Below are 55,303 nucleotides of genomic sequence, written 5' to 3' on the forward strand. Positions count from 1 at the left end.
TTGGTCGCGGTGACCTTGATCTTCCCGCGCGGTTCCATGCGGTGGTAGTCGAGGGCGGCTTGCTTCAGGTCGTCGGACATCGCTCGGCTGGCATTCGGCAGGGTTTGGGATTGTAACGCGCGGGTTCGCGGCGGTTTTGTGGCCGAAATCGGCGAAATTCGCCGCCGAACGCGCCCAGGCACCATGCGCCCCCGCACTGCGGGGCCGGCCAGGCCGGGGCTCAGACGTCGAGGAAGTCCTCGCGCTGCGACACCGCGTCCAGGCGGATGCGGTTGGCGAACAGCGAGAACGCGAGCATCCCGGCCAGGCCGTTGGCGCGCACGATCCACTTCGGCAGCCAGCGCGGCGGCACCAGCACGCCGCGGTCGAACAGCGGTTCGAAGCGCTGCACGTCGCCCAGGGTCATCTTCCCCGCGAACAGCCGCCGGCACAGCAGCAGCTTGTTGTGGCGCAGCGCCCAGCGGAAGAAGGTGTGCACGCTGATCAGGCCGCGCAGGTACACGGTGTCCTTGGTGAAGGCGGCGCCGCCGGTCGGCGGGACGCCCCGGAACACGCGCTGCGCCGAGGTGAAGCTGTCGGCGTCGCTCTGCCCGGCTGCGCGGAAGTAATGGAACACCTGCAGGAAGTCGGCGCCGTCCAGCGCCATCGCCACCGCCTCGATGCGCAGGCTGATGCGCTTCATCCGCTCGATGTCGATCGAGCCGGTGATCTGCTCGGCGAACACGGCCAGGCCTTCCTGGGTCGCGGTGGTGCGCGGCGACGACAGCGCCAGGCTCTGCAGGTGCGGCTGCTCGCGGCCGTTGAGCGCGGTCAGCGAATGCACGAAGGCCTCGTGCTCGATCAGCTGGTGGCGGTCGTAGTCGCTGAAGGCGGCGCCGTGGCGCAGGCGGATGCGGGTGGCGCCGGCGGCGGCCTTGGCGATCAGGTCGGGATCGAGCACCACTTCGATGACGCGCCTGTCGAAGAAGTCGTCGAGTGCGGCCTGCAACTGCAGCTGCAGCGCGGTGGCGGAGATCGACACGCATTCGGACGGCGCGAGCAGTTCGCGGTCGAGCTCGTCGGCGATGTCGATGAAATGCCGCGCCGCCTCGCGCGTGGTCGGGCCGTTGCCGGGCAGCGGCTCGTCGGGGCGGCCGAACAGCCGGATCGAGTGGGTGGTGACCGCGGGCGTGCCGATCGCCTCCAGCAGTTCGGCCGCGATCGACCAGCTGCGCGCGGAGTCGCACAGGTAATGGCCGATGGGATGGGCGGTGTCGGCTTCGCGGATGATCGCGTCGAGTTCGCGCCGCTCTTCGCTGAAGTCGTACGTGGGGTAGCTTACCGCCGGCATGGCGTAGCGGCCCTGCGCGGCCTCGTCGAGGAACTGCTTCTGCAGGCTCGCCGGCCAGCTCACCTGCGACAGCAGGCGGATGCCCTTCACGGCCTTGACCATGCGCGCGTCGAGCGCGGAGTGGTGGGCCAGGTCGGGGGTGAGTTCGGTCATGGCGCGACGCGGTTCGGTTGCGGCTGCGTTGGCGGAAACCATACAGTCTTGCGGCTTGGCGCGCTCGCGGCGGGCAAATCAATTCCTTGGGGGAACAATGAAGAATCGCGTGCTTTGGCCACGGTTGTGCCTGCTGCCGCTCATGCTTGCACTCGCGGCGTGCGCAACCAACCGCAGCTATGTCAGCCTGGACGTACCTTCGACGGGGGTCGCGGCCGACGGCGGCAAGGTGGCCGTCATCGAATCGGTTTCCGACGAACGCCTGTTCGAGGACGACCCGGACGAACCCAGTACCCCCTCCTTGAAGAAGGGCGACAAGTACTCACTGGACGTCGAGGGCCGCAAGTCCGCCATCGCACGCAAGCGCAACGGTTATGGCATCGCGATCGGCGACATCATGCTGCAGCCGCCGCAGACGATCGAAACGATCACCCACGACCTGGTCGCCGACGGCCTGCGCGCCCAGGGCTTTCGGGTGGTGGGGCCCGGCGAGGCCGCGCCCGCCGACGCCATGCGGGTCAAGGTCCGCGTGAAGGAGTTCTGGGCGTGGCTGACGCCGGGCTTCTGGGCGATCGACATGGAAGCGAGGATGAAGACGCTGCTGGAGTTCGGCCGGGGCGACCGCACGATCGAGGTGGCGGCGTACGGCAAGAAGACCGCGCCGACCGGCCGCGAGGACAACTGGAAGCAGGCCTACGACCGCGCCTTCCGCGATTACCTGGACAAGCAGAAGACCGCCTTCGAACAAAGCGGCATGTGAGCCTGCCGGGAGTGCGGGCGGCTCAGTGCCGCCCGTACTTCTCGTCGAGGCGCTTGTTGAGCGCCTTGCCCTGCACCTTGTCGTCGGCCTTCTGCGCACGGCGATTGGCGGCCTTGCTCGCGGCGGAGGCCACTTCGTCGCTGAGCTTGAGGAAGTTGGCGAAGCGCTGCGGGTCGAGCTTGCCGGCTTCGATCGCGGCGCGCACCGCGCAGCCGGGTTCGCGCTGGTGCTTGCAGTCGCGGAAGCGGCACTGCTCGGCCAGCGCCTCGACGTCGCTGAAGTTCTCGGCGACGTCTTCCTCGCCGGTCGGCTTGAGCTCGCGCATGCCAGGCGTGTCGATCAGGCACGCGCCCGAGGGCAGCGGGATCAGCGCGCGGTAGGTGGTGGTGTGGCGGCCGCGCGAATCGCTCTCGCGCACCTCGGCCGTCTTCATCCTGTCGATGCCGAGCAGCGTGTTGGTGAGCGTGGACTTGCCCGCGCCGGACGAGCCCACCAGCACCGCGGTGCGGCCCGGCTGCAGCCACGGCGCGAGCGCGGCCACGCTGCCCGGGTCCTTGGCGTTGACCGCGCGCACCACGACGTCCTGCGCGGCGAGCTCGATCACGCCCACTGCGGCCGCGCTGGCGCCCGCGGCGAGGTCGGACTTGGTCAGCACCACCACCGGTTCGGCGCCGCCGCTGCGCACCAGCAGCAGGTAGCGCTCGATCCGGCGCACGTTGAAGTCGGCGTCCAGGCCGCACACCACGAACACGGTGTCGACGTTGGCGGCGATCAGTTGCTGCTTGTAGTGCTCGCCGGCGGCGGCGCGCTTGATCGCGGTGCGCCGCGGCAGCAGCTCGACGATCTTCATGTGCTTGGCCGAGTGCCCTTCGATCAGGACCCAGTCGCCGACCGCCGGGCGCTCCTCGGGCGCGCTGGCGCCCTTGCGGTAGGTGGCGGGGCGCTGCCATTCGGGCAGGGACTCGACCGCGAAGTTGTGCTCGGGACCGTCGGCGACGATGTAGCCGCTGCGGTGCTGCTCGACCACGCGGGCGGGACGGGCGTGGGGCCGCAGGACCAGGGCTTCGCGCCAGGCGGTCTCAGCCGGCAGCCCGTCATCGGCCAGGGGCCAGCCGATGGCCTGCAGGGCGATGAGGTCGGGGTTCAAGCCGGGGCGCGGAAGTCGGGCATGCCCCGGATTCTAGCCGCGCCGGCGACGGCACCGGCGACCGCGATCGTGCGCGGCGCCCAGGGAAGCGTTTCCCGTCGCGGAAATCGCCGCTGGTTCGCTGAACCGGGCGGTGTTTTCGGCTAGTCTGGCCCGCCCACTGCGATGCGCTGCACCGATGTCCCTGCCCTCCGTGAAGACCCGCGAACGCCTGTCCGAAGTCCGTTACGAAATCCGCGGAGAGCTGGCCCGTCGCGCCCGTGAGCTCGAGGCCCAGGGGCGCAAGCAGATCAAGCTCAACATCGGCAATCCGGGCGCCTTCGGCTTCCGCGCGCCCGAGCACCTGCAGCGCGCGATCGCCGAGCGCATCGAGCAGACCGACCCCTACACCCACCAGCAGGGCCTGCCGGCGGCGCGCGAGGCCATCGCCGCCTTCCATCGCCAGCGCGGCACCCCCAACGCCTCGCCCGAGCGCGTGTTCATCGGCAACGGCGTCAGCGAACTGATCGACCTGTCGCTGCGCGCGCTGCTCAACCCCGGCGACGAAGTGCTGCTGCCCTCGCCCGACTACCCGTTGTGGTCCGCGGCCACCATCCTCAACGACGGCCGCCCGGTCTACTACCAGTGCAAGCCGGAAAACGGCTTCCTGCCGAGCCCGGAGGAAATCGAGGCGCTGGTGTCCCCGCGCACCCGCGCGATCGTGCTGATCAATCCGAACAATCCGACCGGCGCCGCCTATCCGCGCGAACTGCTGGAGAAGATCGTCGCCATCGCCCAGCGCCACAGGCTGCTGCTGATGGCCGACGAGATCTACGACTCGATCCTCTACAACGACGCCAGCTTCGTCCCGGTCGCGCCGATCGCCGGCGACCTGCCGTGCCTGTCGTTCGGCGGCCTGTCCAAGGTCCACCGCGCCTGCGGCTGGCGCGTGGGCTGGGCCGTGCTCAGCGGCGACCCGCTGGCCAGCGGCGACCTGCACCATGCGATGGACCTGCTCGGCGCGCTGCGCCTGTGCGCCAACGTCCCGGGCCAGTTCGCGATCGAAGCGGCCTTGAACGGCACCGACACCATCACCCCGCTGTGCGAACCGGGCGGCCGCCTGTTCGAGGCGCGGCGTGCGGTGATCGAGAGCGTCGCGGCTAGCAGGCACCTGGAACTCGTGGCGCCGGCCGGCGCCCTGTACGCCTTCCCGGCGGTGACCGGCGATGCCGCGATCGGCTTCGACGACCACAGGTTCGCGCTGGAGCTGCTGGAAACCGAAGACGTGCTGGTGGTGCCGGGCTCCAGCTTCAACGTGCCTTACCGCAACCACTTCCGCGTGACCCTGCTGCCGCAGCCGGACGACCTGCGCGAGGTGTTCCGCCGCATCGAACGCGTGCTGGACCGCCATGCCGAGCAGTCACGGGCGCGTCGCACCGCAGTCGCCTAAGATCGCGGCCATGGACGCGGCCAACGACACGCTCAGCTACCTCGCCCTCGGCGACAGTTACACCATCGGCGAAGCGGTCGCCGCGGAGGGACGCTGGCCGGTGCAGCTGGCCCGCGCGCTGCGCGAGGAAGGCATCGCGCTCGCCGATCCGCGCATCGTCGCCGCGACCGGCTGGACCACCGACGAACTGGAATGGGGCATGGATTCCGTGCCCGAGCTGGGCACGTTCGACCTGGTGTCGCTGCTGATCGGCGTCAACAACCAGTACCGCAACCGCAGCGCGGTCGGCTACGGCGGCGAGTTCCACACCCTGCTGCAGCGCGCGATCCGCCATGCGGGTGGCCACGCCAACCGCGTGCTGGTGCTGTCGATCCCGGACTGGGGCGTGACTCCGTTCGCGGCCGGCGACAAGCGCGACGCGGCCACGATCGCCAGCGAGATCGACGCCTTCAATGCCGCCGCCCGTGCGGTGTGCGCGAAGGAAGGCGTCGCCTTCGTCGACATCACCCCGTGTTCGCGCGAACACGGCGCGCAGGCCGACATGCTCGCCGCGGATGGCCTGCACCCCTCGGCGGCGATGTACACGCTGTGGACGCAGGCGGCGCTGCCGGTCGCGCGCAAGCTGCTGGCGCAATGAACGACGCCACGGGCGCGACGCGGCCACTGCCGCGCGAGCAGGTGCGCGCGATCGCCCAGGCCTTCCTGCCCGACCGCGCGCTGGGCGGCTACTGGGACTACTGGTACACGCGGACCAAGCTCGGCAGCGATCCGCTGTATCCGGGGGTATGCGACGCCCTGCGCGGGACCAGTGCACCGCTGCTCGATCTCGGCTGCGGCCTGGGCCTGCTGGCGCACGCGCTGCGCGCGCAGGGCATCGCCCTGGACTACCGCGGCGTCGACAACGACGCCGGCAAGGTCGCACGCGCCGGGCGCGCCGCCGCGCGCGCGGGGCTGGCCGCCACCGCCTTCGCCACCATCGACCTCGCCCACGCATACCCCTCGCACCGCGGCAGCGTGGCCCTGCTCGACGTGCTGCAGTTCATCGCGCCCGCGGCGCAGGCGCGCGCCCTGGATGCGGCCATCGCGATGCTGGAACCGGGGGCGAAGCTGGTGATCCGCACCGGCCTGGCCGACGGCAGCGGCCGCGCCCGCGTCACCCGCGCCGTGGACGTGATGTCGCGCGCACTGGGTTGGATGAACGCCGGGCCGTCGCGCTATCCGCAGGCGGAGGCCTTGCGCGCGCGCCTCGACGCCGCGGGCCTGCAATCCGAGTTCACGCCGCTGTACGGCGACACCCCGTTCAACAACTGGCGGGTTGTGGCGTCGAAGCGTTGAGCGCCGGCGTCGCGGGCGCCTCCGGCAACACCGTGCGATAACCCAGCGCGTCCAGGCGTTGCAGCAGCAGCGCGATGGCCTCGACGTTGCGGCCGTGCTTCGCGCCTTCATGCAGCAGCACGATCGCGCCCGGCGCGAGGTCGCGTTCGATGCGCGCCACCACCGCCTGCGGCTCGGCGGCGACCGCGTCGAAACCGCGCGCGCTCCAGGCCACGCGCGCCAAGCCGTGTTCGCGCAGGGGCGCGGCGACGAAGGGATTGGCCATGCCGACCACGGCCCGGAACCAGCGCGGCGCCGCGCCGGTGATCGCGGTGAGCGTAGCCTGGTTGCGGGCGATCTGCTCGCGCATCCGGCGCGGCCCCAGCGCCCAGAACCACGCCTGCGGATGGCTCTGGCTGTGGTTGCCGATGCCATGGCCGCGACCCACGATCTCGCGCACCAGCTCCGGATGCCGCTGCGCGCGCTCGCCGACGACGAAGAACGTCGCCTGTGCCTGGTGGCGATCAAGCAGGTCGAGGATGGCGGGCGTGTCGGCGGAGGGACCGTCGTCGATGGTCAGCCAGACCTGCCGCGCGGTCGTCGGCAGGCGGCGCAGCACCGGGCTGAACACGCGCGAATCCGGCTTCAGCGTTCCCCACCAGATCGGCACGTGCGACAGCAGCATCGCCGCCAGGCCCCATTCCCAGCCGGCGCGCCACCACGCGGCCGCGACCGCCAGCTGCGAGAGCAGCAAGTAGGCGATCCAGGCATGGGGGTGGCGCGGGGGGCGATGCAGTGGCGACATGGCCGCGATGATGCGGCCCGCGACTACCCCACGCAACGCGGCATGGCCGTTGCGGCGCGGCGGCCGCCCATGCGCGGGCACCCGGACCTGCACTCGCTGGAGCGCGAGGCGGGGGGCGTAAAATACCGCTCCCACGTTCCGGATAAAGCCACCATGTCCCTCGATCCCGCGCTGCGTTCGCGCATCGAATCCCTGCTGCAGTCGAACCGCGTCGTGCTCTTCATGAAGGGCGAGCCGGGTGCGCCGCAATGCGGCTTCTCCGCCAAGGCGGTCGCCGCGCTGTCGTCGCTCGACGTCGATTACGCGCACGTCGACGTGCTGGGCGATCCGGAGATCCGCGAAGGCATCAAGGCCTACGGCGACTGGCCGACGATCCCGCAGCTCTACGTCGGCGGCGACCTGGTCGGCGGCAGCGACATCATCGAGCAGATGGTCAACTCGGGTGAGCTGCATGCGCTGCTCGGCCTGCCCGCGCCCGACCGCACGCCGCCGGCGATCACGATCACCCCGGCCGCGGCGGCGATGCTGCGCGACGCGCTCGCCAACGCCGGCGACGGCTACGCGCTGCAGGTCGAGGTCGACGCGCGCTTCAACGCCAAGCTGCAACTGGCGCCGGTCGATGCCAACGCGATCGCGGTCGAGCAGGACGGCCTGCGCGCGCAGTTCGACATGGCCAGCGCGCGCCGTGCGCAGGGCATGCGCATCGACTGGGTCGACGACGAACGCGGCCGCGGCCTGGTCGTCGACAACCCCAACGCACCGCCGCGGGTGAAGGCGCTGTCGGTGGTCGAGGCCAATGCGCGCGCCGCGGCGGGTTCGCTCACCCTGGTCGACGTGCGTCCGGCCGAGGAACGGGCGCTGGCGGCGGTGAACGTGCCGTTCTCGGTGTTCGACGGCGAGGGCCTGTCGCACCTGGAGAAGCTGCCCAAGGACACCGCGCTCGCGTTCCTGTGCCACCACGGCGGGCGCAGCGCGCAGGCGGCGGAGCATTTCCGCGGGCTCGGTTTCCGCGACGTGGCCAACGTCGAGGGCGGGATCGAGGCGTGGGCGCTGGAAGCCGATTCGCACGTGCCGCGCTACTGAGCACACGCAGTTCGAATGGAAAAGGGGCGGGTCGATGACCCGCCCTTTTTCCTGTCAGCGCTTGTGGCGCGCGAGCGCGTCCAGCGCGGCCTGCCGGCTCTGCGCCAGGTCGACGATCGGCTTGGGGTAACCGCGCGGGAGCGTGCCGGTCCACGGCGCGTGCCGCTGCGCCGGCGCCAGCGTCGCCAGTTCCGGCACCCAGCGCGCGATGTAGTCGCCGCGTGGATCGAACTTCTGCGCCTGCAGCACCGGATTGAACACGCGGTAGTACGGCGCGGCATCCGCGCCGGTGCCGGCGACCCATTGCCAACCCAGCGAATTGTTGGCGAGGTCCGCGTCCACCAGCGTGTCCCAGAACCAGCGCGCGCCCTTGCGCCAGTGCACGCGCAGGTTCTTGCACAGGAAGCTCGCCACGACCATGCGCACGCGGTTGTGCATCCAGCCGGTGTGCCACAGCTCGCGCATGCCGGCGTCGACGATCGGAATGCCGGTGCGGCCCTGCCGCCAGGCCTGCAGCCGCTCCGTCGGCTGCGCCCAGGGAAAGCCGTCGAAGCGCGGGTTGAAGTTGGCGTCCGGCGTGTGCGGGAAGTGGTGCAGCACGTGGTGGGCGAATTCGCGCCAGCCGAGCTCGCGCACGTAGGCGGCGCGATCTTCGGCGGCGTCGACGCCCTCGAGCAGGCGCACGATGCGCCACGGCGCGATCTCGCCGAAATGCAGGTGCGTCGACAGGCGCGAGGTGCCACGCCGGTCCGGGCGGTCGCGCTGGTCGCCGTACCCCGCCAGCGCGTCCACGACGAACGCCGTCGCCGCCGCGTGCGCGCCGGCTTCGCCCGGTGTCCATTCGCGCCAGAAGCCCGCATCCCACGGCGGAGCCGGGGCAAGGCCGAGGGCGTCGATGTCGGTCGCGCCGTCCAGGCGCGGTGGCGGCGGCAGGCGCCCGGGCGCGTCCGCGCCGTCCGGCAGGCGCCACTGCGCCAGCGCGGTGCGCCAGAACGGCGTGAACACGCGATAGGGATCGCCGCCCTTGCCCTGCACCTGCCATGGCTCGAACAGCAGCGCGGCGTTGTGGCTCTCCGCGCGCAGGCCCTGCTGCCGCAGCGCGCGCTTGATCGCCGCATCGCGGGCCTCGATCGCCGGCTCGTAGCGCCGGTTCCAGAACACCGCTTCCGCGCCGCCCTGCGCGGCCAGCCGCTGCAGGGTCGCGAGCGAGCCACCGTGGAAGACCTGCAGGCGCGAGCCGCGCGCGTGCAGGTCCTGCGCCAGCGCCAGCAGTGAACGCCGCCGCCACGCCTCCGAGGCCGCGCCCGGCGCCCAGTCGCCTTCCTCGTCCGGCGCGTGCACGTACACCGGCACCGGCGTCAGTCCGGCGCGCAAGGCCGCCTGCAACGCGGGGTTGTCGGCCAGGCGCAGGTCGTTGCGGAACCAGATCAGGGCGTGGGGCATCGGGCAGGTCCTGCTGCGGGAGTGCGGACTCTACGCCGGCTTGCGCCACCGGCCGGCGCCAGCCGGGCGCGCGCCGCGATCAGTCGCGCGGCAGGCGCGCCGCCCACAGGTTGTCGACGAGGTTGGGATAGCGCCGCCCGGCGGCTTCCGCGCGCTGCTTCGCCGCGGCCTTCTGGGCGTCGCTCAGCGGCCGCGGCGGCTTGCCCTTGCGGGGATTGGGCTGCTGCCAGGGCGGCTTGCGCGTCGTCATCGCCATCAACCCGCGAATCCGCCCTCCGCCAGGAACGCGCGCTCCTCGGCGGTGCTCGCGCGGCCGAGCGCGGCGTTGCGGTGCGGGAAACGGCCGAAGCGCCGGATGATGTCGTGGTGCAGCTGCGCCCAGCGCGCGGCGTCGCCGGGCAGGCCGGCGAACAGGTCCAGCGCGCGCTCTTGGTCGGCGATGGCCTCGGAGTGCTCGAACGGCAGGTAGAAGAACGCGCGCAACCCGACGTCCACCTGCGCGTCGTGGCCGCGCGCCAGCGCGCGCTCCGCGTAGTGGCGCGCCAATCCGTCGGTGGCATAGGCATGCGCGCTGCGGCGGAACACGTTGCGCGGGATCTGGTCGAGCAGCAGCAACAGCGCGAGCGCGCCTTCGGCGTCGGCCAGCCAGGACTCGAACGCACCCTGCGCCGCCAGCAGGTGCGCGTCCAGGAAGCGCGCGCGGCATTCGGCATCGAACGCCTCACCGCCGCCGAACCAGCGCGCGGGACCGGCGTCGCGCCAGAAGCCGACGATCTCGCCAGGCGTGACGCCCATGCCGCCTCCTTCACTCGATCGCATCGGCTTCGTCGTCGCCGAGCTGGGTTTCCAGTTCCGCGATCCAGGCCGCGGTGATGCTCTCCAGCGTGACCGCGTGGATCAGCGGCTGGATCGCGCCGCCAGAGTACGTCTGCGCGATGAAGCGGGCGTAACGTTCACGGAACGCCAGCCACGCCAGGTGCACCTGCTCGAACGCGCCGAGGTTCTCGCCGTCGAGCTGGCGGCGCACGTGCACGACGGCATCGTCCAGGCGTGCATCCACGCGCTGGAAATCGGTGACGGCCTGCGCGGTCATGTCGTCGTGCACCAGCAGCGCATCGCTGCGCCGGGCCACTTCACCGGCCTGGCTGACATAGCGCCCGGCGATCTTCACCGCCGCCTCGGCCTTGCCGATCAGGCGATGCTCGAACTGGCGCAGTTCGTCCAGGCTGGTGCTGGCCTGTTCCAGCCCCTGTTTCAGGGTCAGCAGCTTCTGGTTGCGCTCGATGACTTCAGTCGTGCGGCGCCGCTCGACGCGGCGCTGGATGAAGTACAGGCCCCAGGTGATCGCGGCGCCGATCAGCAGGTAGACGATCTTTTCCATTACCCCTCCCTCGTAGGGACACAGTGTGCCCGCAGGGGGTCGCAGGGGCTGCGACCGCGCAGCCCGGGAGCCCTGTTTTCAAGCGGTATTCGGCGCTTTCAGGCCGTCCGGCGCCCACCCGCAGGCGCGCTACAGGTGCCGGGTCTCGGCCGGTGCTTCCATCCAGTTGTTGGCGCGCCCGTCGCAGTAGCGCACCGGCGCGGCCAGCAGCTCCTCCGGCGTGGCGTCGTCCAGGCACGCGACCTGGACCGAGACGTAGTGGCCGCCGACCTCGGGGATGTAGCCGCGGCTGAAGGAGCGCACGCCGCAGGTCCTGCAGAACAGCCAGTGCGCGCTGTTGGTGCCGAACTGGTAGTCGCTCAGTGCCGCTTCGTCGGTCAGCAGCCGGAACGCGTCCGGCGTGGTCATCGCGCCCCAGTTGCGGGTCTTGGTGCAGATCGAGCAGTTGCACTTGCCGGTGCCCTGGGCGAGGTCGAGATCGGCCTCGAAGCGGACGGCGCCGCAGTGGCAACTGCCGGTGTAGGTCTTGCGGGACATGCGTGCTCCTTGCGTGGGGGGATCGCGGGAAAGGCCGGGCTACTCGTCGAAGCGCAGATGCCGCACCGATTTGCCGTGGCGGCGGATCAGGCGCAGCGCCTCGATGCCGACCTGGATGTGGTTGTCGACGAAGTCGCCGGTGACCCTGGCGTCGGAAGCCTCGGTCTTCACGCCTTCGGGAATCATCGGCTGGTCGGAGACCAGCAGCAGCGCGCCGCACGGGATGCGGTTGGCGAAACCGGCGGCGAAGATCGTCGCGGTCTCCATGTCGATCGCCATGCAGCGCAGCTTGCGCAGGTATTCCTTGAAGTTCTCGTCGTGCTCCCAGACGCGGCGGTTGGTGGTGTAGACGGTGCCGGTCCAGTAGTCGTGGCCGAGGTCGCGGATCATGGTCGACACCGCGCGCTGCAGGGCGAAGGCCGGCAGCGCCGGCACTTCCGGCATCAGGTAGTCGTTGGACGTGCCCTCGCCGCGGATCGCGGCGATCGGCAGCACCAGGTCGCCGAGCTGGTTCTTCTTCTTCAGGCCGCCGCACTTGCCCAGGAACAGCACCGCCTTGGGCATGATCGCGGTGAGCAGGTCCATCATCGTCGCGGCGTTGGGGCTGCCCATGCCGAAGTTGATCATGGTGATGCCGTCGGCGGTCGCGCTCGGCATCGGCCGGTCCAGGCCCACCACCTGCGCGCCGGTGAGGCGCGCGAACGTGTGCAGGTAGCCGCCGAAATTGGTCAGCAGGATGTGTTCGCCGAACTGGTCCAGCGGCACGCCGGTGTAGCGCGGCAGCCAGTTGTCGACGATCTGTTCTTTGTCCTTCACCCGATTCTCCTCGTCGTCATCCCGGGCAATGGCGCGGGATGGTTGTTGCATTCTGGATTGCGGCAGCAGCCGGCGGCTGGCCCGGTGTTGCCCGCTGGCGCGGCGCCATTGGCACCGCAATTGTCCGCTCGTCGCGGGCTGATCGCGGGCCGGCCTGATGTGTGCCGAATCTGGCGGTCTGTCGCGGGGCGATTCTGTCACGCCGGCCATGACCAACGTCAGGGTTGGCGCGCGCGGCGCGGTAACGCTACGGTGCCGGCTGCCACATTTTTCGACCGCCGGCTCCAGGACGAGCGGCTTTCACTCCTCAGGGGAATTCCAATGTCCTTACGACCCATCTGGGCCGGCGGCGTGCTGACGCTGCTGGTCGGCGTGGCGCAGGCGGCGCAGCCCGCGACCGCGCCCCGGCAGACCCGCTTCACCCAGGATCCGTATCCGAGCACCTACCAGCCGATCGCCTCGGCCCCGGTGCTGATCCAGCACGCCACGGTGCTCGACGGCACCGGCAGGCGCCTGGACGACGCCGACGTGCTGATGCGCGATGGCCGCATCGTCGCGGTCGGCACCGCGCTCGACGCACCGGTGGACGCGATCCGCGTCGACGGCACCGGCAAGTGGGTGACGCCCGGGATCATCGACGTGCACTCGCACCTGGGCGTGTACCCGAGCCCGGGCGTGAGCGCGCACAGCGACGGCAACGAGGCGACCTCGCCGGTGACGCCGAACGTGTGGGCCGAGCATTCGATCTGGCCGCAGGATCCGGGCTTCGCCACCGCGCTCGCCGGCGGCATCACCTCGCTGCAGGTGCTGCCCGGATCCGCGAACCTGATCGGCGGCCGCGGCGTGACCCTGAAGAACGTGCCGGCCACGACCTACCAGGCGATGAAGTTCCCGGGCGCGCCGTGGGGCCTGAAGATGGCCTGCGGCGAGAACCCCAAGCGCGTGTACGGCCAGAAGGGCGGTCCGTCCACGCGCATGGCCAACGTCGCCGGCTACCGCGCCGCGTTCATCGACGCCAGCGAATACCTGCGCAAGAACGCGCCGAAGCAGTCGACGCCGAAGAAGCGCCACTGGTGGGAGCGCCGGTCGGCGTCCGCGAACGGCAACGGCGCCGACAGCGAGAAGGACACCGGCGGCAAGCGCGACCTCAAGCTCGACACCCTCGCCGGCGCGATCAACGGCGACATCCAGGTGCACATCCACTGCTACCGCGCCGACGAGATGGCGACGATGCTCGACCTGGCCAAGGAGTTCGGTTTCAGGATCGCCGCGTTCCACCACGGCGTGGAGGCGTACAAGCTCGCCGACCGCCTGGCGCAGGAAGGCGTGTGCGGCGCGCTGTGGGCCGACTGGTGGGGCTTCAAGATGGAAGCCTTCGACGGCATCCAGGAGAACCTCGCGCTGGTCGATCGTCCCGCCAACAGTTGCGCGATCGTGCATTCCGATTCGGAGGAAGGCATCCAGCGCCTCAACCAGGAAGCGGCCAAGGTGATGGCGCACGCGCAGCTGGCCGGCATCGCGATCGCGCCCGAGCGCGCGATCCGCTGGCTCACCCAGAACCCGGCCAAGGCGCTGGGCATCCTCGACCAGACCGGCACGCTGGAGAACGGCAAGATGGCCGACGTCGTGCTGTGGAGCGGCAATCCCTTCAGCGTCTACGCCAAGGCCGAACAGGTCTACGTCGACGGCACGCGCATCTACGACCGCTTCGATGCGACGCGGCAGCCGCAGTCGGACTTCATGCTCGGCCAGGGCATCACCACCGGAGGTGTGCGATGAAGGGTTCCGCCTTGAAGACGCTCGCCGCCGTCCTGCTGCTGTCGATGGGCGCCGCGCACGCGCAGGACGTGCTCATCCGCAACGCGACCGTGCATACCGCCACGGCGCAGGGCACGCTGCAGAACGCCGACGTGCTGGTGAGCAACGGCGTGATCCGCGCGGTCGGCAAGGACCTGCTGGCCACCCCGGATGCGCAGGTGATCGACGCGCAGGGCCGGCCGCTGACGCCGGCGCTGTTCGGCGGCATCACCGAGATCGGGCTGGAGGAAGTCTCCGGCGAGAAGAGCACGGTCGACGCAGCGGTCGGCCTCGGCGCCGGCAGCAAGCAGATGACGGTGCGGCCGGAGTTCGACGTCACCCTCGCCTACAACCCCGACTCGGTGCTGCTGCCGGTCGAACGCATCGAAGGCATCGGCTGGACCCTGCTGGGCGCGAACACCACCGAGGGCGGCTCGATCATCGGCGGCCAGGGCGGCGTGGTGCGCCTGGACGGCAGCCCGGATCCGATCGGCCCGCGCGTGCTGTTCGTCAATCTCGGCAGCGAGGCGTCGGGCCTCACCGGCAACTCGCGCGCCGCGCAGTGGATGCTGCTCGACCAGCTGATCGACGAGGTGCGCGGGCGCATCGCGCCGGATTCGAACATGGCCCTGCTCACTCCGGCCGGCCGCGCCGCGCTGGCGAAGTACCTCAACGGCGGCGGCCGCGTCATGGTCAGCGTGCATCGCGCCGCCGACATCCGCCAGCTGCTGCGCTGGTCGGCGCGGCACAAGGTGCGCGTGGCGATCGCGGGCGGTGCGGAAGCGTGGAAGCTCGCGCCGCAGCTGGCCGCCGCCAAGGTGCCGGTGTTCGTCAATCCGCTCGCCAACCTGCCGGCGAACTTCGACGAGATCAACGCCACGATGGAGAACGCCGCGCGCCTGCGTGCCGCCGGCGTGGCGGTGAGCTTCGCCCAGGAGGGCGATGCGTCGCACAACGCGCGCAAGATCCGCCAGCTCGCCGGCAACGCGGTCGCCAACGGCCTGCCGTGGGACGACGGCCTGGCCGGCCTGACCCGCGTGCCGGCGGAGACGTTCGGCCTCGGCGACCGGCTCGGCAGCATCGCGGTCGGCAAGCGCGCCGACCTGGTGCTGTGGAGTGGCGATCCGCTGGAGGTGAACACGGTGGCGATGCAGGTGTGGCTGGACGGACGCGCGATCGCGATGCGCAGCCGCCAGACCGAGCTGCGCGATCGCTACCTGCGCGCCGCGACGCCGGCGGCCGGTGGCGGCCTGCCGCGGGCGTACCCGGCAGCCGGCCACTAGGCGCGCTCGCCGCGGTCATGCAAACCAAAAGGCCCGCCGCATGGCGGGCCTTTTCACGTCGCCGGGCCGCTCACGGCACGACCACGCTGCGGCGTTCGGCGTCGTCGCGGCTGTCCAGCACCACCACGCGGTTGCGGCCCTCGTGCTTGGCCCGGTACATCGCCTCGTCGGCGCGCTGCAGCAGCGACGCGGTGCCGTCCAGCGCCTGGCATTCGACCACGCCGATGCTCAGGGTCAGGCCGACGGGCGCGCCCTGCACGTTCGCGCAACGCGCCTCGACCTGCTGGCGGATACGCTCGGCCAGGTCGCGCGCGTGCCGGCGCGCGTGGTCGGGCAGCAGCAGCAGGAATTCCTCGCCGCCGATGCGGCCGAGCTGCTGCTCGGGTTGCATCTGCGCGCGGATGGTTTCGGTCACCGCGCACAGGCAGGCGTCGCCTATGGCGTGGCCATGGGTGTCATTGATGCGCTTGAAGTGGTCGAGGTCGAGGAACAGCACCGACAGCGGCAGGCGCCGATGCCGGCTTTCGACGATCGCGCGGTCGAGCCGGCGCATCGTGCCGGCGCGATTGAGCACGCCGGTCAGGGCATCGTGCTCGGCATCCTGCTGCGCGGCATCGCGCTCGCGCTGGAAGGTGCGCATGCGGTGCGCCAGGCCCAGCACCAGCACGACCGCGGCGAACGCCTGCATCAGCGGCAGGCCGTATTCCAGCCACGGATTGAGCGGCCGCCCGGCGCCCAGCTGGACCGCGCGCGCGGTGGTGACGCACACCAGCGGTACCCACGCGATCAGCACGAAGCCCGCATGCCGCCCGCCGCGCGACCACACCACCACCAGCGTGACGATCGCCAGAAGGTTGGCGAGCAACAGCAGGCCGTTGCCGATCGGCGGGAACCACAGGTTGCGCGAGGCGCCCGGCAACAGCCCGGCCCCCAGCAGCGCGACCAGCAGCAACGCGGGCAGGGCCGCGCCGGCGAGCCACAACGCGCGACTCAGGCGCGGGGCGCGCGGCCGCAGCTCGGCGAAGTCGAGCAGGAAGTACACCGTCACGATGGTGGAGCTGGTCGCCACGAACCAGATGCCCTCGGGACCGAACCGGGCGAGCCAGCCGAACACGCCGAGCGCGTAGGCGTCGCCGTACGCCAGCAGCACGTAGAGCAGCTGCAGCGCCATCGTCGCGGCGAACAGCAGGTACACGCGCTCGCGCAGCTGCATCCAGAACAGCAGCGTCACCAGTGACACGCCGATGAGGATGCCCAGGCTCAGCCACAGCACGCGCACGTGGCCGTAGTCCTCGATCGCGAATTCGCGCGGGGTGCGCACCGCCAGTTGCAGCGGATAGCGCGCGTCCTCCACGCCGATGTACACCGGCCGCGTGGTGTCGGGCCACGCGAAGACGAAGGCGCGCCGCGAATGGCCGCGGCCCAGCGCGGGGTCGAAGATGGATTCGCGCTGCGGCCGGTAGTCGGGCGGCGCCAGCACGGTCAGGCGCGCGCTGTAGGGGTGGTAGACCAGCAGCAGCCGCGGCTCGGTGCTGGGCAGCGCGTGCACGCGCCACCAGCCGTCGCCATGCCGCGCACCGGCCAGCTGGTGCGGTTGCGCCGTGGGCGTCCAGGCGCTTTCGGGCTGGCTGCGCACCTGCGCGGTGGCGATCGTGGCATCGCCCTGCAGGCGTTCGATGCGGGCCACGCCGTTGCTGCCGTGCGAGGCCTGCGCAGCAGCGGGCAACAGGACCAGCCACGCCCATAGCGACATTGCCAGCCACGCTGCCTTCATTCGCACCTCCGACTTGGCCGCAAGGCAGTGTCCGCCCCGGCGTGCGGCACCGCAAGCGGGCGCGCCACCGTATGCTGGCGCCTCCTAAAGGGGTTCACGGGGGAACCGGCATGTCCATGGAGATCAACTGGCTGGCGGTCGTGGCCGCGGCCGCTTCCGCTTTCGTGCTCGGCGGCCTCTGGTACGGGCCGCTGTTCAAGCACGCGTGGTGCCGCGAAGCCGGCATCGACCCGAATTCCGCGCCGCGCCATCCGGCCCGCGTGTTCGGCAGTGCGTTCGTGCTGGCGCTGGTGGCCGCCGCCGCTTTCGCGGTCCTGCTCGGCCCGGACCCGTCGCTGCCGCTGGCCGTGCACCACGGCGCGCTCATCGGCGTCGCCTTCGTCGCCACCAGCTTCGGCATCAACTATGCCTTCGCCCAGCGCAGCCTGAAGCTGTGGCTGATCGACGGCGGCTACCACGTGCTGCAGTTCGTGCTGTACGGGGTGATCCTCGGCGTGTGGCACTGAGGCCATGGCGATGCGCTGGTACTTCGACTTCATCTCGCCCTTCTCCTACCTGCACTGGCAGAAGGTGAAGGCGATGCCCGAGGCGGTGACGCCCGTGCCGATCGTGTTCGGCGCCGTGCTTGCCGCGTGCGGGCAGAAAGGGCCGGCGGAGATCCCCGGCAAGCGCGAATTCACCTACCGCCACGTGCTGTGGCAGGCGCGCCAGGAAGGCGTGGCGTTGCGCTTTCCGCCCGTCCATCCCTTCAACCCGCTGGCCGCGCTGCGCCTGTGCGTGGCCGCCGGCGCGAGCGCGCACGCGGTCGACACCATCTTCGACTGGATCTGGCAGCAGGGCCGCAGCGGCGACAGCTTCGACGCGCTCGCCCCGGTCGCCGCCGCGCTGGGCGTCGACGCCGTTGCGGCGCAGGCCGAAGAGGCGAAGACCCGCCTGCGCGCCAACACCGAAGCGGCCATCGCCGCGGGCGTGTACGGGGTGCCGACCCTGGCGATCGCTGGCGGACCCCTGGACGGCGAGTTGTTCTGGGGCAACGACGCCCATGCCTTCGCGCTTGCTGCACTGCGCAATCCCGGCCTGCTGGCAGAGCCGGAGATGCGGCGCGTAAGCGCGTTGCCGATCGGCGTGCAGCGGCGCTGACGCGCCAGCACAAGCAACTTCCCTCACGGGCGCAAGGCAGTGCGCGGGCGTATGCTGCGCGCACTTTGGACAAAAAAGCGCCGCCACAGGGGAGGCCATAATGCGCATCGGGATCGTCGTCGACTCGCCGTGCGACCTGCCGGAAAGTTACCTGCAGGCCCACAACATCTCCATCCTCCCGACCACCGTGCGCATGGGTTCGGCCGTGCTGGCCGACTACCGCAACCCGGAAGCGGCGCTGCAGTTCCTGCAGACGCACCTGGCCGAACGCGGCTGGGAAGCCGAGAGCAGCCCGTTCTCCGTCGAACAGATCCGCGAGTTGTTCCTGGGCAAGCTCGTGATCGACTACGACTTCGTGTTCTGCCTGACCATGACGAAGACGCGCAGCCTGATCTTCGAGAACGCCCAGCAGGCGAGCTTCGCGATCCTCAACGAGTACAAGGGCCCGCGCATGGCCGCGGGCAACAACTCGCCGTTCGCGTTGCGCGTGATCGACACGCAGAACGTGTTCGCCGCGCAGGGCGTGATGGCGGTGGAAGCGGTGCGCCTGCGCGACGCCGGCGAAGGCACGCCGAAGATCCGCGCGCGCCTGGAGAACCTGGCCATGCACACGCAGGGCTTCCTGATCCCGCGCGACCTCAACTACATGCGCGAACGCACGCGCATCCGCGGCGACCGCAGCGTGAGCTTCCTCGCGGCCAAGCTCGGCACCGCCTTCGACATCAAGCCGATCCTGCACTGCAACCGCGGCGAGACCGGCCCCGTGGGCAAGGTCAAGACCTTCGACCTGGCCGCGCAGAAGCTGTTCGAGCACGCGGTTTCGCGCATCGACAAGCGCCAGCTGATGACCCCGACCATGTGCGTGAGCTACGGCGGCGTGCTCGAGGAATTGCGCGAACTGCCGGGCTACGCCCAGTTGCGACAGGCCTGCGTGGTCAACAACATCGAGCTGTTCGAGACGGTGATGAGCCTGAGCGGCATGGTCAACATCGGCAAGGGCGGACTCGCGCTGGGCTACGCGGCGGAGACCGGCAAGATCGAGCTTTGACCCGGCGCCGGCGCCGGGCGTGCGCGCGTTTCGTGTTCACATGCCCGCCATAAATCCGGGCCTAAGCTGCAAGCGACTCCACGACGGGGACATCCGGATGGCCACGCGCTACTACATCAGCCTGCCCGATCCGGCACGCGCACGCGGCGCGGATCCGGCGCTCGCATTCAATGCGCATGGCGCCGAGGAGTTCGCCGCGCAACTGCAGGAGGCGCTGCGCACCACGTCGTTGTTCGAGCGCTGGCGCACGTCCCAGGAAGATCCCGACGGCGTGGATCCGTCCTACGGCGCGACCGATCCCGATGCCTCGGTCGACGGGCAGCAGGACGACCTGCACGTGGTGCTGGTGGTGACCAGTTCGATTCCCGGCAACGTGCTCAAGCACCGCCTGCGGCTGCTCGCCGGCAGCGGCTGGGAACTGCGCGACGTCACGGCCGCTTGAGCGGCGTTACATCACCGGTTCGTTGACCGGGGATTTCCGGTCGTCGGGCGGCGGCCGGTGCAGGGCCAGCAACGCGACCCGGCCGCTGATGCCCTCACGCTCGAACACCTGGTGCAGGTGGCTCTTCACCGTTTCCGGGCTGATGCCCAGGCGGCGGCCGATCTGCTTGTTGCTCATGCCCAGCGCGGCCCAGTGCACGATCTCGCGCTGGCGCTCGGTGAGGTGGCCGAGGTTGTTCACCGGCGCCGGCGCGCGCCGTTCGGCGGCCAGAGCCCGGGTCAGCAAACTGCTGTCCACCGCGAACAGGCCCGATTCAACCGCGCGCAGCCCCCGCAGCAGGACATCGGGCGGCGCCATCTTCTCCAGGCAGCCGCTGGCGCCGAGGCGGGCGCAGCTGCGCAGGCTGCCCACGTCGGGGTGGCGGTAGCAGTAGATCCGCGGCGCCGCGTCTTCTTCCACGGGCAGGCGCGCGGCATGCAGGTCGTCGCCATCGAGCAGCCAGATCGCCTGGCGTCCCAAGGCTTCGGGTAGCGAGTCCGCGCTGAACACCCCGCACCAATCCAGTTCGCCGCGCGGCGCCAGCACGCGCTGCAGATGCGCGGTCCAGCGTCGATCACGACCAAATGCGAGGACTGGCAGACCCGGCATGGGACTTTCCCCGTGGTGCGCAACGGGCGCACACCCATGTGGGTCACAACGCGTGCGGACGCGCTGGGCGGCCATCCTTCGGGGGCGGGTCGGGCGCCCGCGTCGCTTCGGCGGCCGGGAGCCACCGGGGCGCGGCCCTGCAACTTCATCCGGGCGCGGCGGCTCGACCCGCCGACCCGCCGCGCTTGCAGGCGGGCCGTCGCCGCACCGGCGTGGCATGGCCGGTGCAGGCGAGGACTGCCACGGACCTCAGCGCGGCTGCGGCACGCAGTGATCGACATCCATCAGGAAGCCGGGCGCGCAGTCCATGCTGGTGCGCGCGACCGTGCGGCACAGGCCGCTCACCGGTTCGCAGCCGTAGCCGCTGGCCGCGCAGTCGTTGCGGGCGCCGGCGCTGGAGACGCTCATGGTCGGGGTCTCGCAATACGCGTGCACCAGGCTGCCGCCCTTGCGCGTCCATTCGGCGAGTTGCGACTGCAGCGAGGAGTTCTCGGCGCGCAACTGCTGGTTCTTCTCGCGCTCCTTCTCCCACTGCTGCTTGTAGTCGATCTGGATGGCGGTGATGTTCGGCGCCGCCATCGGTCGGACGGCGCCGACGTTCTGGGCGGACAACGGTGCGGCGGCCACGACGGCCAGCAGGGCAAGCAGCGCCCAGCGCGAAGTGCGGTTCATGCAGTTTCCCCGTAAGCCGCCCCTCCGGCGGCAGCGCAGCATAACGCCCGGTAGGGGCGTGCGTGTCCGTGCGTTCCATGCTTGCGCGTTTGCCCGGATGTCGCGCCGACCCGAGCCTGTCCATGCCAGCTGCCTTCGCCGTGCGCCTGCCCTGCCTGGTCCTCCTGGCCCTGCTGACCGCGTGCGAAGCGCCCGCGCCGCGCCAGGCAGCACCCGCCTCGACGGTCGCCCTGTTCGACACGTTCGGCGCGCTGCATCGCGACATCGGCACCGACGTGCCCGAGGCGCAGCGCTACTTCGACCAGGGCCTGCGCATGGCCTACGGGTTCAACCACGAGGCGGCGGGCCGCGCCTTCGCCGAAGCCGCGCGCCTGGATCCGCGCTGCGCGCTCTGCGTGTGGGGCCAGGCGCTGGTGCTGGGCCCCAACATCAACCAGCAGATGCCGGCGGAAACGGCGGCCGCGGCGACCTCGCTGGCGCGGCGCGCACTGGCGCTCGCGGACCAGGCGCAGCCGCGCGACCGCGCCCTGATCGAAGCCCTGCAGGCGCGATACGCCGACCCCGCACCGGCCGATCGCAAGCCGCTGGACGCCGCCTACGCGCAGGCGATGGCGCAGGTGGTGCGCCGCTTCCCCGACGACGACGATGCCGCGACCCTGTACGCGGAAGCGTTGATGGACCTCACGCCCTGGGCCTACTGGACCCGCGAAGGCGCGCCGACCGAACACACCAACGCAATCACCACGACGCTCGAGCGCGTGCTCGCCCGCAACCCGCAGCACATCGGCGCGATGCACTACTACATCCATGCGGTCGAAGGCTCGCGCACGCCGCAGCGTGCCGAGGCCTACGCCGATGCGCTGGCGGGGCTCGCGCCCGGCTCGGGCCACCTGGTGCACATGCCGGCGCACATCTACATCCGCACCGGGCGCTACCACGACGCCACGCTCGCCAATTTCGCCGCGAGCACCGCGGACAAGGCGTTCCTCGCGGTATGCCGCGGCAGCAATGGCGTGTATCCGCTGGGCTACGTCCCGCACAACTGGCACTTCGCGACGATGACCGCGGGCCTGCATGGCTCGCGCACGCTCGCGCTGGAAGCCGCCGCGCAGACCGCGCGACGCGCGGACCACGACCGCCTCGACGAGCTGAGCTTCATGCAGCAGTACCTGGCCGCGCCGCTGTACACCCAGGTCCGTTTCGGCCAGTGGGACGCGATCCTCGCGCAGGGGGAACCGCCCGCGGCGTTGTCCTATCCCACCGGCGTCTGGCAGTTCGCGCGCGGCGTCGCGCAGGTGCGCAAGGGCGACCTCGCCGCCGCCACGCGCGAACTGCAGGCGCTGCAGGCGACCGCGCGCGATCCTGGCTTGGCGAAGGTCACCTTCTTCGACATCAACAGCGGCGACCGGGTGCTGGCGGTGGCGGAAGCGATGCTGCGTGGTGAACTCGCACTGCGTCGCGGCCAGCGCGCCGCGGGCCTGGCTGCGCTGCGCGAGGCCGCGGCCGCCGAAGACCGCCTGAGCTACAACGAACCGGCGGACTGGCCGCTGCCGGTGCGTGCCTACCTGGGCGCCGCACTGCTCGATGCCGGCTTCGCGCGCGAGGCCGAGCGGGCCTACCGCGAGGACCTCGTCGCCTACCCGGAAAACGGCTGGTCGCTGTACGGCCTGGCGCAGGCACAACGCGCCCTCGGCGATGTCGCCGGCGCGCAGGCCAGCGAGCAGCGCCAGGCCGCGGCCTGGCAGTGGGCAGACACGCCGCTGCGCGCATCGCGGCTGTGAGGGACGCATCGCCGCATCGCGCGCCTGTGCGCGCGGTCGCATCCGCATGCGGCACCTGCGGCGATGCGGCCGCTACACTTCGGGGCTGCGCGGGGAGCGCACGCAACGGAGCCTTTCGCCATGCCAATCCTCGGCCTCGGCCTGCACGTGGTCATCGCGGTTTTTTTCGCCATGCATGCCGTGCGCAGCGGGCAGGACCGGTATTGGCTGATGATCCTGTTCGCCTTTCCGGGTGTGGGCAGCCTGGTCTATGCGCTGATGGTCTGGCTGCCGTCGATGCGGCACTCGCGCCACGGCCATGCGCTGGTGCGCGGCGTGCAGCAGGTGCTCGACCCGACCCGCGAATTGCGCGCGGCGCAGGAAGCCTTCGAGGACGCCGCCACCACCGGCAATCGCCTGCGCCTGGCCGACGCGCTGCTTGCCGCACGGCGCGCGTCCGAGGCGGTGCCGCAATACCAGGCCGCGCTGAGCGGCATCCACAGCGATGATCCCGACATCCAGGTGCGCCTTGCGCGCGCGCTGCTGGACGCCGGCCACGCCACGCCGGCGCGTGAACTGCTCGACGCGGTGATCCGCAAGCGGCCGGATTTCCGCTCGCAGGACGGCCACCTCACCTATGCGCGTGCCGTGGCCGCCGAGGGCAACCGCGTCCGCGCGCGCGAGGAATTCGAAACCCTCGTTGGCTATGCCAGCGGCTTCCAGGCGCACGTGCATTACGCCGAGGTACTGCGGGGCTGGGGCGAGACGGACAAGGCGCGCGGCCTGTGCGAACAGGTGCTGTCGCGCGCCAGGCGCATGCCCGGCTACGCGCGCAAGCTCAACAAGCCCGAACTCGACCGGCTCAAGCAGCTGTCGCTGCAGCTGGCCAAGGCCTGAGCCACCTGCCCTTGCGCGTGGCGCAAGGAGCGTTCAGACGGGCCTGCACCGGCGCCCGGCTTCACCCGGTGTTCTGGATCCCGGCGGCGATGCCGTTCACCGTCGCGACCAGCGCTTGCAGCATCGCCTCGTCCTCGCCGCCGCCGGCCCGCCAGCGGGCGAGCAGGTCGACTTGCAACAGGCTGATCGGATCGACGTAGGGATTGCGCAGCCGGATCGACTGGCGCAGGCGCGGATCGTCGGCGAGCAGGTCGCGGCGGCCCTTGATCGCGAACACCGCGTCGCGGGTGCGCGCGAATTCGGCGGCGATGCCGGGATGGAAGCGCGCGTGCAGGTCGCCGGCCAGCAGCGAGTAGCGCTCGAAGATGCCGAGGTCGGACTTGGCCAGCACCATCTCCACGTCGTCGACCAGGGTGTTGAAGAACGGCCAGTCGCGCGCCATCTCCGCCAGCGCGTCGAGGCCGTGCCGCTGCAGCGCGGCGTGCAGCGCCGTGCCCACGCCGTACCACGCGGTCAGGCCGGAACGGTTCTGCGCCCAGGCGAATACCCACGGGATCGCGCGCAGCGAGGCGATGCCCGGCGGCCGCAGCACGCCCTCGCCGCCGGCGCGCTTGCTAGGGCGCGAGCCGATGCGCAGGCGCTCGATCACGTCGATCGGCGTGGCCGCGCGGAAGTACTCGGGGAACTGCGCGTCGTCGTGCACTAGCGCGCGGTAGTGCGCGCGCGCATCGCCCGCCAGTTCGCCCGCGATCGCGCGCCAGCGCGCCTCGCGCGGTTCGGCGACGCGCGGACGCAGGGTCGCGCGCAGCACCGCGCCGGTGGCCTGCTCGAGGTTGCGCAGCGCGATCGCGCGGATCCCGTACTTGCGGTGGATCACCTCGCCCTGCTCGGTCAGGCGCAGGTAGCCGTCGACCGAACCGCGCGGCATGGCGATCACCGCGCGCTCGGTCTTGCCGCCGCCGCGGCTGATTGAACCGCCGCGGCCGTGGAAGAACGCGATCTGCACGCCGCTGTCGCGCGCCAGCTGGGTCAGCGCCACCTGCGTGCGCTGCAGCGCCCAGCGCGATGCCAGCAGCCCGCCGTCCTTGGCGCTATCGGAGTAACCGAGCATCACCAGCTGGCGCTGGCCGCGCGCGGCGAGGTGCGCGCGATACAGCGGATCGGCGAACAGCGCGCGCAGCGTGTCGGCCGCGGCGTCGAGGTCGTCGACGGTTTCGAACAGCGGCGCGATGTCCAAGGGCACGCTTCCGTTCTCGATGCAGCCGGCCATGCGGGCCAGCGCCAGCACCGACAGCGCGTCGGCGGCATTGCGGCTCATGCTGATGATGTAGGGACCGAACGCACGCGCGCCGTAGCGCGGGCGCAGCCGGGCCACCGCGCGGAATACGTCGAGGGTGGCCTGCGAGGTCGCGTTGCCGGGCGCGTCCGCGCCGTCGTCGCCCTGCAGCAGGCGATGCAGCCGGTGCGTGCGCTCTTCCACGCTGCGTTCCGCCCACGCCGGCTCGTCCAGCAGCGCCGCGAGCGCCGCATCGTGGGTGGCCGAATCCTGGCGCAGGTCGAGGCTGGCCAACTGGAAGCCGAAGCAGGCGATCCGGCGCCGCAACCGGCGCACGGCGAAGCCGCCGGCGTGTTCGCCACGGTGGTCGCGCAGGCTGTCGGCGATCAGGGCGATGTCGGCATCGAATTCGGCCGCGTCGGCGTAGCCCTCGGGTTCCTCGTGCTGGGTCGCCCACAGGCGTTCGAACACGAAGGTCAGCAGCTTGCGGTAGGGCATGTCCGCATGCCGCGGCCTGAGCTTGGCGGCGGCCGCGGGCATGCGCTCGCGGTAGGCCTCGATGCGCGCGAGCACCGCCTCGGATACGCCGACGCGCGTCAGCGACTGGCTCAGCGCTTCGCCGAGCGCGAGCAGGTCGCGGCGGTACGCGGCCAGCACCAGCGCGCGCTGGCCGGCGAGCGTCGCGGCCATGGTGTCGGCGCCGACATTGGGATTGCCGTCCATGTCGCCACCGACCCAACTGCCGAAACCGAGCACGTCGGGCACGGCCGCATCGCCGTAGCTCTCGCGCAGCGCGTCCTCGAACACCTCGTAGAACACCGGCAGCACCCGGTACAGCACTTCGGACAGGTAATAGCCGACGTGCTGGAACTCGTCGGCGACGCTCGGCTTGGCCGAGGGTGCCTCGGCGGTCTGCCAGCTCGTGGTCAGCGCCAGGCGGATGCGTTCGCGGTCGGCGCGGCGTTCGGCCGGGGTGCGGCCGCGGTCGATGTCAGCGACCAGGCAGGTGACGATCTCGCGCTCCTTCTTCAGCAGCGCGCGGCGCACCGCTTCGGTCGGATGCGCGGTGAAGACCGGCTCGACGTGCAGGCGCGGCAGCAGCGCCAGCAGCTCCTCGCGGCCCACGCCCTGTTGCGCGAGCCCGCGCAGCACGTCGCGCAGGCCGCCCGGTTGCGGCGCGGCGCCGGCGCGCTCGTAGTCGCGACGGCGGCGGATGCGGTGCACGCGTTCGGCGATGTTCACCGCCTGGAAGTAGGTGGCGAACGCGCGCACCAGGTCGCTGGCGCGCGCGAGTTCGATGCCGGCCAGCGCCTGCGCGAGTTCGGCCGCGGGCGCGTTGCGCTCGCGGCGGTCGATCGCGGCGCGGCGCAGGCGTTCGACTTCGTCGAGGAACTCGGGCGAGCGCTGCTCGGCAAGGATCTCGCCGACCAGGGCGCCGAGCATGTTGACGTCCTCGCGCAGCAAGGTATCGGTGGCGGCGAATTCGACGGTACGCAGGGGCATGGCCGGCATGGCCGCGGCGCTCGGCAGGTTCATGCGGCCGAGTCTAGGACCGAATCATGCTGCGCGGCAGCATGATTTCAGGTGTAACGAAATCTAGCCGGCGTGCACAGCGACGTTGCCGGCCCGCCTGTGCGCGGCGATGCCTGCGCTGGGTGGGGCGAAGCGCTTGCTAGTACGCGAACTCGCGGAACACCCGGTCGATGTCGCCCTGCCACTCGCCATGGAACAGCGCGAGCTTGCGCTCGGCCGGGGTCTGGTTGGCTTCGGCGAACTCGATCAGCGGCTCGAGGAAACGGCTCTCGTCGGCGCCGTGGCGGTTGCTGCGCGCGCGCCGTTGCAGGCCGGCGGCGGAGATCTTCAGCGCTTGCAGGGCGAGGTCGCGCACGCTGCCATTGCGGAACGGCAGCTTCAACGCGTGCTTCGGCACGCCGTCGCGCAGGGCATTGCGTTCGGCGAGGCTGAAGTCCTTGACCAGGTCCCAGGCGGCGTCGAGCGCCGCATCGTCGTAGAGCAGGCCGACCCAGAACGCCGGCAGCGCGCACAGGCGGTTCCATGGTCCACCGTCGGCGCCGCGCATCTCCAGGTACTTCTTCAGGCGCACTTCCGGGAACGCGGTGGTCATGTGGTCGGACCAGTCGCGCAGCGTCGGCAGCGCGCCGGGCAGCACGTCGAGCTCGCCCTTGAGGAACTTGCGGAACGACTTGCCGCTGGCGTCGACGTACTCGCCGTTGCGGTACGAGAAGTACATCGGCACGTCGAGCAGGTAGTCGACGTAGCGCTCGAAACCGAAGCCGTCCTCGAACACGAAGTCGAGCATGCCGGTGCGGTCCGGATCGGTATCGGTCCAGATGTGCGAGCGGTACGACAGGTAGCCGTTGGGCTTGCCCTCGGTGAACGGCGAATCGGCGAACAGCGCGGTGGCGATCGGCTGCAGCGCCAGCGACACGCGGAACTTCTTCACCATGTCGGCTTCGCTGCTGAAGTCGAGGTTGACCTGCACCGTGCAGGTGCGGGTCATCATGTCGAGGCCGAGGCCGCCGCGCTTGGGCATGTAGTCGCGCATGATCTGGTAGCGGCCCTTGGGCATCCACGGCATCTCGTCGCGGCGCCACTTCGGCTGGAAACCCATGCCGAGGAAACCGAGCTGCAACTCCTGCGCGACCGCCTTGACCTCGTCGAGGTGGCTGTTGGTTTCGCGACAGGTCTCGTGGATGTTCTCCAGCGGCGCACCGGACAGCTCGAGCTGGCCGGCCGGCTCGAGCGTCACCGAGGCGCCGTCGCGGGTCAGCGCGATCGTGCGGCCGTGCTCCTGCACCGGCGTCCAGCCAAAGCGGGTGAGCCCGGTGAGCAGCGCCTCGATGCCGCGCTCGCCGTCGAAGGCCGGCGGACGCAGGTCGTCGAGGCGGAAGCCGAACTTCTCGTGCTCGGTGCCGATGCGCCAGTCCGCGCGCGGCCGGCTCCCGCTGGCGAGGTAGTCGACCAGCTGGTGGCGATCGGTGATCGGGGATTCGGCGACGTTGCTCGGGCTCGACATGCAGGTCCGTCTCTGGGGGCGCTGTTGCTGAAGACGATATGGGGCCGGTGCCCTACCATCGCAATCGATGAAGCATAGCCCGGCCCCATGACGCGATTGCCCGCCCTGCTGCTGTGGCTGTGTTCCAGTGTTGCCTTCGCCTCGCCCCCGCCGCAGCTCGAGCGCGGCAACGGCCCGGAACCGGCCACCCTCGATGCGCATCGCTGCCAGGAAGTCGCCTGCGGCAACATCCTGCGCGACCTCTACGAAGGCCTGGTGACCGAGGATGCGCAGGGCCGCCTCGTCCCCGGCATGGCCCAGGCGTGGCGCGTGTCGGGCGATGGCCGCACGTGGACCTTCACCCTGCGCGAGGACCTGCGCTGGAGCAACGGCGCGCCGCTGGATGCGCCGCAGGTGGTGGCCAGTTTCCGCCGCGCGTTCGCGCCGGAAACAGCGGCGCCTTTCGGCGAGCTGTTCGATGCCCTGCACAACGCACGCGCGGTGCAGGCGGGCGCGCTGCCGCCGGCCGCGCTGGGCGTGGCCGCGCCGGATGCGCGCACCGTGGTGTTCACGCTCGATCGCAGCGCGCCGTTGCCCGCGTTGCTGACCCTGCCGATCGCCTTCCCGGTGTACCTGCCCGCGGTGGCGCAGTACGGCGTGCAGCACACGCGCCCCGGCCACCTGGTGTCCAACGGCGCGTACCGCCTGGCCGCGTGGACGCCGCAGGCGAACCTGGTGGTGGAACGCAACCCGCGCTTCCACGCCGCCGACAGCGTGGCGATCGAGCGCGTGCGCTTCCACGTCACCGAGGACGCGGCCGCGGAGCTGCAACGCTTCGCCGCCGGCGACCTGCACCTGACCGAGGTGGTGCCGCCGCAACCGCTGGGGGCGCTGCGTGCGCGCTTCGGTTCGCAGTTGCGGATCGCGCCCTACCTGGGCGCGTTCTGGCTGGGGATGAACCTCACCCAGCCGCCGCTGCGCGACGCCCCGCAGTTGCGTCGCGCGCTCGCCCTGGCGGTGGATCGCGACAAGCTCACCCGCTACATCACCGGCTTCGGCGAGCGCCCCGCGTACGGCATCGTGCCACCGGGCATCGCCGGCTACACGCCCGCCGCGACGCCGTGGGCGGCGTGGCCGCAGGCGCAGCGCGAGGCGCATGCGCGCGCGCTCTATCGCGCCGCCGGGTTTTCCAAGGCGCATCCGCTGGTGATCGAGCTGCGCTACAACACCTCCACGCCGCACCGGCGATTGGCGCTGGCGGTCGCGGCGATGTGGCGCGAGGTGCTGGGCGTGCAGGTGCGGCTGCGCAACGAGGAATGGAAGGTGTTCGTCGGCAACCGCAAGCAGCGCTCGATCACCCAGGTGTTCCGCGGCGGCTGGATCGCCGATGTGCCCGATCCGCGCAACTTCCTCGCCGCGTTCGGCAGCGACGGGCCGCTCAACTGGACGGGCTACGACGATGCCGGCTTCCGCGAACGCCTGGCGAAGGCCGACGCCGCGCGCTCGCAGCAGGCCCGCAACGCCTGGCTGCACGCGGCCGAACAGCGCCTGCTGGATGCGGATGCGGTCGTTCCGCTGTACTTCTATGCGTCCAAGCACCTGGTCGATGACCGCGTGCTCGGCTATGAAGCCAATGCGCTCGACCGCCACGCCTCGCGCTGGTTGCGGTTGCGGCCATGACACCCACGGGAGAACGCTGATGCGCCGCTGGCATGCAGAAGATCATCGGACGGGCCGTTCGGGCTGGCTGCGCGCGGCCGTGCTCGGGGCCAACGACGGCATCGTGTCGGTGGCCGGCCTGGTGGTCGGCGTCGCCGCCTCCGGCGTGGGCAACGCCGCGGTGCTGGCCAGCGGCGTGGCCGGCGTGGTCGCCGGCGCGATGTCGATGGCGGCCGGCGAATACGTCTCGGTGCAGTCGCAGGCCGATGCCGAACGCGCCGACCTCGACAAGGAGCGGCGCGAACTGGCGGAGGACCCGGCCAGCGAGCTGTTCGAACTCACCGGCATCTACACGCGACGCGGCCTGACGCCCGAGCTTGCGCACCAGGTCGCGGAGCAACTGACCGCGCACGATGCGCTGGGCAGCCATGCGCGCGACGAGCTGGGCATCACCGAGGCGCTGCGCGCGCGCCCGCTGCAGGCGGCGCTGGCCTCGGCGGCGGCGTTCGTCGTCGGCGCGCTGCTGCCGATCGCCGCGGTGCTGCTGGCGCCGGCCGGGCACCTGCAGGCCACCATCGTCATCGCCACCCTGGTCGCGCTGGCCGGGTCGGGTGCGGCCGCGGCCTGGGCCGGCGGCGCCTCGCCCTCGCGCGGCGCGCTGCGGGTGTGCTTCTGGGGCGCGCTGGCGATGGGCGCGGCCGGCCTGATCGGCCGCTTCTTCCACGTGCAGGTCTGATGCATTCCTGGCGCTCGTTCGCGCGGCGCTGGGGCGCGCGCCTGCTCGAGGCGCTGCTCACCCTGTGGCTGCTGGCGACGCTGTGTTTCGTGCTGCTGCGCGCGGCGCCGGGCGGTCCGTTCGATGCGGAGAAGGCCGCGCCGCCGGAAGTGCAGGCGGCGCTGGCGGCGCAGTACCGGCTCGACCGGCCGCTGCCCGCGCAGTACGGCGCCTGGCTCGGCGATGTCGCGCGCGGCGACCTCGGGCCGTCGTTCCAATACCCCGACTACAGCGTCAACCAGCTGGTCGCCAATGCGCTGCCGGTGTCCGCGCTCAACGGCGGCCTCGCGCTGCTGCTCGCGCTGGCGCTGGGCGTCCCGCTGGGAGTGTGGTCGGCGCTGCGCGCGGGCCGGTGGACGGATCGCATGCTGATGTTCGTCGCCGGGCTCGGCCTGGCGGTGCCGAAGTTCGTCGCCGCGCCGCTGCTGGTGCTGCTGTTCGCGGTGACATTGCACTGGCTGCCGGCGGGCGGCTGGGGCGAATGGAGGAACGTGGTGCTGCCGGTGATCGCACTGGCGCTGCCCAACCTCGCCTACTGCGCGCGGCTGACCCGCGCCTCGATGCTGGAGACGTTGTCGGCGGAGTACCTGCGCGCCGCGCGCGCGCGCGGCCTGTCGGAAGCGCGGCTGCTGTTCGCGCACGCGCTCAAGCCGGCGCTCTTGCCGGTGGTGGCGTGGCTGTCGCCGGCGCTGATCAACGTGGTGACGGGGTCGGCGGTGGTGGAACAGGTGTTCGGCATTCCCGGCATGGGCCGCTACTTCGTGCAGGGCGCGCTCAACCGCGACTACACCCTGGTGCTGGGCGTGGTGCTGGTGGTGGGCGCCCTGATCGTGGCGATCAACACCCTGGTGGACGCCCTGCGGAGCTGGCTGGATCCGCGCCTGGAAGCGGCGCACTAGGCCGGAGGCCGGGCATGGCGATGATTACGATTTCATCGCCAGCGACGCCGGCGCCGCGACCGCGCGTGCCCGCAACGGATGCCTAGAATCGGTCCGCGCCGATCGGGCGTGGCAAGTGGGAGCGCGCATGAAGCGCCTGTTCGCGTTGTGCTTGACCTTGCTGTTCAGCACCGGCGTGGCGGCGCGCGGCTTCGCGATCGACCACCTCGAGCCCGCGAGCTGGTGGGTCGGCATGAAGCACGACCGCGTCGAACTGCTCGTGCACGGCACCGGCATCGCCACGCTCACCCCGCGCGTGTCGCAACCCGGCGTGACCGTCGCGAACGTCGCCCGCGTCGCCAACCCGAACTACCTGTTCGTCACGCTCGCCATCGCGCCGGATGCGGCCCCGGGCCGGTTTCCCATCGACTTCCTCGACGGCGGGCGCGTCGCGGTGCGTCATCCCTGGCGGCTGGACGCGCGCGAACCGGGCTCGGCGACGCGGCGTGGCTTCGACCCCGCCGACGCGATCTACCTGGTCACGCCCGACCGCTTCGCCAACGCCGACCCGCGCAACGACAGCGCGCCGGGCATGCAGGAACATGCCGACCGCGCCAACCCCGACGGCCGCCACGGCGGCGACATCGCCGGCCTGCGCCAGCACCTGGACTACATCGCCGGCCTGGGTTTCACCCAGCTGTGGCCGACGCCGCTGCTGGAGAACAACCAGCCCGAGTACTCCTACCACGGCTACGCGATCACCGACCTGTACCGCACCGACCCGCGCTTCGGCAGCAACGAGGACATGCGCGCGCTGGCGCGCGATGCGCGTGCACGCGGGATCGGACTGATCATGGACGTGGTGCTCAACCACGTCGGCTCGCAGCACTGGTGGATGCGCGATCCGCCCACGCCGGACTGGTTCAACCACGCCGACCGCTACGCGCAGACCAACCATCGCCGCACCACGGTGCAGGACCCGCATGCGGCGCCGGCCGACGCGGCGTTGTTCACCGACGGCTGGTTCGTGCCGTCGATGCCCGACCTCAACCAGCGCAATCCGCACCTGGCGCGCTACCTGATCCAGAACTCGTTGTGGTGGATCGAATACGCCGGCCTGTCAGGGATCCGCGAGGACACGTTCGGCTATGCCGACAAGGACTTCCTCAGCGCGTGGGGCCAGGCCGTGCTGGACGAATATCCCGGCTTCGCGATGGTCGGCGAGGAGTGGAGCGCGAACCCGGCGGTGGTCGCGCACTGGCAGCGCGGCAAGGCCAATCCCGACGGCCACGTGCCCTGCATGCCGAGCATGATGGACTTCCCGTTGCACATCGCCCTGCGCAGCGCGCTGCTGCAACCGGAAGGCTGGGACTACGGCTGGATCGGTCTGTACGAGATGCTCGCCAACGACTTCCTGTATCCGGATCCGGGCCGGCTGGTGGTGTTCGCCGAGAACCACGACACGCCGCGCGCGCTCGCGCATCTCAACGGCGACGTCGCCCTGTGGAAACTGGCGATCGCCTACATCGCCACGGTGCGCGGCACGCCGCAGTTCTACTACGGCTCCGAGGTGCTGCTGCAGGGCCCGCGCGAACGCAACGACGGCGCGCTACGCGCCGACATGCCCGGCGGCTGGGCCGGCGATGCCGGCGATGCCTTCACCGGCAAGGGGCTGACGCCGGCGCAGCGCGCTGCCCAGGCCTACGTGCGCGCACTGTTCAACTGGCGCAAGCGCACCCCGGTGGTGCAGCACGGCAAGCTGCAGCACTTCGCGCCGGCCGACGGCGTCTACGTGTACTTCCGCTACGACCCCACGCCCGGCCACGGCAGCCCCGTGGTGATGGTCGCGCTGAACAAGAATCCGGATGCGACGGCCCTCGCGCTGGATCGCTTCGGTGAGTTCATCCCCGCCGGCAGCCGCGGACGCGACGCACTGACGGGACAACCAGTGGCGCTGGGTGCGACGCTGTCGCTGCCGGGCAAGGCGGCGACGATCATCGAGATCGCGCCGCGGGACGACTGAGCGCGACGCCGCCGGCTCGCGGCGTCCGCTGCCTAGATCGGTTTCGCCTTGGCGCGCTGCTGCGCGATGTATTCCAGCTCGTTCTGCGCGCCCCGATCGTCGGGGTCGAGCTGCAGGCATTCCTTGAACTTCGCCTCGGCCGCATCGAGATCGCCCTGCTCGATCAGCACGAAGCCGATCCCGCGCTTGGCGCGCGTGAGGTCCTTGATGCGTTCCTCCGCGGGCGAGAACTCGGCGGCGGCTTCGGCCGCCTGGTATCGGTCGCGCGCTTCGTCCCACTCGTGCCGGGTCTGGTGCAGGTTGCCGAGCTCGGACAGGTAGCGCGAATTGCTCGGCGACAGGGCCAGCGCGTGCGCCAGCGTGGCTTCGGCCGCGTCGAGCTGGTCGAGTTCGTACTGCGCGTAGGCCTTCATGTAGTAGGCGTCGGCCCACAGCACGCCGAGCGCCTGCGCGCTGGTCTTGCCCTGCCCCTTCCGGCCCGCCTTGTCCGACGCCGCGCTGGCCATGTACAGCAGGGTTTCCTCCAGCGAACGCGCCACGTACCAGCGCATTGGGCCGTCCGGGTACTTGCGCGCGTAGTAGGCCAGGGTCTGGTCGATCAGCGCGATCGCCTCGTCATGGCGCCCGCTGCCGGTGAGCTGCTGCGCCTGCATCAGGCGTTGCAGTTGCGCGGCCTCGCCGGGATCGGGCGCCGGATCGGCGGCCTTCTCCGCGCCGGCAGCCGCGGCGCACGTAATCCCCAGCAACAGCACCAGTGCCCATCCGAACGCGCGCATGCCCTTCCCCTCGATCATGTCCACCTGCGCGAACGCGGCAACGCGGCGCCCGGGGTTGCCCGGGGCGCACGACCACCGTGCTACAGCTCCAGCCAGCGCCCCAGCACGCCACGCGCCTCCTCGACGCCCTGCTTCGACTCGCCGGAGAAGGTCTGCACGCCGACCGTGTCGCCGAACGCGCGCGACAGCTCCATCCGCACCGCCTGCAGCGTGTTCGCCGCGGCGCCGCGGCTGAGCTTGTCGGCCTTGGTCAGCAGCACGTGCGCGGGCAGCTCGCGGCGCACGGCGTAACCGAGCATCTGCCGGTCGTACTCCTTGAGCGGATGGCGGATGTCCATCACCACGACCAGGCCGCGCAGGGCCTGGCGGGTGGCGAAGTAGCTCTCGATGAAGGCCTGCCAGTGCGCCTGCAGTTCCTGCGGGACCTTGGCGTAGCCGTAGCCGGGCAGGTCGACCAGGAACTTGTCGGTGACCGGCGGAATGTCGAAGAACACCAGCTGCTGGGTCCGCCCGGGGGTCTTGGAGACCCGGGCCAGGGCGTTCTGCTGGCAGATCGCGTTGAGCGCGCTCGACTTGCCGGCATTGGAGCGGCCGGCGAAGGCGACTTCGAAGCCGCCATCGGGCGGCAGCTGGCGGGGGTTGTGCGCGGCCAGCAGGTAGCGGGCTCGGGCGAAGGGATTGGGGGCGGTGGCCATAGCGGCACAGGATCGCACGGCGGCCGCCGGTCGGCCCAAGGACCGGGAGGCGCCGATGCCGCGGTCGCGGCGGAATGCGGGCGCCGGCGGTCCCGCGCGGCGCCGTGCGTGCGCGTGTTGCGTTGACCGTCCCGCGCCCCGCAACGATAATTTCGCGGTTTCGGCGCCCGCTCGGGCGCCCCTCAGTGCAATCCCGGAGCCCAGCCTCATGCGCCATGCCCGCGTCCTCGGCCTCGTCGGCCTCACTGCAGTCGCAGTGGGTGCAGCCGCCGTCGCCTTCGCCCAAGCCACGGTCACCCCGGTGCCGGACAACGCACCCGTGCAGACCGCGCCGCTGGTCGAGAAGCCGGCGACCTGGGGTGACGTGAAGGCCGGCGCCACCAAGGCCGGCACCTGCGCGGCCTGCCACGGCCTCGACGGCAACCCGACCGATCCGCAGTACCCGCGCCTGGCCGGCATGCCCGAGCGCTACATCGCCCATCAGCTCGCCCTGTTCAAGAGCGGTGAGCGCAACACCGGCATGGCCGCGGTGATGATGCCCTTCGCCAGCGCGCTGACCGCGCAGGACGCCCGCGACCTGGGCGCCTACTTCGCCACGCAGAAGGCCGCCGCCGGCGTCGCCGACGACAGCGTGATCGCCAGCGGCGCCAACAAGGACCGAAAGTTCTTCGAAGTCGGCCAGCAGCTGTTCCGCAGCGGCGACAAGGCCCGCGGCATCCCGGCGTGCATGGCCTGCCACGGCCCGGTCGGCGCCGGCAACCCCGGTCCGGCCTACCCGGCCGTCGCCGGCCAGCAGGCCGCCTACGTGCAGCGCCGCCTCGAGGAATACCGCACCGGCACCACCACGCAGAAGGATCCGCACCTGTTCAACATGATGGCCACGGTCGCCGGCAAGCTCACCGACGAGGAAATCGGCTCGCTCGCCAGCTACGTGCAGGGCCTGCACCCGCGCGCCGACGAAGTGGCGGCCGAAACCGCCCCTGCTGCCCACTGAACTTCACCAACACGCGCACGGTCCTGGCCGCACGCGCTGTTGTTCAATACGCCGACCGTGATCGCCACGGTCGGCGTTTTTGTTGGCCCTCCATCGTCCGCCTCTCCGTTCCGGCCATGCCCATGACCCTTCGTTTCGGCTTCCTGCTTGCCCTGCTGCTTCCCCTCGGTGCCTTCGCCGCGCCGCCCGCGCCGGTCGAAGGCAGCGACTACGAGGTCATCGCCGATGGCGTGCCCTACGAGCCGGCCGCCGGCCGCATCGAGGTGGTCGAAGTATTCGGCTACACCTGCCCGCACTGCGCGCACCTGGAACCGGCGGTGCAGGCGTGGAAGGCGAAGCTGCCCAAGGACGTGAAGTTCATCCCGGTCGCCGCGCCCTTCGGCGGCTACTGGACGCCGTTCGCCAAGGCTTACTTCGCCGCGAAGTCGCTGGGGATCGCGGAGCGTTCGCACGAGGCCGTGTTCCGGGCCGTGCACGAGGACGGCACGCTGCCGCGCAATCCCACCGACGATGAACTGGCGGCCTTCTACGCGCAGTTCGGGGTGCAGCCCGCGCGCTTCGTCGCCGCGCTCGGCAGTCCGGGCGTGCTGGAAGCGATGCAGCGCGCCTATGCCTTCATCCAGCGCAGCGGCGTGGAAGGCACGCCGACCATGGTGGTCGCCGGCAAGTACCGCGTGACCGCCAGGCCGGACGAGGTCCTGCGCATCGTCGACCAGCTGGTCGCGCGCGAGCGCGCCGCCGCAAAGGCCCGCCGCCGCTGACCCGCGGCGGCGCATACACGCCCGCACTGCCACCCCCGGTATCCTTGCAGGCAACAGCGCCTGCGGGCGTCGTTCCTTCCACGGAGAATGTTGCGATGACCTTGCGTCCGGCCCTGCTGCTGTCCGCCCCGTTGCTGTCGCTGATGTTCCTGCTCGGCGCCTGCACGCGCCAGGCGCCGAGCGCCGACACCGCGGCCACCCCCGAGGCAACACCGGCCAAGGCCAGCACCGCGTCCGCCGCCGAGCCCGCACCCGCGGCCAGCCCGGACGTTCCGGTCGGCCCGGCTCCGGTCGCCGGCGTCGACTACGTGGAACTCGCCAAGCCGCAGCCGTACGCCCCGGCCGACGATCGCATCGAAGTCGCCGAAGTCTTCAGCTACACCTGTCCGCATTGCGCGCACTTCGAGCCGATGCTGCTCGAATGGCGCGCGCGGCAGCCCGCCGACGTGCGGTTCACCCCGGTCGCCGGCCTCTTCGGGGCCAACCCCGAACCGTTCGCGCGCGCCTTCTACGCGGCCGAGTCGCTGGGGGTGCGCGCGAAGACGCACGAAGCGATGTTCGATGCACTGCACGGCGCCCGCACGCTGGACCCACAGGCCGCGACGCCGCAGGCGATCGCCGCCGTCTACGCCGGCTCCGGCGTCGCCCCCGCGCAGTTCACGGCGGCCATGGCCAGCGCCGCGACCACCGCGGCGATCAAGCACGCGAACGATTTCATCCAGGCGTCGGGCGTCGACGGCACGCCCGGCATCGTCGTCGCCGGCAAGTACCGGGTCACCGGCAAGACCATGGAAGACATGCTGCGCATCACCACCCACCTGGTCGCGAAGGAGCGCGCCGCCCGCGGCGGCTGAGGCCGGCGCCCGCGGCGACGACATGCAGGCACGCGACGACCACCGCCGGTTGCGGCTGCTCAGCGCGAACATCCAGGCCGGTTCGAGCACCCGCCGCTACAGCGACTACGCCACGCGCAGCTGGTCGCACGTTCTGCCGCTGGGCAACAAGCACGGCAGCCTCGACGCGATCGCCCGGCTCGCCGGCGAGCACGACATCGTCGGCCTCAACGAGAGCGATCCGGGCAGCCTGCGCTCCGGCTTCACCAACCAGACCCATTACCTCGCCCAGCGCGGCGGCTTCCACTACTGGAGCCACCAGCCCAACCGCCGCGTCGGCGGCGTCGCCTCCAGCGCCAACGGCCTGCTGAGCAAGCTGGAACCGGTCGAAGTCATCGACCATGCCCTGCCCGGCCGCATCGCCGGGCGCGGCGTGCTGGTCGCCCGGTTCGGCGACGACGCCGATTCGCTCACCATCGCCATTGCGCACCTGTCGCTGGGGGCGCAGTCGCGGGCCTCGCAGCTGGCCTTCATCGCCGAACTGCTGCATGCGCATCCGCACGCGGTGCTGATGGGCGACTTCAACTGCGATCTCGACCGTCCGGAGATGGCCGCGCTGTTCCGGCGCACGCGCCTGCAACCGCCGGCGCACGTGGTGCCGACCTTCCCGAGCTGGCGCCCGCAGCGCGCGATCGACCACATCCTGCTCGGCGACGGCCTGACCCGCCACCACGCGCGCGCGCTGCCGGCGGCGCAGTCCGACCACCTCGCGCTGTCGCTGGAACTCGAGGTCCCGGCGCGGGCAATCCGCGGCTGAGCGATCGTTGCGGGGCACCGATCGCGCGATCCCCGCGCCCCGGAAAAAGAAAACGGCCGGTGGCGAACCACCGGCCGTTTCGTTTCAGCAACCGCCGATCAGAAGCGGTAATCGGCGCTGACGTACCAGAACGTGCCCGGCAGGTCGTAGGTACCCGCGTCGTAACCGTTGAGCGAGCAGGTCACGCACACCGGCGGCTCCTTGCCGAACAGGTTGTTGGCGCCGGCCGACAGCTTCAGGCCTTCCAGCGTGAACGCGTTCTTCCACGAGACCTGGGCGTCGTGATAGACGACCGAGCCCAGCTTGTTGAAGCCGTCCGGCGTCAGGCAGCCCGGCACTTCCGGGATGGTCGCATTCGCGCAGTTTTCCTTGACCGAGTCGATGTAGCGCAGGCCGTAGGTCGCGTCGAAGTTGCCCTTGCGCCAGCCGACCTGCAGGTTGGCCTGCCACTCGGGGATGGCGCTGTCGTTGACTTCGATGCCGACCTGGCGCGGCGACTCGATGCCGTCCTGGTCCACAGCCTTGTAGTCGTTGACATAGGTGGCCTGGAAGGACGTGCTCAGCCCGCCCCAACCCCATTCCGGGCTCAGCCAGTTGACCTTGAAGTCGGCGCCGTCGGTTTCGATGGTGCCGAAGTTCTGCAGGAAGTTGCTGGCCGGGTTGAGGTTGCCGGTGAGGTTGCGGCTGAAGCCACCGCACAGCGCCGGATCGAACGTGGTGCCGTTGTAGCTGGCCAGGCACGAGTTGAGCAGCGTCTGGATGTCACGCGCCTGGATCGCCTTGTCGATCTCGTGGTGGTAGTAGCTCAGCTCGAAATCGAGCTTCTGCGACCAGCTCAGGCCTTCCGCCCAACCCGGGCTGTACACCAGGCCGACGGTGTAGCTGTCGGACTCTTCCGGATCCAGGTCAGGATTGCCGCCGGTGAACGTCGTGATCTGCGTATTGGCCTGCTCGAAGCCATCCGGCACACCTTGCGCCACGCAAGCCGCTTCCAGGCCGGGGGACACGCCGTCGGCGCGGTTCACGAACGGCGCGCCGGTGGGGCCACACGGATCGGTGACCGTCGGACCGAACTGGGTCAGGCCGTACAGCTCACCCAGGTTCGGCGCGCGGAAACCTTGCGAATAGGTGCCGCGGAACACCAGGTCCTCGACCGGCTGCCAGCGGAAGCCGACCTTGCCGGTGGTGGCGCCGCCGAAGGTCGAGTAGTCCGAATAACGCACCGCCGCCGACAGGTCGAGCGAGGCCAGGATCGGGAAGTTGAACTCGGTATAGATTTCGTCGACGTCGTAGCTGGCCGACACCGGCGAGGCGAACGAGTCCTGCGACTCGCCGGTCTGGCGCAGCGGATCCGGGTTGAAGTCGCCGCGGTACTTGCGGTGCTCGATGCCCGCCGCGAAGCCGGCGGCGCGATCGCCGATGTCGAACAGCTCGCCGCTGACGTTGGCCTGGTAGAGGTCCAGCACCTGCTTGCTCGAGTCGATCTGGTTGGTGCTGATCCAGTTGATCATGTCCTGCGTGAACGGCCGGCCCTGGCCACCGAACAGGTCGAGCGGGACGCAGCCAGCCACCAGTGCACAGATCGACGGATCGCCCAGGGCGAGCTTGATCTTGGCGATGTTGTAGCCGTTGGTGAAGCGCTGGGTCGCCTCGTTCTCGGTATGCACGTAGTTCGCATCCCAGTTGAACTGGCGGTCACCCAGGTTGAACACGCCGTCCAGGCCGATGTTGAAGTACCAGGTGTCGACGTCCTGGTTGAAGATGCGCGGCCCCACTTCCAGCGGGCGGCGGCCGATGAAGACGAAGTTCGAGGCGGCGTCGAGGTCGAAGCCGAATGGGTTGTACGGGTTCAGCGCCGAGATCGAAATGGTGTCGGCGATGCCGCCGGTGCCGGCGCCGGGGCCGACGAAGATCGGCTCGGGCGCGGCTTGGTTGGTCGACTCGCGATTGTTGTAGAGCGCCTTGACGTGCAACCGGGTGTTCTCGGTCAGGTCGTAGCTAAGGCTGGTGAACAGGCCCTTGCGCTTGCTCGGCGTCAACAGCAGGTTGTACGGCGCGTAGTTGAAGCGGTCGGCGCCAGTGAAGCCGTGGTAGGTGCCGCCGTTGGGATTGCCGGGGACGAAGACCGGCGTGGTGGTGCCGTTGTTGAGCGTGATGTTGTAGAAGGTCGTCAGCGACGGATCGAAGAACACGAAGCGACCCTGCGGCACGCCGGAGCTGCACGCGCCCAGGCCGGCGCCCGGTTCGCACTGCGAGGCCTGGTCCCACGAGCTGGAGCTGATTTCCTGCTGCTCGAAGTAGCTCGCGCCGAACACGGCCGACCAGCGATCGCCGCTGCCGCCCAGGGTCAGCGATGCTTCCTTGGTCTCGCCGCCCTTGTCGTATTCGCCGTAGTAGGTGTGGAGCTCGGCGCCGTCGAAGCTCTTGCGGGTGATGATGTTCACCACGCCGGCGATGGCGTCGGAGCCGTAGATCGCGGAGGCGCCGTCTTCCAGCACTTCGATGCGCTCGACGATCGCCAGCGGGATGGTGTTGAGGTCGGCGCTGCCGCTGACGCCGGAGGCCGAGGACTCGTTGACCCAGCGGATGCCGTCGACCAGCACGAGCACGCGCTGCGAACCGAGGTTGCGCAGGTCGACCTGGGCCGAGCCGGCGCCGATGCCGCCGCCGTCCGGCGGGTAGCCGAAGTTGCCCGACGAGTTGAACTTCGCATTGAGCGCCTTGCCGCTGGCGGTCAGCTGCTGGAGGATTTCACCGACGGTCTGCACGCCGGTCTTTTCCAGCTTCTGGCGGTCGAGGATGAAGACCGGTGCGGACGTGACGAGGTTGGATTGCTTGATGCGCGAACCGGTGACGGTCACGGTGTCGAGCGTGGTGGCCTCGCGCGACGGCTGGGCCGGCGGCGCATCCTGTGCCGCGGCGATGGCGGGCAGGCTCAGGAGCAGGGACAGCTGGATGGCTTTCGCCAATGTCTGGGGGCGCAGCGACTTCATGATTCTCTCTCCAGGAATTCTTATGAATGCTGTAGCGGGCGGTGAGCGGGGAACACGTCGCCCAGGTCCTGCAGGCGGCGTCGCCGAGTTGTAAACAATTAGTGAAGCCGCCACAAGCGGAAAGAAGTCACGCCCGGATGGGCAAAGCCCCCACCACTCAGCCCCCCAAGGCAAGGCTGACCGCCACTGCGGTGAGAAAACCGGCAAACACCCGCTTCAGGCTGTTGCCATCGAGACGGTGCGCGAGGCGCATGCCGTACGGCGCCGCCAGCACCGATGCGGCCGCCACCCCGATCGCCGCCGGCAGGTAGACGTAGCCCACGGCAAATTGCGGCAACGCACCATCCGGTGCGTGCAGGGCGTAACCCACCGCGCTGGCCAAGCCGATCGCCACCCCACAGGCGGACGAGGTGCCGACCGCGCGCACCGGCTTCACCCCGCGCCAGACCAGCAGCGGCACGGTCATGCTCCCGCCGCCGATACCGACCACCGCCGAGACCGCGCCGATGGCGAGGCCGGCCACGGTCATGGGCGCGCCGCGCGGCGGCGCAACCTCGCTCCCGCCCGCGGGCGTGCGCGAACCGCCGAAGGTGAGCTGCGCGGCGGCCAGCAGGCAGTAGCCCGCCACGATCCAGCGCAGCACGTCGCCGTCGATGCGCACCGCCAGTCCGCTGCCGAGCCAACCCCCTAGCAGCAGCCCCGGCACCATCCAGCGCACCGTCGGCCACAACACGCTGCCGCGCCCGTGGTGCGCGCGCGCCGAGGCGGCGGCGGTGAGCACGATGCTCGCGAGCGAACTCGCCAATGCCGCATGCATCGCCGCGTCCCTGGGCACGCCCACGCTCGGCAGCAACCAGGTCAGCGCCGCGACGAGCACCAGCCCGCCACCCACGCCCAGCAGACCTGCGAGCACGCCGGCGATCGCACCGAGCGCAAGGAACAACAGCAACGACAGCAGCATCGATGGACGTCCAGAAGCCGCGAAATGCCGGCGATCGTAACGCGCTGCGGCGCGCCGGCATCGCGCGATGCGGTGGCGACATGCATGCAAACGCGCGGCGACCGCCCATTCACGGAGCTCGGCTATAGTCGGGCGCATGTCCCCCCGCATCCTGATCACCACGCTCGCTGCAGTCGTGGCCGGGGCCCTGCCCATGGTGTCCGGCCCGTCCTCGCTGCGCTGGAACAGCCAGGCCCAGGCCGCGCCGATCGCGGCCGCGATCGTCGCCGCCGATCCGCAACTGCTGCGCGTGCAGGCCGCGCTGGAAGCCGCCGAGCGCGGCGATTTCGACGCGACGCAGTACGGCGACCTGGTGCGGCATCCGCTCTACGCGTGGATCGAATACGCGAACCTGCGCCGCAACATCGACGAGGTCGGCGCCGCGCAGGCGCAATCGTTCCTCACCCGCTACAGCGGCCAGGCCGCGGCCGAGGCGTTCCGCGAGATCTGGGTCGCGCAGGCCTCGCGCCGCGAGGACTGGCCCGCGCTGCTGGCGGCGTGGAAGCCGTCGCTGCGCAGCGCCGAATTGCGTTGCGCCGAATTGCAGGCGCGGCAAGCGCTCGGCCGCGACGATGCGCAGTGGAGCAGCGACGTGCAGGCGCTGTGGCGCGGCGCCGACAAGCCGCTGCCGTCCAACTGCGACGCGGTGTTCGATGCCCTCGCGGCGAAGGGCGGGCTGAGCCCGGTACTGCGCTGGGAACGCATCGACAAGGCCGCGGCGGAGGGGCAGCCGGCGGTCATGCGCAGCGCGGCGCGCGGCCTGCCGGCCGAGGAGGCCGCGCTCGCCAACGATTACGCCGACTTCATCGATGCGATCAATCCGCGCGCGCTGCAGTGGCCAAAGACCGAGCGCAGCCGGCGCATGGCGTCCTATGGCCTCGCGCGCCTGGCCAGGTCCGTGCCGATGGCCGCCGAAGCGCAGCTGCCGCAGTACGCGCAGGCGCTCGGGTTCAGCGAGGAAGATCGCGGCCGCGTGCTCTACCAGGTCGCGCTGTGGACCGTGGCCTCGTACGAACCCGAATCCGCGCGGCGGCTCGAAGCCGTGCCGGCCGCGGCGTACGACGAGCGCCTGCACGAATGGCGCGTGCGCGAGGCGATGGCGCGTTCGGACTGGCCCGCCGCCCTCGCCGCGATCCGCAAGATGGGCGACAAGCAGCGCAGCGATTCGCGCTGGCAGTATTTCGAGGCGCGCCTGGCCGAGATCGCCGGCGACAAGGAGGCCGCGCAGCGCCTGTATCGCGAGGCCGCGAACAAATCCGAGTTCCACGGCTTCCTCGCGGCCGACCGCATCGGTGCCTCCTACAGCCTGTGCCCGTGGCTGCCCGCGGACACCGCCGGGCAGCGCGCCGCGGTGGCACGCGATCCCGCGCTGGTGCGCGCCGTCGGCCTCTATCGCATCGATCGCCGCGGCTGGGCCGCGCGCGAGTGGGACGATGCGCTCAGCCGCTTCGACGACACCCAGCGCCGGCTCGCGGTGGAAGTGGCGCAGTCGCACGGCTGGTTCGACCGCGCGGTGTTCGCGCTGGGCAAGACGCCGGCAGGCGAGGCACGTCCGGACGAATTGCGGCTGTACACCCTGCGCTTTCCGCTGCACCACGATGCGACGATCCGGCGCGAGGCGGCGAACAACCGCCTGGATCCGGCCTGGGTCGCCGGCGAGATCCGCGCCGAGAGCGTGTTCGATCCGCGCGCGCGCTCCGGCGCGAACGCGATGGGCCTGATGCAGATCGTGCCGGGCACCGGGGCAACGGTCGCGCGCGACCTGGGCCTGGCATGGGGCGGCGCCGACTCGCTGTACGACCCCGACACCAACATCACCCTCGGCAGCGCCTACCTGCGCCAGCTGCTCGACAAGTACGGCGGCCAGCCCTACCAGGCCATCGCCGGCTACAACGCCGGCCCGGCGCCGCTCGCGCGCTGGCAGTCGCAGCGGCCGGGCATGGATCCGGATTTCTGGATCGAGACGATCAGCTACAAGGAAACCCGCGATTACGTCGCGCGCGTGCTGGCCTTCAGCGTGCTGTACGACTGGCGCCTCAACGGCAACGCGCTGGGCCTGAGCGAACGCATGCGCGGGCGGCTCGACGGCCCGCGCAAGAAGTTCGTCTGCCCGCTGGCCGTCGCGCCCGCGCCGGCGACGACCGCGCCGGCCAAGGGCGCACCCGCGAAAAAGCCGAAACGACGCTGACGCGCACCGCGCGGAGGATTTACCGATGGGCCTGATCGACACCCTGCTGGGCCACGCCAGCGAAAAGAACCTGGACAAGATCGCCGAGGATTTCGCGCCGCTGCTCGCGCCCGGCGAGACCCTGCAGCGCGCCTTCGGGCTGGTGCGCGACCTGATCGTGTTCACCGATAGGCGCCTGATCTTCGTCAACAAGCAGGGCGTGACCGGCAGCAAGGTTGAATACCTGAGCGTGCCCTACCGCAGCATCGTGATGTATTCGATCGAGACCGCCGGGCACTTCGACCTCGAGGCGGAACTGCGCATCTGGTTGCCCGGGCAGCCCGCGCCGATCGCGCGCAGCCTGGGCCGCAATGCCGGCGCGCACGAGATCGTGGCGCTGCTCGCGCAGCATGCGCCCGCCGGCCCACGCTGAAACGGGGCGGACCGCGCAACCGAAGCCGCGGCGGCGACTCATGGCACCGACAGGGGCCCAAGCCGCTTGGCTTAGACTTTCCGCATGAAGACCTACCTCGTCGGCGGCGCCGTCCGCGATCGCCTGCTCGGCCTCGGCCACGGCGATCGCGACTTCGTCGTGGTCGGTGCCACGCAGGCGTCGATGGAGGCCGCGGGCTTCAAGGCCGTCGGCCGCGACTTCCCGGTATTCCTGCATCCGCACACCGGCGAGGAATACGCACTGGCGCGCACCGAGCGCAAGTCCGGGCGCGGCTACCGCGGCTTCGTGGTCGCGGCCGATCCATCGGTGACGCTGGAGGAGGACCTGCAGCGGCGTGACTTCACCATCAATGCGATCGCGCAGGACGACGCCGGCCAGCTGATCGACCCGCATGGCGGCGTGCGCGACCTCAACGCGCGCGTGCTGCGCCACGTCAGCCCCGCCTTCGCCGAGGATCCGCTGCGGGTGCTGCGTGCGGCGCGCTTCATGGCGCGCTTCGCCGGCCTCGGCTTCAGCGTTGCGCCCGAGACGATGGCGCTGATGGGCGAGATGGTCGCCAGCGGCGAGCTGGCCGAGCTCACCGCCGAGCGCGTGTGGCAGGAACTGCGCCGCGCCCTCGTCAGCGAGCGGCCTTCGGCGTTCCTGCGCACCCTGCACGAGTGCGGCGCGCTCGCGGTCGTGCTGCCGGAAGTCGACGCGCTGTACGGCGTGCCGCAGCGCGCCGAATACCACCCGGAAGTCGACACCGGCGTGCATGTCGAGCTGGTATGCGACATGGCCGCGCGGCTCGCGCCCGGCGACGAACTGGTGGGATTCGCCGCCCTCACCCATGACCTGGGCAAGGCACTCACGCCCGACCACGTGCTGCCCAAGCACATCGGCCACGAGAACGCCGGCATCGCGCCACTGCGCGAGCTGTGCGAGCGGCTTAAGGTGCCGGTGGACCACCGCCAGCTCGCCGAATGCGTATGCCGCGAGCATCTCAACGTGCATCGGATGGCCGAGCTGCGCGCGTCCACGGTGTACGAACTGATCGCGCGTTGCGACGGCTTCCGCCGGCCCGAACGCATCCAGCGCATCGCCCTCGCCTGCGAAGCCGACAAGCGCGGTCGCGCGGGACTGTCGGAGTTGGAGTACCCGGCGGCGCAGCTGTTGCGCGAGGCGCATGCCGCGGCGATGAGCGTGCGCGCGGCGGACCTGTCGGCGCAGCTGATGGGTCCGGAGCTGGGCGCCGCGTTGCGCGAGGCGCGCATCGTGGCGATCGCCTCGGCCACCGGCAAGCGCCTGTAGCCTGCGTTCCGCGCAGCGCGCGCGGCCGCGCATTTCCTCTGCGTGTCGCCAGAAATGCGACGGGCGGCCGAAGCCGCCCGTCGCTGTCACAGCTTCGCCGGATCAGAACTCGAAGCCGACCTTCACGTACCACTCGCCGCCGTTGAAGCCATACGGCGAGGACAGCGGGTACTGCGCGCCCAGGAAGTTGAGCACGCCGTTGGACTGCTTGTCCGGGTATTCGTCGAAGATGTTGTTGCCACCCACCGTCAGGTGCGCCATGTCGTCGAACAGCTTGAACGTGACCGCCAGGTCGAACAGCCACTTCGCCCCGAACGACGCGGTCTCGCCGAAGGTCACGTCTTCCCAGCCGTCGTAGCGGTTGGCGCGCGCGGTGAGGTCGAAGCTCCACGGCGAACGCCAGTCGAAGGTCAGCACCGTGCGGTTGTTCGGCAGCTGGTTTTCCAGGTCGGCCACGCGCTCGGCGTCTAGGACCGGGTTGCCGTCGAACGGGTTGGTGTCGACGCGATCGACTTCCTGCTTGTTCCAGCTGTGGCGGGCGTCGAACGTGCCCGTGCCCCAGGTGCCGAAGTCGGCCTTGTAGATGGCGACCAGGTCGATGCCCTGCACCGTGCTGTCGAAGCCGTTGGTGAAGTACGACACCTGGCCCGGCAGCGCCGACAGCGGGATGCCGGCATCGATCAGCGCCTGCTCCTCCGGCGAGCCCGGCGCGATGGCGATGTTGCGCAGCGCGATGCGGTCGTCGACCTTGATGTTGTAGTAGTCGACGGTGAGGCTGAAGTTGGCGCTCGGGGTGTAGACGACGCCGGCGGAATAGGCGAACGATTCCTCGGCCTGCAGGGGCACGGCGCCCAGCGCGATCGCCGCGGGGCTGTTCACCGGGAAGGTGCCCTGCGGAATCAGGTTGCCGCTGGAGTCGGCGGTGGTGGTGACGTCGAGCGTGTTGATCTGTCCCGGCGTCGGCGCACGAAAGCCGGTGTTGACGGTGGCGCGCACGGCGAAGGCATCGGTGACCGCGAAGCGGCCCGACAACTTCCAGTCGAAGGTGTTGCCGAACGCGGAGGAATCCTCGAAGCGCCCGGCCAGGCCCATGGTCAGCCGCTCGACCACGTCGGTTTCCAGGTCGAGGTAGGCGGCGCGGCTGAACTGGGTGAATTCGCCGGTGGCATCCGGGGCGTCGCCTTGGAAACCGTCCGAGCCGAATCCGAACAGCGCTGCGGTCGGGCCGACCTGCCAGGACGCGAAATCGCCTTCACCGATCTTGTAGGTCTCCTCGCGCCATTCGGCGCCAAAGGCGACATTGATCGGCGAGGCGAACACGTCGTTCTCCCACGGGAAGGAGAAGTCGGCGTTGGCGCCGCGCTCGAGCTGGGTGAGGATGCCGGGCTCGAACACGATCGGGCTCAGGGCGCCCAGGCTCGGGTTGATCGAGTTGATCAGCTGGTAATAGACGCGGTTTTCGCCCTGGCGCAGGCTGAAGTCCCACCGCAGGCCGTTGCCGAACTCGCCCTTCGCCCCGAACACGCCCTCGTAGTCCATCAGGTCGGCGGCGATGGTCGGCGTGTAGCCACCTGGGAACTGGGTGTAGATCGGATTGAGCGCGACGTAGCCGGACGGGCTGGTGGCGCTGGCGGTGAGGTAATCGTTCGGGTTCAGGCCCTGCGCGATGATGCTGTTGACCAGGGCCTGGTCGACCGCGTCCGGCAGGCCGTCGTTGTTGGCGTCGACCATCAGCGTGCCGCGCGGGGCGACGCCCGCGACGCCGACCGGTTCGCGGTAGAAGAAGCTCGAGTTGAACTTGGAATCCGAGTAGCTGCCGAAGCCGTACAGGCTGATGCTGTCGTTGAGCGGGATCTCGGCGTTGAGGAACGAGCGCAGGCCCTTGCCGTTGGGATCACCCCAGCGCTGGCCCAGGCCGTTGAACGGCACCGTGCCGGGGCGCGCCGCCTCGACCTGTGCCGCGGTCGTGCGTGGCACGCCACGCGAGGTGAAGTCGCTTTCGAAATACTCGGCCGTGAGGTTGAGGAAGCCCTCTTCGGCCAGCGGCAGGCCGAGGTTGAACGAGGTGCGCCACTTGTCGCCGTCGCCCTTGTAGGTCGAGCCGTACTGGGCATCGACGCGGACGCCTTCGGCGTTGTCGTTGAGGATGATGTTGACCACGCCGGCGATGGCGTCGGAACCGTACTGCGCGGAAGAGCCGTCACGCAGCACTTCGACCCGCGAGATCGCGGCGGAGGGAATCAGGCCGTAGTCGACGGCCTGCGAACCCTGGTTGACGGTGCCGAACGGCTCGGCCTGCAGGTTGACCAGCGCCGAGCGGTGGCGGCGCTTGCCGTTGATCAGGACCAGGGTCTGGTCCGGCGGCAGGTTGCGCAGGTTGGCCGGACGGATGAAGGCGGTGCCGTCGGCGATCGGGAAGCGCTGGGTGTTGAACGACGGCGCGATGACCGAGAGCTGGTCGGTGAAGTCAGCCGAGGCCTGGCGTTCGAGGTTGGCCGGGCGGAACACGTCGATCGGCGAGAGCGACTGGGTTGGCGAGCGTCCGGGGACGCGGGTACCGGTGACCACGAGCTGGTCGAGTTCGACCGGCTTCTTGGCGGCAGGCTCGGCCGGCTGGGTGGTGGTTTCGGGCTGCGGTGCCTGATCCTGGGCGAATGCGGGCATTGCGAAGCCGGCGGACAGCGTGGCGATGACGGCCAGCGCCAGGCGATTGCGGTGGAAATGCGGCATGGCGGGAATTCCTTTCTTGTAGTGGAGAGGGCGCCCCTGAAAGCCCCGCCGCGAGCTTCATTAATTTTTAACCTTTGCGCAAGCGGCTCCCGGACTTTGCCGAAGGTGTTATTTGCTGCCGGGATCGGCGCGCGGCCGCGGGATCCCCGCATCGGCGGGACCGATGCGGAAGCGCGTGACGGTCATCGCGGCGGGCGCGTCGCTGCGGCACCGCAGCACGCCAAAGTTTCAGCGCAGGCGCGCGTCCAACCGTTGCAGCCAGCGCGCGGCCGGGGTCAGCGCCAGCAGCAGGCCCAGCGCCACCCCGGTGGTATTGGCCAGCGCGTCGGCCGGGTCGGCCATGCGCGTGCGGGTCAGCAGCGCCTGCGCGAATTCCAGCGCCACGCCCATCGCCACCAGGCCCAGCCCGGCCCGCAGCTGCGCGCGCCAGCCGGCGAACAGCAGCACCGCGCCGAAGGCCAGCAGGCCGTAGCTCGACAGGTGCTCGAGCTTGTCGAAGTGGTGCGGCACCTTCACCGCCGGCGGCGGCGTCAGCGACAGCACGATCACCGCGACGATCGCCGCCAGCCACAGCCCCAGCCACAGCCGCGGCCGGCCGAATGCCCGCAGCGCGCCACTCACAGGCGGAAGCTCAGGTCGCCGGCCATGAAGGCGACGCCGAATTCGACGTCCTTGGCGAAGCCCATCGCCTGGAAACGCTCGCCCATCTCGCTGGGCAGGGTGAGCTTCTTCACTTCGTTGCGGCGACGCTGCTGCTCGGCCGGATCGTGCATGCGCTCGATGCGCTCGAGCACGCCGGCCATGCCGTTGCCGAGCAGGAAGCTGGCCTGCGAGCAGTAACCGGCGAAGTCGAAGCCCGCGGCGACGCCCGCTTCCGCCAGCGCGGTGAAGTCCACCGATGCGGTGAGGTCCTGCAGGCCCGGCCACAGCAGCGGCTCGCCGTGCGTGCGGTGGCGGTAGTACGCGCGCAGGGTGCCGTCGTCGCGTTCGGGCTGGTAGTACTCGGCGCGCGGATGGCCGTAGTCGACGAACAGCATGGCGCCGCGCCGCATCCCGCCCGACACCGCCTGGATCCAGTACGGCAGCTGTGGCAGCACCTCGGAGCGGTAGCCCTCGGCGAAGGCATGGCCGAGGCTGCGTTCGAGGTGGCGCACCGCATTGCCGAGGAAAGCGTCGGCCGGGCGCAGCGTGCGCGCGAAGCCGTCGCCTTCGATCGCCACGTGTTCCTCGTAGACCTCGCCATCGCGGATCGCGAAGCGCGGCGTGGGTAGTGCATCAATGACCTCGTTGGCGAACAGCACGCCGTCCCATGCGTCCGGCAACGGACCGTTCAACCACTCCACCAGCTCGAACAGGGTCGGCGGCAGCTGCCGCTGCAGGCGCTCGCGCTGGCGTTCGCGCAGGTCGGCGCTGGGTTCGAGGATCAGGTAGCGATCGGGCAAGGCATCCAGTTCGAGCAGGCGCTTGAGCGCGACCTCGGCGAACGCGCCGCTGCCGCCGCCCAGTTCGAAGAACAGCGCGCCCGCGCCCAGTTGCTGCAGCACCGGCGCAACGCCCTCGGCCACGCACGCGGCGAAGATCGGGCCGAGCTCGGGCGCGGTGACGAAATCGCCGCCCTCGCCGAACTTGCGCGCGCCGGCGCTGTAGTAGCCCAGCCCCGGCGCGTACAGCGCCAGCTCCATGAAACGCGAGAACGGGATCGCGCCGTCGTTGGCGGCGATCTCGTGGCGGATGAGGGTCGACAGCCGCCCGCTATGGGCGAGCGCATCGGCATCGGGCGTGGGGAGCGAAGTCATGGAGTCATCGGCCGGCGGTCCTGCGGCATTATCGCCGCTGCCGCGTGCACAATGCCGCGACCCGCAGGAAGCCATGGCATGACCCACGCCCGTCCCGTCGCCCTGGTCACCGGCAGCGCCCGCCGCCTCGGTGCGGCGATCGCGCGCACGCTGCACGCGGCCGGCTACGACCTCGCCCTGCATTGCCGGCACTCGCGCGGCGAGATGGACGCGCTGGCCGCCGAACTCGAACGCGCGCGCGCGGGCAGCACTTTCGTGCAGCAGGCCGAACTCGCCGACTTCGATCGCTTGCCCGAGCTGGTCGCGCACGCGGTCGGCCGCTTCGGCCGGCTCGATGCGCTGGTCAACAACGCGTCCTCGTTCGTGCCGACGCCGATCGGCACGGTCACGCCGATGCAGTGGGACGCGCTGTTCGCCAGCAATGCGCGCGCGCCGTTCTTCCTCGCCCAGGCGGCGGCGCCGCACCTGGCCGCGACGCGCGGCGCGATCGTCAACCTCGGCGACATCTACGGCGAGCGCCCGTTGCGCGAGCACACGGTGTACTGCATGGCCAAGGCGGCGCTGCTGATGCTGACGAAGTCGCTCGCGCTCGAACTCGGGCCGGCGGTGCGGGTCAACGCGGTGTCGCCGGGCGCGATCCTGTGGCCGGACGGCGGCGGCGATGAAGGCAAGCAACAGCGCATGCTCGCGCGGACCCCGCTGGGCCGCACCGGCACGCCGGAAGAGGTCGCCGAAGCCGTGCGCTGGCTGCTGCAGGACGCGCGCTACAGCACCGGGCAGGTGCTGCACCTGGACGGCGGGCGCCTGCTGGACGCCTGAGCCGCGGCCGGACCGGAGCTGCGATCCGGCCGCTCGCTCGCTTTACTTGGGCAGGAACGCCTGCTCCAGCTGCAGGCCGCGGAATGCCGGCGGTGCCTCGCCCTGGGTCGCATAGCGGTACAGCGCGGCCGAATAGATTCCGCTCAGCGCGGCCTGGTACACGCCCAGCAACAGCAGCGCGACCACGAAGACGATGCCGACCGCGATGGCCAGCGCCAACGACACCTGCGCCGCCGCGTACGCGAGCAGCACGCCGACCAGGATCACGCCGAAGCCGAGGAAGCCGAAGAACACGCCGATGCCGACGTTGCCGATCGCGTTCTCACCCCACGTGCGCTTGAGCAGGCTGGCGCTCTGCTTGAGTGCGTCGACCGGGCCGACGTTCTGGCTGACCAGCACCGGCACGACCAGGAACGTCGCCAGCGTCCACGCCGCGCCCAGGCCGCTGCCGAGCAGGCGCAGCAACAGGTTGTCGTCGTCCTTCATGCGCTTGAGCACCAGGCCCACCGTCGCCGCGATCGCCGCGTAGCCCAGGATCGCCGGCAGCCGCGCCCTGGCGGCGTTGAAGCCGTCGGCCAGGCTCGGATCGCCGCCGTCGAGGCGGATCATCGCCGCGCCGACCAGCGCGCAGTTGCAGAACAGGATCACCGCGTACTGGCAGAAATAGAACGCGAACACGAGCACGGCGCCGAACAGGTTGAAGCCGTCGTCGAACACGCGCAACGCCCACAGCGGCAGCACGAACGTCGCCATCACCACCAGCGTCAGCAGGCCCGAAATGATCGGGAACAGCATCAGTTCCTTGTCGGAGCGCAGCACCGCCGCGCTCGCCCTGGCCAGTTCCCAGCTGCGCGAAAACCTGTCGAACATCGTTCCATCCCCGTGGCTGCCGCATTCGGCAAGGCCGCATCCTCGGACGCCAACGTGACTCGCGCAAGTCGACCGGCCGGCCCGCGATAGCAAAGCGATAAACACGTCCGCGCCGCCCCGCGACTGACACCCTCCAGCGCCGACCGTTCAACCCATCGGCGTACAGCCGCCGCCGCTGCCCTTGGGACGACGACGTCTATGCAATCAGAGCTCGACCCGCGGCATCGGCGCGTGCCGTTCCGGGTGCGCATCCCACAGCTGCGCCAGCGTGCGCGCGGTGCCGGGAACGACCGTCGTCGGCGCAATCTCGGCCAGCGGCCGCAACACGAAGGCGTGCTTCAGCTCGTCGCGCGGAACCTGCAGGTGGCCATCGCCCTGCAGCACCAAGTCGTCGAACAGCACGATGTCGAGGTCGAGCGTGCGGTCGCCGAAACGCGGGCCACTGCGGTCGCGGCCGTGCGCGTCTTCCAGTGCATGCAGCCAGGCATTGAGCGCGAATGGATCCAGCGCCGTGTCGATGATCGCGGCCGCATTGAGGAAGTCGCCGCCGTCGAAGCCGACCGCGCGGGTGCGGTACACGTCCGACAACACGACCGCGCCGAACTGCCGGCGCAATGCCGCGATGGCCTCGCGCAGGTGGCGCTCCGGTTCGCGGTTGCTGCCCAGGCTCAGGTAGGCCTTGCTCATCGCGCGATCAGGATCGGCTGCGCTCGATGATGACCCCCACCGCGCGCGCGCCGCGCACCGCGCCGGGTTTGCTCAGCTTCAGGCGCACGTGCTGCACGCCGAATTCGTCGAGGATGATCGCCGCCACGCGTTCGGCCAGGGTTTCCACCAGGCCGAAGTCCGACTGCGAGACGTACTCGACCAGGCGCTTGCTCACCGCCTTGTAGTTGAGCGTGTCCTCGATCGCATCGCTGGCCGCGGGGATGCGGTTGTCGAAACTCATCTCGACGTCGAACAGCAGCGGCTGGCGGATCCGGCGCTCCCAGTCGTAGATGCCGATCAGCGCCTCGATCTCGAGGGCCTCGATGAAGACCTTGTCCATGCGGCTCGTTTCGGAACGGCGGTTTGGGGCGCAAACGCTACGCGACTTCCGGCAGCGTCGCCATGTCCCAGCGCGGCGTCACCCGCACCGCGGCGTCGCCGTGCTGGCCGGCCTGCAGGCGCAAGGCGCCGGCGAACGCGATCATCGCGCCGTTGTCGGTGCAGAACATCGGACGCGGGAAGCTGACGCGGCCGCCGCGCTTCTCGGCCAGCGCCTGCAACTTCGCGCGCAGGCGCTGGTTGGCGCCGACCCCGCCGGCGATCACGATGGTGTCGAACCCGGTCGCATCCAGCGCGCGCTCGCACTTGATCGCCAGGGTATCGACCACGGCGTCCTCGAAGGCACGCGCGATGTCGGCGCGGGTCTGCGCCGCCTGGTCGCTGTCGCGCCAGGCCAGCAGCACCTGGGTCTTGAGGCCGCTGAAGCTGAAGTCGAGGCCCGGGCGGTCGGTCATTGGCCGGGCGAACTTGAACCGGCCCGTCCGCCCCTGCTCGGCCAGGGCGGCCAGCTGCGGACCGCCGGGGTACGGCAGGCCCATCAGCTTGGCGGTCTTGTCGAAGGCCTCGCCGGCGGCGTCGTCCAGGGTCTCGCCCAGCAGGCGGTAGCGGCCGATCGCGTCCACGGCGACCAGCTGGGTATGCCCGCCCGAGACCAGCAGGGCGACGAAGGGCGGCCGGGTGCTGGCGTCCTCCATCAGCGGGGCGAGCAGGTGGCCTTCCATGTGGTGCACGCCGATCGCCGGCACATCCAGCGCCCAGGCCAGCGACCGCGCCACCCCGGCGCCGACCAGCAGCGCCCCGACCAGGCCGGGACCGGCTGTGTAGGCCACGCCATCGATATCGGCAACGGAAAGCCCGCTCTCGGCCAGGGTCTGGCGGACCAGCGGCAGCAGCTTGCGCACGTGGTCGCGGCTGGCCAGTTCCGGAACCACCCCGCCGTATTCGGCATGCAGGGCGATCTGGCTGTAGACCGCGTGCGCGCGCAGGCCGGCCGTGCCGGGGCCCGCGCCGGTGCTGTACACGGCGACGCCGGTTTCATCGCAGCTGGTTTCGATGCCGAGGACGTTCATGGGGCCGAATATGGGGACTTGCGGGGAGTTTGCAGCACCGCGGGCCGCGGGCGCGCCGCGGAGGTTGCACGTGGCGGGACTGCGCCGCTATCATACGCGGCTCTCCCGGTCCGCCCGGGCTGTCCCACCAACGAGATTACGTATGCCCAGCGTCAAAGTCCGCGAAAACGAGCCCTTCGAGTTTGCGCTCCGCCGCTTCAAGCGCACCTGCGAAAAGGCCGGCGTCCTGGCCGAGACCCGCAAGCGCGAGTTCTACGAGAAGCCGACGCAGGAACGCAAGCGTAAGGCTGCCGCCGCGGTGAAGCGCCAGGCGCGCCGTTCCTCGCGCGACGTCACCAAGCGTCAGCGCCTGTACTGATTGCCCGCCGGGCCGGGCCTGCACAGGTCCTGTCCGCCGCAGTCAAGGCAGAAGCCGGCCGCGCTCAGCGCTGCCGGCTTTTTGCATTTCTGGTCTCCGGGCATTCGCGCCCGGGACCGGCGCGAAACCGGGTCGCCCGCCCCGTCCGTCTTCCATCTCCAGGAGATTTCCATGTCCCTCAAGCAACGCCTCACCGACGACATGAAGGCCGCCATGAAGGGCGGCGACAAGGACACCCTCGGCGTGATCCGCCTGATCAACGCCGCGATCAAGCAGCGCGAAGTCGATGAGCGCATCGAGCTGGACGACGCCGGCGTGATCGCCGTGCTGGAGAAGGCGGTCAAGCAGCGCAAGGATTCGATCAGCCAGTACGAGGCCGCCAGCCGCGCCGACCTGGCCGCGGTCGAGCGCGCCGAGATGGTGGTGATCGAGCGCTACCTGCCCGAGAAAATGGGCGAGGCCGAGATCGTGGCGGCCATCGATGCCGCGATCGCCGAGACCGGCGCGACCGGTCCCGCCGACATGGGCAAGCTGATGGGCGTGCTCA

The 55,303-nt window shown here is 70.6% G+C and carries 53 protein-coding genes (2 of these 53 running past the window's edge); 27 read left to right on the forward strand and 26 right to left on the reverse strand.

Going from position 1 to position 55,303, the window contains the following annotated elements:
* Nucleotides 1-80, reverse strand: partial view of an NADP-dependent malic enzyme gene (locus BP05_RS13625; RefSeq protein ID WP_496364352.1) — the beginning only. The gene continues 2,194 nt to the left of window position 1, outside the view; the window shows 80 of its 2,274 coding nt (coding positions 1-80); its start codon is at nt 78-80; its stop codon lies off the left edge, out of view.
* Nucleotides 81-220: 140 nt separating this feature from the next.
* Nucleotides 221-1,483 (reverse strand): flavohemoglobin expression-modulating QEGLA motif protein, encoded by a 1,263-nt coding sequence (locus tag BP05_RS13630; RefSeq protein ID WP_496364354.1) that lies wholly within the window; start codon nt 1,481-1,483, stop codon nt 221-223.
* A gap of 142 nt (nt 1,484-1,625) precedes the next feature.
* Here BP05_RS13630 and BP05_RS13635 point away from each other — a divergent pair, with 142 nt between their 5' ends.
* The gene (locus BP05_RS13635) at nt 1,626-2,243 is read left to right on the forward strand and encodes a YajG family lipoprotein (protein ID WP_496364356.1); all 618 of its coding nucleotides are present in this window, start codon (nt 1,626-1,628) and stop codon (nt 2,241-2,243) included.
* 22 nt (nt 2,244-2,265) lie between these two features.
* Here the strand turns inward: BP05_RS13635 and rsgA are convergent, their stop codons facing one another.
* The gene (gene rsgA, locus BP05_RS13640; protein ID WP_496364358.1) at nt 2,266-3,390 is read right to left on the reverse strand and encodes a ribosome small subunit-dependent GTPase A; all 1,125 of its coding nucleotides are present in this window, start codon (nt 3,388-3,390) and stop codon (nt 2,266-2,268) included.
* Between the two features lie 178 nt (nt 3,391-3,568).
* Between rsgA and BP05_RS13645 the strand changes: the two genes are divergently transcribed.
* From BP05_RS13645 to BP05_RS13655, 3 genes are read left to right on the forward strand one after another with little or no spacing between them, the layout of a single operon-like run.
* Nucleotides 3,569-4,819 carry an aminotransferase class I/II-fold pyridoxal phosphate-dependent enzyme gene (locus BP05_RS13645; RefSeq protein ID WP_496364360.1) on the forward strand — a complete coding sequence of 417 codons (1,251 nt, stop codon included), beginning with the start codon at nt 3,569-3,571 and terminating at the stop codon, nt 4,817-4,819.
* Nucleotides 4,820-4,829: 10 nt separating this feature from the next.
* A complete protein-coding gene (locus tag BP05_RS13650; protein WP_496364362.1) occupies nt 4,830-5,456 on the forward strand; it encodes an SGNH/GDSL hydrolase family protein in 627 nt (208 codons plus the stop codon).
* A gap of 26 nt (nt 5,457-5,482) precedes the next feature.
* On the forward strand, nt 5,483-6,154 hold the full coding sequence (locus BP05_RS13655) for a methyltransferase domain-containing protein (protein WP_496364462.1): 672 nt from the start codon (nt 5,483-5,485) through the stop codon (nt 6,152-6,154).
* Here BP05_RS13655 and BP05_RS13660 read toward each other — a convergent pair.
* Nucleotides 6,120-6,938 carry a polysaccharide deacetylase family protein gene (locus BP05_RS13660; RefSeq protein WP_496364364.1) on the reverse strand — a complete coding sequence of 273 codons (819 nt, stop codon included), beginning with the start codon at nt 6,936-6,938 and terminating at the stop codon, nt 6,120-6,122. The genes BP05_RS13655 and BP05_RS13660 overlap by 35 nt on opposite strands.
* 153 nt (nt 6,939-7,091) lie before the next feature.
* On the opposite strand from BP05_RS13660, the gene grxD reads away from it, so the two are divergent.
* The gene (grxD, locus tag BP05_RS13665) at nt 7,092-8,021 is read left to right on the forward strand and encodes a Grx4 family monothiol glutaredoxin (protein ID WP_496364366.1); all 930 of its coding nucleotides are present in this window, start codon (nt 7,092-7,094) and stop codon (nt 8,019-8,021) included.
* Nucleotides 8,022-8,075: 54 nt separating this feature from the next.
* Here grxD and BP05_RS13670 read toward each other — a convergent pair whose 3' ends face one another.
* From BP05_RS13670 to BP05_RS13695, 6 genes are all read right to left on the reverse strand, one after another.
* Entirely contained in the window at nt 8,076-9,464 is a 1,389-nt protein-coding gene (locus BP05_RS13670) for a cryptochrome/photolyase family protein (protein ID WP_496364368.1), read from the reverse strand.
* Between the two features lie 79 nt (nt 9,465-9,543).
* Entirely contained in the window at nt 9,544-9,714 is a 171-nt protein-coding gene (locus BP05_RS13675) for a hypothetical protein (RefSeq protein WP_496364370.1), read from the reverse strand.
* A gap of 5 nt (nt 9,715-9,719) precedes the next feature.
* Nucleotides 9,720-10,259, reverse strand: coding sequence for a DUF924 family protein (locus tag BP05_RS13680; protein WP_496364372.1), 540 nt, complete (start codon nt 10,257-10,259; stop codon nt 9,720-9,722).
* 10 nt (nt 10,260-10,269) lie between these two features.
* Nucleotides 10,270-10,845, reverse strand: coding sequence for a lysozyme inhibitor LprI family protein (locus BP05_RS13685; RefSeq protein WP_496364373.1), 576 nt, complete (start codon nt 10,843-10,845; stop codon nt 10,270-10,272).
* Nucleotides 10,846-10,974: 129 nt separating this feature from the next.
* Entirely contained in the window at nt 10,975-11,382 is a 408-nt protein-coding gene (locus BP05_RS13690; RefSeq protein WP_496364375.1) for a GFA family protein, read from the reverse strand.
* A gap of 39 nt (nt 11,383-11,421) precedes the next feature.
* Complete coding sequence (locus tag BP05_RS13695) at nt 11,422-12,198, reverse strand: AMP nucleosidase (protein ID WP_496364377.1); 777 nt, start codon at nt 12,196-12,198, stop codon at nt 11,422-11,424.
* A gap of 321 nt (nt 12,199-12,519) precedes the next feature.
* Between BP05_RS13695 and BP05_RS13700 the strand changes: the two genes are divergently transcribed.
* A complete protein-coding gene (locus tag BP05_RS13700; RefSeq protein WP_496364379.1) occupies nt 12,520-13,977 on the forward strand; it encodes an amidohydrolase in 1,458 nt (485 codons plus the stop codon).
* On the forward strand, nt 13,974-15,278 hold the full coding sequence (locus BP05_RS13705; RefSeq protein ID WP_496364381.1) for an amidohydrolase family protein: 1,305 nt from the start codon (nt 13,974-13,976) through the stop codon (nt 15,276-15,278). The genes BP05_RS13700 and BP05_RS13705 overlap by 4 nt, the downstream gene beginning before the upstream one ends.
* 70 nt (nt 15,279-15,348) lie before the next feature.
* Here BP05_RS13705 and BP05_RS13710 read toward each other — a convergent pair whose 3' ends face one another.
* Complete coding sequence (locus BP05_RS13710) at nt 15,349-17,052, reverse strand: GGDEF domain-containing protein (protein ID WP_496364383.1); 1,704 nt, start codon at nt 17,050-17,052, stop codon at nt 15,349-15,351.
* Between the two features lie 110 nt (nt 17,053-17,162).
* On the opposite strand from BP05_RS13710, the gene BP05_RS13715 reads away from it, so the two are divergent.
* The 4 genes from BP05_RS13715 to BP05_RS13730 all read left to right on the forward strand — a co-directional run bounded on the left by BP05_RS13715 (nt 17,163) and on the right by BP05_RS13730 (nt 19,682).
* Entirely contained in the window at nt 17,163-17,558 is a 396-nt protein-coding gene (locus BP05_RS13715; RefSeq protein WP_496364385.1) for a DUF1761 domain-containing protein, read from the forward strand.
* A 4-nt stretch (nt 17,559-17,562) separates the two neighbouring features.
* The gene (locus BP05_RS13720) at nt 17,563-18,192 is read left to right on the forward strand and encodes a 2-hydroxychromene-2-carboxylate isomerase (RefSeq protein WP_496364386.1); all 630 of its coding nucleotides are present in this window, start codon (nt 17,563-17,565) and stop codon (nt 18,190-18,192) included.
* 100 nt (nt 18,193-18,292) lie between these two features.
* Entirely contained in the window at nt 18,293-19,240 is a 948-nt protein-coding gene (locus BP05_RS13725) for a DegV family protein (RefSeq protein WP_496364387.1), read from the forward strand.
* A 97-nt stretch (nt 19,241-19,337) separates the two neighbouring features.
* The gene (locus BP05_RS13730) at nt 19,338-19,682 is read left to right on the forward strand and encodes a hypothetical protein (RefSeq protein ID WP_496364388.1); all 345 of its coding nucleotides are present in this window, start codon (nt 19,338-19,340) and stop codon (nt 19,680-19,682) included.
* A 6-nt stretch (nt 19,683-19,688) separates the two neighbouring features.
* Here BP05_RS13730 and BP05_RS13735 read toward each other — a convergent pair whose 3' ends face one another.
* Together BP05_RS13735 and BP05_RS13740 are read right to left on the reverse strand one after the other, a co-directional pair.
* On the reverse strand, nt 19,689-20,330 hold the full coding sequence (locus tag BP05_RS13735) for a LuxR family transcriptional regulator (protein WP_496364390.1): 642 nt from the start codon (nt 20,328-20,330) through the stop codon (nt 19,689-19,691).
* A gap of 249 nt (nt 20,331-20,579) precedes the next feature.
* Complete coding sequence (locus BP05_RS13740; protein ID WP_496364391.1) at nt 20,580-21,002, reverse strand: hypothetical protein; 423 nt, start codon at nt 21,000-21,002, stop codon at nt 20,580-20,582.
* Nucleotides 21,003-21,124: 122 nt separating this feature from the next.
* On the opposite strand from BP05_RS13740, the gene BP05_RS13745 reads away from it, so the two are divergent.
* Both BP05_RS13745 and BP05_RS13750 read left to right on the forward strand, forming a co-directional pair.
* Complete coding sequence (locus tag BP05_RS13745) at nt 21,125-22,783, forward strand: hypothetical protein (protein ID WP_496364393.1); 1,659 nt, start codon at nt 21,125-21,127, stop codon at nt 22,781-22,783.
* Nucleotides 22,784-22,903: 120 nt separating this feature from the next.
* A complete protein-coding gene (locus BP05_RS13750; RefSeq protein ID WP_496364394.1) occupies nt 22,904-23,659 on the forward strand; it encodes a tetratricopeptide repeat protein in 756 nt (251 codons plus the stop codon).
* A gap of 61 nt (nt 23,660-23,720) precedes the next feature.
* On the opposite strand, the gene ppc is transcribed toward BP05_RS13750, so the two are convergent.
* Together ppc and BP05_RS13760 are read right to left on the reverse strand one after the other, a co-directional pair.
* Nucleotides 23,721-26,471, reverse strand: a complete 2,751-nt coding sequence (gene ppc / locus BP05_RS13755) for a phosphoenolpyruvate carboxylase (RefSeq protein WP_496364395.1) — start codon at nt 26,469-26,471, stop codon at nt 23,721-23,723.
* A gap of 136 nt (nt 26,472-26,607) precedes the next feature.
* Entirely contained in the window at nt 26,608-27,972 is a 1,365-nt protein-coding gene (locus BP05_RS13760) for a glutamate--cysteine ligase (protein WP_496364396.1), read from the reverse strand.
* Nucleotides 27,973-28,059: 87 nt separating this feature from the next.
* Here BP05_RS13760 and BP05_RS13765 point away from each other — a divergent pair, with 87 nt between their 5' ends.
* The 4 genes from BP05_RS13765 (at nt 28,060) to BP05_RS13780 (ending at nt 33,286) form a co-directional block, all read left to right on the forward strand.
* Nucleotides 28,060-29,631: a peptide ABC transporter substrate-binding protein gene (locus BP05_RS13765; protein WP_496364397.1), complete on the forward strand. Its 1,572-nt coding sequence runs from the start codon at nt 28,060-28,062 to the stop codon at nt 29,629-29,631.
* A gap of 19 nt (nt 29,632-29,650) precedes the next feature.
* Nucleotides 29,651-30,346, forward strand: a complete 696-nt coding sequence (locus BP05_RS13770; protein ID WP_496364398.1) for a VIT1/CCC1 transporter family protein — start codon at nt 29,651-29,653, stop codon at nt 30,344-30,346.
* Entirely contained in the window at nt 30,346-31,284 is a 939-nt protein-coding gene (locus tag BP05_RS13775; RefSeq protein WP_496364400.1) for an ABC transporter permease subunit, read from the forward strand. The genes BP05_RS13770 and BP05_RS13775 overlap by 1 nt, the downstream gene beginning before the upstream one ends.
* A 127-nt stretch (nt 31,285-31,411) precedes the next feature.
* The gene (locus BP05_RS13780; RefSeq protein ID WP_496364401.1) at nt 31,412-33,286 is read left to right on the forward strand and encodes a glycoside hydrolase family 13 protein; all 1,875 of its coding nucleotides are present in this window, start codon (nt 31,412-31,414) and stop codon (nt 33,284-33,286) included.
* Between the two features lie 32 nt (nt 33,287-33,318).
* Here the strand turns inward: BP05_RS13780 and BP05_RS13785 are convergent, their stop codons facing one another.
* On the reverse strand, nt 33,319-34,062 hold the full coding sequence (locus tag BP05_RS13785; RefSeq protein ID WP_496364403.1) for a tetratricopeptide repeat protein: 744 nt from the start codon (nt 34,060-34,062) through the stop codon (nt 33,319-33,321).
* 80 nt (nt 34,063-34,142) lie between these two features.
* On the reverse strand, nt 34,143-34,757 hold the full coding sequence (gene yihA, locus BP05_RS13790; protein ID WP_496364404.1) for a ribosome biogenesis GTP-binding protein YihA/YsxC: 615 nt from the start codon (nt 34,755-34,757) through the stop codon (nt 34,143-34,145).
* 208 nt (nt 34,758-34,965) lie between these two features.
* On the opposite strand from yihA, the gene BP05_RS13795 reads away from it, so the two are divergent.
* From BP05_RS13795 to BP05_RS13810, 4 genes are all read left to right on the forward strand, one after another.
* Nucleotides 34,966-35,751, forward strand: coding sequence for a c-type cytochrome (locus BP05_RS13795; protein ID WP_496364406.1), 786 nt, complete (start codon nt 34,966-34,968; stop codon nt 35,749-35,751).
* Between the two features lie 116 nt (nt 35,752-35,867).
* Entirely contained in the window at nt 35,868-36,512 is a 645-nt protein-coding gene (locus BP05_RS13800) for a thiol:disulfide interchange protein DsbA/DsbL (RefSeq protein WP_496364408.1), read from the forward strand.
* Nucleotides 36,513-36,607: 95 nt separating this feature from the next.
* Nucleotides 36,608-37,366: a thiol:disulfide interchange protein DsbA/DsbL gene (locus BP05_RS13805; protein ID WP_496364409.1), complete on the forward strand. Its 759-nt coding sequence runs from the start codon at nt 36,608-36,610 to the stop codon at nt 37,364-37,366.
* A gap of 22 nt (nt 37,367-37,388) precedes the next feature.
* A complete protein-coding gene (locus BP05_RS13810; protein ID WP_496364410.1) occupies nt 37,389-38,162 on the forward strand; it encodes an endonuclease/exonuclease/phosphatase family protein in 774 nt (257 codons plus the stop codon).
* 98 nt (nt 38,163-38,260) lie between these two features.
* Here BP05_RS13810 and BP05_RS13815 read toward each other — a convergent pair whose 3' ends face one another.
* Complete coding sequence (locus tag BP05_RS13815) at nt 38,261-41,158, reverse strand: TonB-dependent receptor plug domain-containing protein (RefSeq protein WP_496364464.1); 2,898 nt, start codon at nt 41,156-41,158, stop codon at nt 38,261-38,263.
* A gap of 154 nt (nt 41,159-41,312) precedes the next feature.
* Entirely contained in the window at nt 41,313-42,116 is an 804-nt protein-coding gene (locus BP05_RS13820; protein WP_496364411.1) for a sulfite exporter TauE/SafE family protein, read from the reverse strand.
* Nucleotides 42,117-42,309: 193 nt separating this feature from the next.
* On the opposite strand from BP05_RS13820, the gene BP05_RS13825 reads away from it, so the two are divergent.
* The 3 genes from BP05_RS13825 (at nt 42,310) to BP05_RS13835 (ending at nt 46,066) form a co-directional block, all read left to right on the forward strand.
* Nucleotides 42,310-44,343, forward strand: a complete 2,034-nt coding sequence (locus BP05_RS13825) for a lytic transglycosylase domain-containing protein (RefSeq protein WP_496364466.1) — start codon at nt 42,310-42,312, stop codon at nt 44,341-44,343.
* Between the two features lie 25 nt (nt 44,344-44,368).
* A complete protein-coding gene (locus BP05_RS13830) occupies nt 44,369-44,755 on the forward strand; it encodes a PH domain-containing protein (protein WP_496364413.1) in 387 nt (128 codons plus the stop codon).
* Nucleotides 44,756-44,839: 84 nt separating this feature from the next.
* The gene (locus tag BP05_RS13835; RefSeq protein ID WP_496364415.1) at nt 44,840-46,066 is read left to right on the forward strand and encodes a multifunctional CCA addition/repair protein; all 1,227 of its coding nucleotides are present in this window, start codon (nt 44,840-44,842) and stop codon (nt 46,064-46,066) included.
* A 102-nt stretch (nt 46,067-46,168) separates the two neighbouring features.
* Here the strand turns inward: BP05_RS13835 and BP05_RS13840 are convergent, their stop codons facing one another.
* The 3 genes from BP05_RS13840 to BP05_RS13850 form a co-directional block, all read right to left on the reverse strand.
* The gene (locus tag BP05_RS13840; protein ID WP_496364417.1) at nt 46,169-48,796 is read right to left on the reverse strand and encodes a TonB-dependent receptor plug domain-containing protein; all 2,628 of its coding nucleotides are present in this window, start codon (nt 48,794-48,796) and stop codon (nt 46,169-46,171) included.
* A gap of 228 nt (nt 48,797-49,024) precedes the next feature.
* Nucleotides 49,025-49,417, reverse strand: coding sequence for a VanZ family protein (locus BP05_RS13845; RefSeq protein WP_496364419.1), 393 nt, complete (start codon nt 49,415-49,417; stop codon nt 49,025-49,027).
* Nucleotides 49,414-50,592, reverse strand: a complete 1,179-nt coding sequence (locus BP05_RS13850) for a class I SAM-dependent methyltransferase (protein WP_496364421.1) — start codon at nt 50,590-50,592, stop codon at nt 49,414-49,416. The genes BP05_RS13845 and BP05_RS13850 overlap by 4 nt, the downstream gene beginning before the upstream one ends.
* 78 nt (nt 50,593-50,670) lie before the next feature.
* Between BP05_RS13850 and BP05_RS13855 the strand changes: the two genes are divergently transcribed.
* Nucleotides 50,671-51,411, forward strand: a complete 741-nt coding sequence (locus BP05_RS13855) for a pteridine reductase (protein ID WP_496364423.1) — start codon at nt 50,671-50,673, stop codon at nt 51,409-51,411.
* A 42-nt stretch (nt 51,412-51,453) separates the two neighbouring features.
* Here BP05_RS13855 and BP05_RS13860 read toward each other — a convergent pair whose 3' ends face one another.
* The 4 genes from BP05_RS13860 to tsaD all read right to left on the reverse strand — a co-directional run bounded on the left by BP05_RS13860 (nt 51,454) and on the right by tsaD (nt 54,398).
* Entirely contained in the window at nt 51,454-52,281 is an 828-nt protein-coding gene (locus BP05_RS13860; protein WP_496364425.1) for a DUF6159 family protein, read from the reverse strand.
* A gap of 204 nt (nt 52,282-52,485) precedes the next feature.
* Nucleotides 52,486-52,968 (reverse strand): 2-amino-4-hydroxy-6-hydroxymethyldihydropteridine diphosphokinase, encoded by a 483-nt coding sequence (gene folK / locus BP05_RS13865; protein ID WP_496364427.1) that lies wholly within the window; start codon nt 52,966-52,968, stop codon nt 52,486-52,488.
* Nucleotides 52,969-52,975: 7 nt separating this feature from the next.
* Nucleotides 52,976-53,329 (reverse strand): dihydroneopterin aldolase, encoded by a 354-nt coding sequence (gene folB, locus BP05_RS13870; protein ID WP_496364429.1) that lies wholly within the window; start codon nt 53,327-53,329, stop codon nt 52,976-52,978.
* Nucleotides 53,330-53,366: 37 nt separating this feature from the next.
* Nucleotides 53,367-54,398 (reverse strand): tRNA (adenosine(37)-N6)-threonylcarbamoyltransferase complex transferase subunit TsaD, encoded by a 1,032-nt coding sequence (gene tsaD / locus BP05_RS13875; protein WP_496364431.1) that lies wholly within the window; start codon nt 54,396-54,398, stop codon nt 53,367-53,369.
* A 142-nt stretch (nt 54,399-54,540) separates the two neighbouring features.
* Between tsaD and rpsU the strand changes: the two genes are divergently transcribed.
* Nucleotides 54,541-54,756 (forward strand): 30S ribosomal protein S21, encoded by a 216-nt coding sequence (gene rpsU / locus BP05_RS13880; protein ID WP_056134345.1) that lies wholly within the window; start codon nt 54,541-54,543, stop codon nt 54,754-54,756.
* A gap of 171 nt (nt 54,757-54,927) precedes the next feature.
* Nucleotides 54,928-55,303, forward strand: the 5' portion of a protein-coding gene (locus tag BP05_RS13885; RefSeq protein WP_496364434.1) for a GatB/YqeY domain-containing protein. The gene runs 71 nt beyond the window's last position; the window shows 376 of its 447 coding nt (coding positions 1-376); the start codon lies at nt 54,928-54,930; its stop codon lies beyond the right edge, outside the window.

It is taken from the genome of Lysobacter oryzae DSM 21044, assembly GCF_059568595.1.

Bases quoted from the DNA above. Each gene is read 5' to 3' on its own strand.
- BP05_RS13630 (WP_496364354.1), bottom strand. From the start codon at position 1,483: ATGACCGAACTCACCCCCGACCTGGCCCACCACTCCGCGCTCGACGCG.
- BP05_RS13635 (WP_496364356.1), top strand. From the start codon at position 1,626: ATGCTTGCACTCGCGGCGTGCGCAACCAACCGCAGCTATGTCAGCCTG.
- BP05_RS13645 (WP_496364360.1), top strand. From the start codon at position 3,569: ATGTCCCTGCCCTCCGTGAAGACCCGCGAACGCCTGTCCGAAGTCCGT.
- BP05_RS13650 (WP_496364362.1), top strand. From the start codon at position 4,830: ATGGACGCGGCCAACGACACGCTCAGCTACCTCGCCCTCGGCGACAGT.
- BP05_RS13660 (WP_496364364.1), bottom strand. From the start codon at position 6,938: ATGTCGCCACTGCATCGCCCCCCGCGCCACCCCCATGCCTGGATCGCC.
- grxD (WP_496364366.1), top strand. From the start codon at position 7,092: ATGTCCCTCGATCCCGCGCTGCGTTCGCGCATCGAATCCCTGCTGCAG.
- BP05_RS13670 (WP_496364368.1), bottom strand. From the start codon at position 9,464: ATGCCCCACGCCCTGATCTGGTTCCGCAACGACCTGCGCCTGGCCGAC.
- BP05_RS13675 (WP_496364370.1), bottom strand. From the start codon at position 9,714: ATGACGACGCGCAAGCCGCCCTGGCAGCAGCCCAATCCCCGCAAGGGC.
- BP05_RS13680 (WP_496364372.1), bottom strand. From the start codon at position 10,259: ATGGGCGTCACGCCTGGCGAGATCGTCGGCTTCTGGCGCGACGCCGGT.
- BP05_RS13685 (WP_496364373.1), bottom strand. From the start codon at position 10,845: ATGGAAAAGATCGTCTACCTGCTGATCGGCGCCGCGATCACCTGGGGC.
- BP05_RS13690 (WP_496364375.1), bottom strand. From the start codon at position 11,382: ATGTCCCGCAAGACCTACACCGGCAGTTGCCACTGCGGCGCCGTCCGC.
- BP05_RS13700 (WP_496364379.1), top strand. From the start codon at position 12,520: ATGTCCTTACGACCCATCTGGGCCGGCGGCGTGCTGACGCTGCTGGTC.
- BP05_RS13705 (WP_496364381.1), top strand. From the start codon at position 13,974: ATGAAGGGTTCCGCCTTGAAGACGCTCGCCGCCGTCCTGCTGCTGTCG.
- BP05_RS13710 (WP_496364383.1), bottom strand. From the start codon at position 17,052: ATGAAGGCAGCGTGGCTGGCAATGTCGCTATGGGCGTGGCTGGTCCTG.
- BP05_RS13715 (WP_496364385.1), top strand. From the start codon at position 17,163: ATGTCCATGGAGATCAACTGGCTGGCGGTCGTGGCCGCGGCCGCTTCC.
- BP05_RS13720 (WP_496364386.1), top strand. From the start codon at position 17,563: ATGGCGATGCGCTGGTACTTCGACTTCATCTCGCCCTTCTCCTACCTG.
- BP05_RS13725 (WP_496364387.1), top strand. From the start codon at position 18,293: ATGCGCATCGGGATCGTCGTCGACTCGCCGTGCGACCTGCCGGAAAGT.
- BP05_RS13730 (WP_496364388.1), top strand. From the start codon at position 19,338: ATGGCCACGCGCTACTACATCAGCCTGCCCGATCCGGCACGCGCACGC.
- BP05_RS13735 (WP_496364390.1), bottom strand. From the start codon at position 20,330: ATGCCGGGTCTGCCAGTCCTCGCATTTGGTCGTGATCGACGCTGGACC.
- BP05_RS13740 (WP_496364391.1), bottom strand. From the start codon at position 21,002: ATGAACCGCACTTCGCGCTGGGCGCTGCTTGCCCTGCTGGCCGTCGTG.
- BP05_RS13745 (WP_496364393.1), top strand. From the start codon at position 21,125: ATGCCAGCTGCCTTCGCCGTGCGCCTGCCCTGCCTGGTCCTCCTGGCC.
- BP05_RS13750 (WP_496364394.1), top strand. From the start codon at position 22,904: ATGCCAATCCTCGGCCTCGGCCTGCACGTGGTCATCGCGGTTTTTTTC.
- ppc (WP_496364395.1), bottom strand. From the start codon at position 26,471: ATGAACCTGCCGAGCGCCGCGGCCATGCCGGCCATGCCCCTGCGTACC.
- BP05_RS13760 (WP_496364396.1), bottom strand. From the start codon at position 27,972: ATGTCGAGCCCGAGCAACGTCGCCGAATCCCCGATCACCGATCGCCAC.
- BP05_RS13765 (WP_496364397.1), top strand. From the start codon at position 28,060: ATGACGCGATTGCCCGCCCTGCTGCTGTGGCTGTGTTCCAGTGTTGCC.
- BP05_RS13770 (WP_496364398.1), top strand. From the start codon at position 29,651: ATGCGCCGCTGGCATGCAGAAGATCATCGGACGGGCCGTTCGGGCTGG.
- BP05_RS13775 (WP_496364400.1), top strand. From the start codon at position 30,346: ATGCATTCCTGGCGCTCGTTCGCGCGGCGCTGGGGCGCGCGCCTGCTC.
- BP05_RS13780 (WP_496364401.1), top strand. From the start codon at position 31,412: ATGAAGCGCCTGTTCGCGTTGTGCTTGACCTTGCTGTTCAGCACCGGC.
- BP05_RS13785 (WP_496364403.1), bottom strand. From the start codon at position 34,062: ATGCGCGCGTTCGGATGGGCACTGGTGCTGTTGCTGGGGATTACGTGC.
- yihA (WP_496364404.1), bottom strand. From the start codon at position 34,757: ATGGCCACCGCCCCCAATCCCTTCGCCCGAGCCCGCTACCTGCTGGCC.
- BP05_RS13795 (WP_496364406.1), top strand. From the start codon at position 34,966: ATGCGCCATGCCCGCGTCCTCGGCCTCGTCGGCCTCACTGCAGTCGCA.
- BP05_RS13800 (WP_496364408.1), top strand. From the start codon at position 35,868: ATGCCCATGACCCTTCGTTTCGGCTTCCTGCTTGCCCTGCTGCTTCCC.
- BP05_RS13805 (WP_496364409.1), top strand. From the start codon at position 36,608: ATGACCTTGCGTCCGGCCCTGCTGCTGTCCGCCCCGTTGCTGTCGCTG.
- BP05_RS13810 (WP_496364410.1), top strand. From the start codon at position 37,389: ATGCAGGCACGCGACGACCACCGCCGGTTGCGGCTGCTCAGCGCGAAC.
- BP05_RS13820 (WP_496364411.1), bottom strand. From the start codon at position 42,116: ATGCTGCTGTCGTTGCTGTTGTTCCTTGCGCTCGGTGCGATCGCCGGC.
- BP05_RS13825 (WP_496364466.1), top strand. From the start codon at position 42,310: ATGGTGTCCGGCCCGTCCTCGCTGCGCTGGAACAGCCAGGCCCAGGCC.
- BP05_RS13830 (WP_496364413.1), top strand. From the start codon at position 44,369: ATGGGCCTGATCGACACCCTGCTGGGCCACGCCAGCGAAAAGAACCTG.
- BP05_RS13835 (WP_496364415.1), top strand. From the start codon at position 44,840: ATGAAGACCTACCTCGTCGGCGGCGCCGTCCGCGATCGCCTGCTCGGC.
- BP05_RS13840 (WP_496364417.1), bottom strand. From the start codon at position 48,796: ATGCCGCATTTCCACCGCAATCGCCTGGCGCTGGCCGTCATCGCCACG.
- BP05_RS13850 (WP_496364421.1), bottom strand. From the start codon at position 50,592: ATGACTTCGCTCCCCACGCCCGATGCCGATGCGCTCGCCCATAGCGGG.
- BP05_RS13855 (WP_496364423.1), top strand. From the start codon at position 50,671: ATGACCCACGCCCGTCCCGTCGCCCTGGTCACCGGCAGCGCCCGCCGC.
- BP05_RS13860 (WP_496364425.1), bottom strand. From the start codon at position 52,281: ATGTTCGACAGGTTTTCGCGCAGCTGGGAACTGGCCAGGGCGAGCGCG.
- folK (WP_496364427.1), bottom strand. From the start codon at position 52,968: ATGAGCAAGGCCTACCTGAGCCTGGGCAGCAACCGCGAACCGGAGCGC.
- folB (WP_496364429.1), bottom strand. From the start codon at position 53,329: ATGGACAAGGTCTTCATCGAGGCCCTCGAGATCGAGGCGCTGATCGGC.
- tsaD (WP_496364431.1), bottom strand. From the start codon at position 54,398: ATGAACGTCCTCGGCATCGAAACCAGCTGCGATGAAACCGGCGTCGCC.
- rpsU (WP_056134345.1), top strand. From the start codon at position 54,541: ATGCCCAGCGTCAAAGTCCGCGAAAACGAGCCCTTCGAGTTTGCGCTC.